We start from the raw sequence: 41,143 nt of genomic DNA, 5'->3' as shown, positions 1-41,143 counted from the left end.
CGCTTCGTGCAGTGGTACAACGAAGAGCACTGCCACAGCGGCCTGAAGTATGTGAGTCCGGGGCAGCGGCACCGCGGCGAAGCCGACGAGCTTCTGGCCCGACGGCGTGCGCTGTACGAAGACGCGCGCCTGCAGAACCCCGCACGCTGGTCAGGTGCCATCCGCAACTGGCACCTGACAGACGCGGTCTATCTGAACCCGGAGCGAACCCACGCCTCGGCCGGAATGTATAAGCACGCAGCGTAACGGTTCACGCGACAACTACCTTGACACACACCGCGGCAAAGAAAGTAAGTGCCTGCCCCGCACAGGGGCGAACGCTAATAGACCACTAACAAATCAAGGAAAGGCACCAAACCCACAACTACAGACAAACAAAGCGCCGTAAATCCCAACCCCAAAAAACCTCTACGCAGAAGGCTTCTTATAAGCGACGCAATCAACCTCGACCCTACAATCAATCACCATCGAAGAAACCACACAAGCCCGAGCCGGCGGATTCTCGCCAAAGTACTCGCGAAAAACCTTGTTGAAAGAAGCAAAGTCACGCGGATCGTCGAGCCACACGCCGCAACGAACGACGTGCTCCGCTCCATAGCCCGCTTCCTTCAAAATAGCGAACACGTTCTGAATCGCCTTGTGCGATTGCTCAACGATGCCACCGTTGATCACCTCACCGTTTTCCATCGGCGTCTGCCCGGAAACGAACAACCAGCCATCCGCTTCGACTGCCCGAGCAAAGGGCATATGTTGACCACCGGTACCCTTGCCGCCTTCAACGCCATATCGCTTCATCATCCAACTCCTTTAAAAGTCCGGCACGCGCCAACGAATACGCATGCCGCATTGATCAGAAAACCAAAATCAAAACGCGCCGTGCGCATCACCCTTCGACGCCGCGCCGCGCGCCACAAAATGCCCTGCCCGCTCGCCAGTCACCGCTCCATCGCGGTAAGTCAACACGCCGTTCACCCACACCGCATCGATGCCATCGGCCGCCTGTTGCGGATTCTCGAACGTCGCCGCGTCGCGAACCCTGGCCGGGTCGAACAACACCAGATCCGCGTGATAACCGATATGCACCTCGCCTCGCTGCGCCAAACCAAACCGGTGCGCCGACAAACTGGTCATCTTGCGCACCGCCTCTTCGAGCGGCAGCAACTTCGCATCGCGCGCGTAGTGGCCGAGCACGCGCGGAAACGCGCCCCACAAACGCGGATGCGGCAGCGGATCGTTCGGCAAACCATCTGAGCCGACCATCGTTGCGGGATGCGACAGAATCCGCCGCACGTCGTCCTCGGACATGTTGTGATACACCGCGCCCGCCGGCTGCAAGCGCTTGCCCGCCTCCTGCTGCGTAACGCACCACTCAGCGGCAATTTCCTTGATCAGCTTGCCCGCCATCTCGGGATGCGGCTCCGACCATGTGATCGTGATGTCAATGTCGCCCGTCACCTGCTTCACGTCGAGCGTCGACGAACTGCGGTTGTACGGATAGCAGTCGCAGCCGATCGGCTGCAAACGACGCGCGCCTTCCAGCGACTTCAGCACCTCCTCACTACGCCCCCAGTTCGATGGCCCCGCACACTTCAGATGCGAAATCACCACCGGCACATGCGCGTGACGGCCCACCCGATACGCTTCGTCCATCGCGTCGAGAATCGCGTCAAACTCGGTGCGCATGTGCGTTGTGTAAAGCGCGCCTGCGGCGGCCAGCGGCTCCGCCAGCGCCATCACTTCTTCGGTCGGTGCGGAGAAGGCGGAGCCGTACGCGAGTCCCGAGCTCAGGCCCAACGCCCCGTTCGACAACGCCTCTTCGAGCTGCGCGCGCATTCCGTCGATTTCCTCGGCCGTCGCCGCGCGATCGAGCCGGTCCATCTGATTGCTGCGCAACGCCGTGTGCCCAATTAACGCGCCGACATTCACCGCAGGGCGCGCCGCGTTCACCGCTTCGACGTACGCAGCGAAAGTCGGGTATTGGAACGCGTCACGCTCGCCGAGCAGGTTCATCGGATCGGGCGGATCGCCCTTCAACGAAACCGGTGACGCGCTGATCCCGCAATTGCCGACGATCACCGTCGTCACGCCCTGAGTGATCTTCGGCAACATCTGCGGCGATTGGATCACGTGCGTGTCGTCATGCGTATGAACGTCGATGAAGCCCGGCGCCAGCGCGCGGCCATTGGCCTCGATTACCTCTTCCGCGAGCCAGTTCGACAGATTGCCGATCGCGGCAATGCGACCGTCACGGATCGCGACGTCGCGTTCGACCGGCGGCGCGCCCGTGCCATCGTACAGTTGCGCGCCGACGATCAGCGTATCGGCGGCTTCGGGATGCGAATGCATGGATCAGTCTCCTAACGGTTGTCGATCGCCGCCGCCACGGTGCGCGTCGAGCGCGTGCTTCATGCGGCGCAGCAATTCGCGGCTCTCGTCACCCTGACTGACGGCGAGTTCGGTGACGAGCACATCGAGCGCCATCATCATCGCGTAGCGCGACGACGATGGCTTGTAAATGAAATCGGTTTCGAAGGCGACAATCGGGATCACCCAATCGGCCAGCTTGGCCAAAGGCGAAGCCGGCGCGGTCAGGGCAATCACGGTCGCCCCGTAGTTGCGCGCGATCTTGCAGTTCTCGACCATCTCGGGCACGCGCCCGGTGGTGGACAGCGCGATCACCACGCACTCGCGCGATACGGTGCTCGCCACCATGCGCTGCAACAAGCCGTCCTGATAGGTCGCAACGGGCCGGCCGAGACGTACGAGCCTGAAGCGCATTTCGTCGGCCAATGCGGTCGAGCCGCCGCCCATGCCGAATACATAGATCATTCGCGCGGCGCGCAAGGCGGCCGCCGCTTCGGCTAAAGGCGCCTGGCGAAGAAGTTGATGGTTATGGGCAAGCGCGGTCTGCAGTTCGTCGAACACGCGAGTGGCGATCGGCTCGGGGGCATCGGTGGGTCCGCCCGTTTGCAGGAAGCGCTGGCCGACGGCGGCCGCCTGCGCGAGCCGCAGCTTCAACTCCCGCACATCGCGGCAACCCACCGCCTTGGCAAAGCGCGTCACGGTCGCGACGCTCACCTCCGCCTGCTGGGCGAGCGCGCCAATGCTGGCGCGCGATGCGCCGGTAAGATCATCCAGAATCAGCGCCGCAACCTTACGTTCGGCCGAACGCAGTTCCGGCGCGCACTCAGCGATGCGCGCGACGATATCGAAGGCCAGCGGTTCGGCGGTTGAGTTCATTGCAGGCTGTGGGGGTCTCGCGAAGGCTTACGAAAAGCCTCCGGCAAGCTGTGGTACTAAATAACATTTCTTCACCCATCGTACTTTCGGTAACATAGTAAAGTCAACTTTGATTCGATTTAACTGGACGATGGAGCAGGGAGACATGAAAGTTACAAACTATCAGGGCGCAACGATTGATCCTTATAGCAAGGGCTTGGGCATGGTTCCGGGCGCCAGTATCCAACTCACGGATGTCCCGCGCCTCGAGTGGAACCTGCTGAACGAAGACGTGAGCCTGCCCGCTGCCGTGCTATACGCGGATCGTGTGGAGCACAATCTGAAGTGGATGCAGGCGTTCGTCGCGGAATACGGCGTCAAGCTCGCGCCGCACGGCAAAACCACCATGGCGCCGCAACTGTTTCGCCGTCAGCTCGAAACCGGCGCATGGGGCATCACGCTCGCCACCGCGCATCAGGTGCGCGCGGCGTATCACGGCGGCGTGTCGCGGATTCTGATGGCCAATCAGCTGGTCGGCCGCCGCAACATGATGATGGTCGCCGAGTTGCTGAGCGATCCTGATTTCGAGTTCTTCTGCCTCGTCGATTCGGTCGAAGGCGTCGAGCAACTGGGCCAGTTTTTCACGTCGGTACGCAAGCCATTGCAAGTATTGCTCGAGCTCGGCGTGCCGGGCGGCCGCACCGGCGTGCGCGACGAAGCGCAGCGCAACGCGGTGCTCGAGGCGATCGCACGTTATCCGGATGTGTTGAAGCTGGCGGGCGTCGAGTTATATGAAGGCGTGCTGAAAGAAGAACACGAAGTGCGCGAGTTCCTGCAGAGCGCCGTCGCCGTGACGCGTGCGCTTGTCGAGGAAGGACGTTTTGCCCGCACGCCCGCCGTTTTGTCCGGCGCCGGCTCGGCCTGGTACGACGTGGTCGCGGAAGAATTCGTGAAGGCCTCGGAGACCGGCAAGGTCGAAGTCGTGCTGCGGCCCGGCTGCTATCTGACGCATGACGTCGGCATCTACCGCAAGGCGCAAACAGACATCTTCGCGCGCAATCCGGTCGCGAAGAAAATGGGCGAAGGCCTGTTGCCGGCGCTGCAACTGTGGGCTTATGTGCAATCGATTCCGGAACCGGATCGCGCAATCATCGGCCTCGGCAAACGCGATTCCGCTTTCGACGCGGGCATGCCGGAACCGTCGCGCCACTATCGTCCGGGCACCGAAGCGCCGCGCGATATCGCGGCGAGCGAAGGCTGGGAGATTTTCGGCTTGATGGATCAGCACGCGTATCTGCGGATTCCCGCGGGCGCCGATCTGAAGGTGGGCGACATGATTGCGTTCGACATCTCGCATCCGTGCCTGACATTCGACAAATGGCGTCAGGTGCTGGTGGTCGATCCGTCGTACCGCGTCACCGAAGTGATTGAAACGTTCTTCTGATCTTGATGCAAACGGCGCGCTTCACCGCAAGGTGGCGCGCCGTTCGTTGCAGCGTTGCCGCTCAATAGGCGCGCTCGATCTCCGCTGAATTTCGGCCGCCGGGCGCGTCCTAGGCGTGCCGAAGTTTGGGCACATCCGCGCCGGCCGCTCCAGCATTCGCCGCCACCTTGAGTCAGGCTTAAGCTTGGCGCGCCGGGCCGGCCTCCGCCGTGTCGGACACCTCGGAAGCCGACGCGCCTGCAGCGTTAGCCGTCGCTGCCACTTCGCCGATCCGCACTTCCAGCATCTTCAAAGCCCCCGACAGCGCGCTCAGCGCGTCGTCCGGCAACGCCGCCATCGTGTCGTGCAAAAAAGCGTTGCGGCGCGGCAGGCTGGCTTCAGTCGCCGACTGCCCCGCTTCGGTCAAACGCACATTGGTCACGCGGTTATCGCGCGTGTCCATGCTGCGAGCAATCCAGCCCAAACCTTCGAGTGTTTTCAATTGACGCGTGAGCGCGCCTGGATCGACACGCAAGCGCTCGACCAGCCGCTTCTGCGACGACTCGCCGGCCTGCTCGTGCAGCGCGAGCAGAATGCGCCAGCGCGGTAACGGCTGGCCAACGTGGGCCTCGAACGCCGACATGAACGCCCGATAAGTGCGGCCGAATTGCTGCATGACGGCGACGCGGTCCTGTTCTTCCATGATCTGTCAGTAAAACGGTAAGGCTAAAAAATCAATCCGCGTGAATCACCGGCTCGAGCTTGCGCTGGAGCTTGATCGGCGGCACACGGCGGCTTTGCCACACGGACACCACGGCGATGATCGCCGCCAGCGCGAGACCCAGATGAATCGCCGCGACGAGCGCCTCGCGCGCACTCTCGAGCAGCATCGCGCCGTTGTGCCCCGCATGCGTCAACTGCCCGAGCAAAGTGGCTTGCGCGTCGCGATTGATCAGGATTTGCGGGTCGCCAAGATCGGAGAACCATTGCGACGCGTGATCGTTTTCCAGCGCGCTGCGCACGCCGCTCGCGTACATATGGCTAATCAACGTGCCGGTTAGCGCCGTGCCGATCATCCCGCCGATCATCCGCAGCGACTGCAGCAGCGCGGTGGCGATGCCAAGATGTTCGCGGCCCGCAGTCTGCTGCGCAAAGATCGTCAGATTCGGCATCACGAAGCCGAGGCCGAGGCCGCCGAGCACCATGAACGACATCAGCAACCATTGCGGCATGGACCGCGTCGCGACGACCACGCCGAGGCACGCCAGCGCCACCAGCGCGAAGCCGATGTACAGCATCAGATTCGGATTGCGCACACGCGAGACGATACGGCCGTTGGCGATACTGCCGATCGTGATGAACACGACGAGCGGCGTAATGACGAGCCCCGCATCTTTCGGCGACATCCCGAAGCCGCCCTGGAACAGCAACGGTGCGTAGAACAGTAACGAGAACATCGTGAAGCCGCCCAGCACGGCGAGCGTGAAGAGCGCGGACAGGCTGCGATTACGAAACATATCCACCGGCAGAATCGCCGTCGGGCAGCGCTTTTCCCACTGCCACAACCCGTATGCCGAAGCGACGCTCAACGCGAGCAGCGCGAAGGCGCTCAACGTGACGCCGTGCTTCGGCAGCAACTCGACGAACAATTGCAACGAGCCGAGCGCCACCGCGATTAGCAGCGCGCCAGGCCAATCGAGCCGCATCTTGCCCTCGTGCTCGATGTGCCGCAGATGCGGCAGAAAGCGCCAGACGAAAAATAGCGACAGTAGACCGACCGGCAGATTCACATAAAACACCGAACGCCAGCCGTAGTACTGCGTGAGGAACCCGCCGAGCGATGGCCCCACTGCGTTCGCAATGCCGAACGCCGAACTCATCAGCACCTGCCAGCGCAGGCGCACGACCGAGTCGGGAAAGAGATCAGGAATGCAGGCGAAGGCGGTGCCGACCAGCATGCCGCCGCCGATGCCCTGCAAGCCGCGCGCGAGCACGAGAAACAGCATGTTATTGGCTGCGCCGCAGAGCACCGACGCCGCGGTGAACACGACGATCGATGCGATCACGAAGGGCTTGCGCCCGTAATAATCGCCGAGGCGGCCGAAGATCGGCACGGTGATCACCGAGGTCAGCAAATACAACGTGGCGACCCACGCGTAGAGCTCGAAACCTTTCAGTTCCGCGACGATGGTGGGCAACGCGGTGCCGACCACCGTCTGGTCGAGAGCGACCAGCATCGAAACGAACGAAACGCCGAGCATCGCCAGTAGCGATTCGCGGAAAGGTAAAACTTGCCCACTCGAGTGGTGGGCCGCGGTATGGACAGCCATTTTTGATAGCGCAACAGTTGACCTGTCAAACAATTGGGAATCATACCATGAGGTGATGCTCTAAGCTGGAACCCGCCGGGGCGGTTCACCGCACCGGCAATCGACTGAAGAATGGACAACACATGACGCCAGGGAGGCACATGGAGCCGAGTTCGCTCGCAGCACAATCGTTAACGGACGACGACCTGAGCGCGCTGCGACGCGCGAAACACGAACTGGAGAGCCCCGCGCTGGCGATGAAACTGGCCAGCATTGTCGGCTCGCCACTCGAGAAGCTGCTCTCGCGCATGCCGGCGTTTGCCAACGAAAAGGTCACGGATGCGACGGAACTGGCGTTGCGCAAGTGCCTCTCGATCGCGCTGCGCACGCTAGGACGGCAGGCCGGCGCGTCGCCCCTGATCGTGCCCGACAAGCCGAGCAACCTGCTGCATAAGTTCGCTGTGGCGACCACCGGCGCGGCCGGCGGCGCATTCGGTCTGTTCGCGCTGCCCGTCGAGCTGCCGGTCACGACTACATTGATGTTTCGCTCGATCTGCGACATCGCGCGCAGCGAGGGCGAGGATCTGACCTCGATTGACACGCAGCTGCAATGTCTGACGGTGCTCGGCATGGGCGGCACCTCGAAAGCCGACGACGACGCCGACTTCGGCTACTTCATCATGCGCGGCGCGCTGGCGCAGGCCGTATCGAAGGCGTCATCCGAAATCGCGACGAAAGGCTTCAGCGCGCATGGCTCCGCGGCATTGCTGCGCCTGCTCAACACGATTGCCGCACGCTTTTCGGTGCAGGTGAGCGAGCAGATCGCCGCCAAGTCGATTCCGGCGATCGGCGCGGTGCTTGGAGCGATGGTCAATACGGTGTTCATCGACCACTTCCAGCAAGTCGCGCACGGCCACTTCACCGTGCGGCGCCTGGAGCGGCAATACGGCCAGGAAACGGTCGAAGCCGCCTATCAGGCGATCGATGTCACGCTGAATGGCTGAGCGGCCGTGCCGCGTCCACTCGTTGTACTCGTCACGCGTCGCACGAATGTCGCGGCGCGGTCGAGCGCTCGGCCGCCTTCCGGGATGAACGGTGTGAACAATGGCCAGACGTGCGGCATCTTCTTCCACACTTCTAATTCGCAGTCGACGCCCGCCGCGCGCGCCTTGTCGGCAACGCGTTGCGAGTCATCAAGCAATACCTCCGTGCTGCCCGCCATGATGAAGAGCGGCGGCAAGCCTTCCAGGTCGGCATAGAGCGGCGAAGCGTACGGATGCGTCGCGGGCGTTTCGCCGAGATAAACCTTGCCTGCGGGCCCAATAGCGGGACCGCTGAACATGGGATCGAGACCGTCGTTGGTGCGGATGGTGGCGCCGGTAGCGGCCAGATCGGTCCACGGCGAGAACAGCAGGCAGCCCGCCGGCAATGGATCGCCGGCGTCGCGCAAGGCGACTAGCGTAGCGAGCGCAAGGCCGCCACCCGCGGAATCCCCCGCGATCACGATCGACTCGGGCGGCGTGCCGTTCGCGACCAGTTGACGGTATGCCGCGGCCGCATCGTCGAGTGCGGCCGGAAAGCGATGCTCCGGTGCGAGCCGGTAGTCGAGGGAAAAGATCGCCACATTCGCACGCGTGGCCAAGCCGAATACGAGGGAGCGATGCGTAAGCGGCGAACAGAAGTAGTAGCCGCCGCCGTGGCAATACAGCACGGTCGGGCCGTTCCTGGAAGTCGATACGCCGTCCGCGCGCTCGACCCACTCACCCCGCAGCGGCCAATCGCCCGCTCCGTACAATTCGCGCAGACGCCAGCCGCCTGGCACGCGCGGTGACCAGGCACGTTTGGCCGTCAGCGCACGCGCTTTCTCGACATTGATGCCCTTGAGGGTTTGCGGTCGAAACTGCCTGCGCAGATACCAGCACGCGAGTGCACTTTGCCAACTCATCGGGACACGCTCCTTCGATAGTGTCCCGCCATGGTACGTGCGTTCGCCTCCGCGCCGGTGGACGACGGCTTCTAATCCTGAAAAAGCGCCCGCACCACCGGGCGCGGCTTTCCTCTGCCTAGTTCGCCGGCAAAACCTGTCCGCGAATCTCGCCGGTCGGATTCTGCTCGGTATGGACGTTGAAGTACCACTGCCCCGCCATCAGGTCCGTCACCTGCTGTTCGGTGAGCGCAGCCGATCCTTTGATCGGACTCGCAAGCGCGTCCTTCCCGATCGGCACCTGGATCTTGGCGTTCTGCCCGACCGGCGCGGGGCCGTGGAAATGTGCGGCGGTTGCCGGGCCGCTCAGCCCTTCATAGGTGATCGTCCATTGCAAGGACTTGGTCGAGGTATCGAACGTGGCGTTCAACATGCCGTGCCCGTGACTCACGCGCGGCGGCACTTCGCTCGACGGCTCAAGATCGGCCTTCAATGCCACCGTATCCGCAAAGGCGACGCCCGACGCCAATGCCCATACCACCACCGCAAAATTCAGTTTTCGAAGCGCAATCATGGTCTTCTCCGGACTTTGATGCACCGCCGCACCGACATTTCGGCCACGCGCGAAGCAACCCCATACTAGTGCAAATCCGTCGAACCTGTTTGCGTCAGGGGCCATATGACAAGCTTGCCTTCGCCGGGCGCGCGCCAACGAAAAAAGCACCGCGAGCGGTGCTTTCTTCTTCCCGCAGTAATGCTTTAGAAGAGGTGACGGATACCCGTCGTCACGACCACCTGGTTCTTGCTCGACGACGGTGCGTCGGTACCGAACACTTGCGCGCCGACCGTGTTGCCGTCCGCGCCGACATGCGCGACACCTTCGGCGTACAGGTCAGTGCGCTTGGACAGGGCGTAGTCAGCCTGCAGACCGAACTGGTTCCAGTGGCTCGACCCGTTCGACGTGCCAGGCGTATGCTGCAACGCTTGCGTGTACGTGTAAGCCGCGCCGAATGCCAGCGCCGGCGTCAAGTTATAGCGCGCGTTGACTTCGTAGTTGTTGTAACGCACCGAGGCGTCGTTGTACACAAAGTCGAAACGGCTTTGCGTATAGACAAGGCCGACTGTTGCCGGGCCGAATGCATAGCTGCCGCCGGCGCCCCACGTGCGCTGCCGTTGACGTTCGCCCGCCACGCCGATGTTCGGCGCGCCATCCTGGATCGCACCGTTTGAATTACCGCCTGCACCTTGAGCCTGCAAGTAGCCGGCTGCCAGTTTCAGCCCACCGGTCGAATAGCCCATGCCTGCGCTGTAGGCGCGATCGTTCGCGAAGGCGCCTGCCTGGTTCGAGAAGGCATACAAGCCGCTGAACGAGAAGCCGCCGTAATTCACACTCTGGTACTTCACCGAATTGTTGATCCGCATGGACGCGTTGGCGTTGTCGTTATCGCCGCGATGGGCGAAGTACGTGCCGCCCCAACTGCCGGTCGCCGTCAGCGGGCCGAGATAGTCGACCACGGAGTCGTACTGACGACCCAGCGTAACCGTGCCGTAGTCGCTCGAGATACCCGCGAACGCCTGGCGGCCGAAGCTGCGGCCACCTTGTGCCGCGGCGCCGTTGGCCACGCTAAAGCCGTTTTCCAACGTGAAGACTGCCGCGTAACCGCCGCCGAGATCTTCGCGACCACGCAGGCCCCAGCGGCTGCCCGACAGATTGCCACTCGTCAGGCCATATGAGGCGCCGTGCTTCGACGCATAGCTAGCCGACACTTCATTGTTCACGTACGTGAAACCGGCATCGACGACGCCGTACAACGTCACGCTGCTTTGCGCATTGGCGGCGCTAGCGAACGTCGCGGAGACCGCGGCGAGAATCAGGATTTTTTTCATGTTGTTCCAAATAACGTGTGGTTTTTGAGTCTTCGACTCGATTTTTTGTACAGTGCGATTGCAGGCTGGGGACGGGCTGCATCCAGAGCGTTCACCGCATACCGGCTCGATCTGCAGCGCGGAGTTTAGGTGTCCAACTTTCACGGACACCACGTGCCTTCGCACAAAAGATTTTTTGAATTAGTCGAAAAATCGACGTGGCAATATCGGCGAGCCTTGAGCCGCAAGGCAGTCCATTTATCTCTTTTTATATTTAGCGATACTTATCTAATTAAAACGTTGCAGCCTCACCACATCCCGCATTCAGAAGTCTCTCAATGCCTGTTCGGCCGGTTCTTGTGCCGTGCAGTTTTCGCGGCGAATACCATGCTCACCTCTTGCGTGCAGCATTAAAGTTTTCTCGTCAAAACCCCTGTCGCACTCGGTGCGGGTTCACCTCGCACTCAACCGAACACGGCAGTTCTATACACACCGGCGTCCCCCGCTCAAGTCCACTATCACGATGAACCAGTTGCAGGCCATGCGCGTCTTTCTGAAAGTCGCCGAAAATGGCTCTTTCGGGCGCGCCGCTGCGAGTCTGGATCTTTCCAATGCGGTGGTGACACGCTATGTCGCCCTACTCGAGACGCACCTCGATACGCGGCTCGTCAACCGGACCACACGCAGCCTGTCGCTGACCGAAGCCGGGCTCGCCTATGCCGATGGCTGCCGGCAGCTTCTCGATCAACTGGAAGCCATCGAGTCCAGCGTCTCCCAAAGTGCGAACGATCCGTCCGGCACGCTGAAACTCGTGGCTGTCGCGTCATTCTCGTTATTTGGGCTAACGCCGCTGCTGCAGCGTTATCGTTTGCAGTGCCCCCGAGTCAAACTCTCGGTCACGCTGTTGCACCGGCCGGTGGATCTGATCGAAGAGGGGTTTGACGTCGGCATCGTGGTGCCTGGCCAGGTCAGCGGCGGCACGTTGATCAAGCGGGCTTTATTCAAGGTCCGCTCGGTGGCGGTTGCCTCGCCCGCATACCTCGCCGCGCGGGGTACGCCGTCCACCCCGGCACAACTTGCTGCGCACCCTTTTCTGGCACCGTCGGCCAATGTTCGCAGCGCGCAATGGTGTTTCGTCGACGCCAACGGAATAGAGACAACCGTCAACATGAAGGCCACCTACGCGGTCAACAACGCGGTGATGTTGCGCCAGGCAGCGCTCGCCGACATGGGCATTACCATCCTGCCGGAGAATCATGTTTCGGCGGATCTGATGAGCGGTGCACTCGTGCGGGTGCTGCCGGACTACCGAATCAACGGCGCTGACAAGGAAGTCTCGCTGGTGTACCCCGGGCGTCGGCACGTGTCCGCCAAGACGCGCTCGTTTGTCGAGTTCACCGTCGACTATTTTCGAAACAGAGCCGGTGCGACGCTTTCATCGATATTTACAAACAGTTAATTGCGCAATTCGTGATGAATCTTTTACGCAGTCCCGGTTATGCTTCCGACTGCGAGAAGTGACTCCTTCATCGAGGGATGTCTCCAAATCTTTAACGCGGCTTCGGCCGCGTTTTTTTTCGCCCTCGCATTTTGCCCGCCCGATTTACTCTCAAGCACGCACCAATGCGATCGGCGACGCGGGGCGCTATCGCTCCGCGTCGCTGCAAGGCGACGAAACCTCAAGCGAGCAATGCAGCCTGTTCCTCGATGCCATCCAGCATCGCATTGCACTTGCGCGCCAACAACATCCCGTCGCTGCGCAAGCGGTCCGGCGTCTTAACGGCGATGTCCCGGCGGTAGTCTTCCAGCGCGTTGAGCAGCGGCGGATACTGCAGCACGCTCGCCGCCCCCGCCACGCGGTGATGCCACTCGCGCAAGCGCTCGACCTCGATACTCTCGAGTAGCGGCGACAGCGCCTGTACGTCTTCACGCACAGAAGACACGAACGAATCGAGCAATGCCTTTACGGTCGATTCGCTCCCCCACAACTGCGTCATGTGACCCAGATCGACCGGAACAAACGGCTCGGGGCCGCCGCGCGCATCCGGCCCGGAAACCGGCGGCGCGCTGACAGTCTCGGCGGGTGCGGCTTGCCATGCGCTGTCAGTGCCGAACCAGCGGCTTAGGTAATCGCGCAGCGTAGCGAGCCGCGTCGGCTTGACAAGGCAGTCGTCCATACCCGCGTCACGACAAAGCTTCAGGTCTTCAGGCGCGGTGTTCGCCGTTATGCCCAGGATCGGCAGGTGATGCGGGGCGCCTTGCTCCCGCGCACGGATGCTCCGCGCGAGTTCGTAGCCTGACAGATTCGGCATGTGGCAGTCCGTGATCAGACATCCATAGCTGGTTTGTTCGAGCGCGGCCAGCGCCTCGACGCCGTCGTTCGTCACGTCGCAGGCAAAACCGAGCAAGGCCAGTTGGTGACGGATCAACTCCTGATTCACCGGATGGTCTTCCGCGACCAGGATCAGCCGTCCGCTCGCAATCGCCCGTTCGCGGTCCGGCGGCAAGACACTGCCTTCAGCCATGCGCGGCATGCCAGCCGAACGCGGCGCCACCGACGGCAGCCCAGTCAACGCCGCGGCGCACGCGGCACCGAGGCCGCGCCACGAGATCGGATTGATGCTGACGCGCACGTTATTGTCGAGGATACGGTAGCCGGTTGGCTTCGGTTTCTCTGTCAGACAGATGATCCGGGAACTCGTCTTTACGCCTGCTGGCAGCACCACATCTTCACTCACGAAAATCATGTCTACGCCAGCTAGTGCGGCTGCGTCGCCGAGTTCGGCCGCGTCAGGCGACACGCTGCGCAACTCGAGTCCAAGAGCCTGGCCGAAATGCATCAACGCCTGGGCGACCCGCGTGTCAGCCGTCGCCACCACGCCGCGCTTGCCGCGCAAGCCGCTCAGCGAGTAACGCGAAGATTCGACAGGCATAGTGAGGCGCACCGTCATGCGCGTGCCGACACCGGGTTCGCTGTGCAATTCGAGGGTGCCGTTCATCAGGTCGATCAACTTGCGGCAGATCGTCAGGCCTAGACCAGTGCCACCGAAGCGGCGGGTAGTAGACGACTCAGCCTGCACGAACGGCTCGAACAGTTGCGCCTGCACCTCCGGCGCGATGCCGATACCGGTGTCCTCGACGGTCATCTCCAGCGTCTGGGCGTCGCCGGTCTGCTCGACGACCGAAACCTGCACGTCGACCTCGCCGTCCGGCGTGAACTTGATCGCGTTGCCGAACAGGTTGAACAGAATCTGCTTCAGCCGCACGCTGTCGCCGCGCAGCGCGGCGGCTACTTCGGGAGCGATATCGACACGTACTTTGAGACCCTTTTCATGGGCGCGGCCCGCGAGCAAACCAACGGCGTTGTCGACCAGCTCACGCAAGTCGATAGGTTCGGCTTCAATAGTCAGCCGCCCCGCTTCGATCTTCGAATAGTCGAGCAGGTCATCCAGAATCTGCAGCAATGCGCCCGCCGACTCGTGGATCATGCTCAACATTTCGCCTTGGTCCACATTGAGCGGCGTGCGCTCCAGCACTTCGACGAGGCCGAGCACGCCGTTCATCGGCGTACGGATTTCGTGACTCATCATCGCGACAAAGTCATCTTTTGCGCGCGAGGCGGCTTCGGCCACGTCGCGCGCTCGCGCGATTTCCTCGGACCGCGCGTGCTCGACGCTCGCGTCCACCCAGTAGCCGCTCCACACCATGCTGCCATCCTTCTCGCGACGCGGCACCAACTCCGCGCGCGCCCACTTGAGTTCATGCTCGACGTCGAAGCGAAACTCCATATTCACCGGCGTTTCGCAACGCGCCGATTGCTCCAGTTCGGCTAGCACGAAAGGCCGGTCTTCTTCGCACACGCGTCCGAAATCGATCTCCTCGCGAGTCATCGACGATGCGCCGTCGCCGCCCAGCAGATGTCGCGTGTCGCCGCCGATATATGGAAACGAATACGCACCGTCCGCGGTGCGGCGCAGTTGAAATACGACAGCCGGCAATGAGCGCGTGACGTCGAAAAGGCGCCGCTCAGTCTCGCGCGCGAGCATTTCAGCGCGCCGGATATCGGTAATGTCAACCATCGTTCCGAGCACACAGCTCGGCTTGCCGTCGCTGTTGTGACAAATCCGTGTCCAGAACAGGCCGTGCCGCAGGTCGTCCGTGCCGCGTTCGAACTGGAGTTCCGCCTGTGCAGGCTCGCCGTCTGTCAGCATCTTGCGCGTGAGGTCGTCCAGAACGCGGCTGTTGGCTTCGCCCCATGTCTGGACGTCCACGGCCGTGCGTCCGATCACCGCTTCGCGGCGCAAACCACACGCTTCTTCATAAGCCCGGTTGATCGCGATGTAGCGCCCATCCAGATCTTTGGCGACGAGCGGATAGGGCACCATCTCCATCATGGTTTCCTGAAAGTTCAGTTGTAGCGCCAGTTCGCGTTCGGTCTGTTTGCGCAGTCTGACTTCGCGCTGCAGCAGCAAATACGCGCGCAATGTGACCAGCAATGCGAGACCGATGCCGATCAGCAACGGCAGGAGGCGTACTGCGGTAACACTCCATGTTCCCTGCTCTCCCGTACTGCCGGTCACCCACTTCTGCCGGATGCGCTGCTTCTCGGCCGGCGGCATAGCCAGCAAAGCACGGTCGATCAAACCCGCGAGCGGGCTCAGATCAGGGCGCACCGCGAAGCCGAGCGCGTCGGAGCCACCGACCGTGCCCAGAATCTTGAGGACGCCGGTGTAACGTTGCTTGAGCAGGATATCAACAGCGGCCACGTTTCCAACCAGTACGTCCGCCTTGCCGTTTTCGACCATTCTGAGCGCGTCGTCCAAACTGGCCGCGACAGCGATGTTGGCGGCTGGAATGTTGTCGATCGCGAAGGGAATCGAGCCGGCGATATGCGACGAGACCACAATGCGCCGCGAGGCGAAATCGTTGAGCGCGCGCGCGGCCGGTTCGTCTTCACGCCCCACGATCACGAGCGGATAGCTTTCGTATGCACGGGTGTGCCGCGCGCTCTTCAGACGTGGATCGTTACTCGAGGAGGTGGCCAGAATCGCCAGATCGCCGCGCTGGAAAGCTTCGATGGTCGCGGGCCAGTCGGCCGTGTTAGCACGGTTGAACACGACGCCCAGCGCACGGCTCAAATAGTCCAGATATTCGGCGGCAATGCCGGCAGCATGACCGGACTCGTCGACATAACTGAAAGGCGGCCAGCCGCTATCGAACCCCACCTGCAACGGCGGTAGCGAACGGAGCCAGGCTTGCTCCTGCGGCGTCAGCACGAGGCGCCGCGCAGTGGATGCCGCTTGCGCGTCGAAGCTGCCGGATAGCCAGCGCGCACGGATCGCCGCGTCGTCGGCCGGATTCATCGACGCGAGCGCGCGATCAAGCTGGTCACGCAACGCCACCCGGTTGCGCGGCACGGCAAAGCGCAAGTCGGCGAGTCTGCCGCGTTCCTCGAAAGCGACTTGCAGTCCGCGAAATTCCTCCGTGGCCAGCGCGTACTGAACTGCAGGGGTAAAGCCGAGATAGGCGTCGGCATCGCCTTGCGCAACTGCCTGCAGCGCCGCGTGTGTATTGGCGAAGGTTTCGAGCTGGGCGCGTGGAAAACGCTCGCGCAACGAGCGTTCCAGCGCAAATCCTTTCTCTACCGCGAGGCGCGCGCCGGCAAGCTTAGCGGCACTCGCATACGCATCGCCGTCGCGACGGACCGCCACCGATGCGGACGCCTGGAAGTACGGGGCAGTGAAGCTGAAGCAGCGTTCCCGCTCGGGCGTGCGAGCGAGGCTCATGACCAGATCCACGTTGCCTGCGCATGCCGCGGCTAGCAGTTGCGGCATGTCAGGAAACGCTTTGGACTCGATCACGACGTTCGGCCCAACCAGCGCGCGCAGATAATCTGCGCTCAAGCCGGTTAGCTGACCGTCCTGAAGCCCGTCGAAAGGCATCCACCCGTTAGCCAGAACGCCGACAGTCAACGTGGCGGGAAAGGCGCCGTCGGCTGACGGATGCGGTGGGCCGGCGAACGGCTGGGCTACCGCCGGTTGCATCTGCGCGAAGACAAACGCGAACACTACAAGCAGGCACTGCGACACGCGCCGCGCCATCCGCCTCATCGCGGCACCGCGTTGGAGTTTCATGAAGGGCACCAGAAAATAAAGCCAGGCGGCGCTCACGCGACTTCGCCGTGCTTGCGGGCGAGCGGCGCGGCATACCGGCCGGACTTGCCCCACAGAAATGAAAACAGCGCGCCGGCGGCGACGCCGCCCAACAACGGCGCCGCCCAGAACAGCCAGAGCTGGTCGAGTGCCCAGTCGCCGACGAACAACGCCTGGCCGGTGGAGCGAGCGGGATTGATCGAGCCGTTCGTTACTGGAATCGACACCATGTAGACAATCATCAGACTCGCGCCTGCGACCAGCGGTGCGATCGGCTTCAGGCTTCGCCGGCAGGCCACCATCAGACTCGCCATGACGAAAGCGAACGAGAGGACAAGCTCAACGACTAGCGCGGAATGAAGTTGATAGTCGGCGGGAGAATGGTCGCCAAAACCATTCGCCGCGAATTCGCTCGCGGCCAGTCCGAAGCCGGGGCGGCCGCTCGCCACATAAGCGAGCAGCGCAGCGGCTGCGATGGCCCCGAGAATCTGGGCGGCAATGTAGGGCAGCAGATCCCGAACCGGGAAACGTTGCGCGACCGTAAAGCCGATCGTGACAGCCGGGTTGAAGTGCGCGCCGGAGACGGCGCCGAATGCGTAGCTCGCCGTGACGAGCGCGAGACCGAACGCGAGTGACACCTCGAGCACACCGTAGCCCTGCTGGACCGCGCCGGTATTCAACACAATGCTTCCGCAGCCGACGAACACCACCCACGCCGTCCCAACCCCTTCTACCAATAACCGCTTGCCTAGGGCTACCATCCAGCCTCCGAGTATTTGTGCAAATGGCAGACGGCGCCGCACTCCAGCCGCTAGACATCTGCCTGAATTTTCCAGGCTCGGCAGCGCACAGCATGGCGAAATGACAGCTTTCGTGATGCGGGTGTTGGAAGTCGAGCCTCAGCTAATTCAGAACTATGAAACGGTAACGTCGCCCAACCAATCAGAAGACTCTTAAAGTCCTAAGAACCATCGACCGTCGAGGGCCAGTTCTCTCACACGGTTGTCAGGCCAACCCTATCTGTCTCGCATAGTCGATGAGGTCGTTTTCTGTCTCGAGACCGAGCTTGCGCATCGCGCTACGCTTCTGCGTGCTGATGGTCTTGCCACTGCGCTGCAGACGTGCCGCGATTTCGTGGACTGCCAGACCTTGCACATAAAGCTGGAAGACCTCCCATTCGCGTGCGCTCAGCACGCCTGCGCGCGGCTGCAGCGGCGCGTCGGATGTGTCTATCGCGGCGCGTGCCTGATCCGATAGATAAACACCGCCGGCAAACGCTGCCTCGATAGCATCGATAAGCGACGCGGCGGTGTCGCGTTTGTCGACGATTCCGGCCACACCGAGGTGCAGCAGTCCCGACAGCATGTGCGCATGGCAGATCATCGTCAGTACGACGACGCAGGGATGAGGCCGGGCCCGCAACAGGCGGCGCAGGAACGACACGACGTTGCTGGCACCGTCAATGCCCGGCATGCCAATATCCGACACGACGACGTCGCACGCATAGGTGTCGAGCAATTCGGCCAGCGTCCGGGTGTCGGGTGCCTCGCCGACTATTTCAATGTGCGACGCCCCTTTCAACAGACGCGTCACGCCAACACGAACGCAATCATGATCATCGGCCACGATGACGCGGATCTTTTGTGTCATTTTTTGTTGTCTTATCGACTGGCACTCCCTGCACGCGACGTGCATCCCCGGGCGGTGCCAAGTACATCGTCTGTTCGCCACGCCACCGGACCGGCATGACGTCTCGCCGGCTCAGCGCCGGTTTTTCAGGCAATCTTCAGAGATCACGCCGTGCTCGACAGCGAAGCGGAACAGCTCCGCGTCACTGTGCAAGGCGAGCTTGCGCATCGCGGTACATTTCTGAGCACTGATTGTCTTGACACTGCGCCCGAGGCGCGCGGCGATCTCCGTCACACCAAGCCCGGAAGCGTATTGCGTGAACACCTCCAGTTCGCGGCGCGACAACATTTTCCGGACGAAATCGAGCCGTTGCGCGATCGTTGCGTCGCTAATCAGCGATCGCACCGCCGGCCCGAGATAGCACTCGCGAGCCAGCGCCGTGACGATTGCCACCTGAATCAGATCGATCCGGTCACGTTTGCTAATCAGTCCATCGACACCGAGCGCGATGACCTTTTTAAGCGCGGCAGCTTCGGTTTCCATGGTGAGTACGACAAGTGCAACATCGGGATAGCGCACCTTGAACTGCCTGACGGCTTCCAGTCCGTCGCCGTAGAAGCCGCCCGGCATGTAGAGGTCCATGAGAACAAGGTCGCATGGAATACGATCGACTTCCTTGAAAAGTTCTGTGGCGTCAGCGGCACGGCCGACGATTTGCATATTCGGATAGCTCACCATCAGATTCTCGATCGCCAACAAAACCAGTGGATGATCGTCCGCGATGATGGCTCGAACAGGTGTGCTTAATTCGTCGTTGTCGTTCATCGTCTTTTTCTCCCCCGTACCTGGATTTCCTGTCGCTCTCTCCGGAGCAACTGGCCTTGCGGCGATCATTAAACATATTTCGGAGGATAAGAATCAGATCGCTCTTAAATAGCGCAATGAGCCTGCTCGAACAATTGATTAGCTATACGATTTAACTTTCATAAACTCCATATGCACGGACATAAGCAAAGAGACCGGGATCGTTGGTGACGCCGAGTTTAGCCATTGCTTCGCGTTTTTGACGGCTGACGGTTCGGCGATGACATCCGAGTGCTACCGCGATCTCGGAGATCGATTGACCGCGCACGGACATTCTTATCACTTCCACCTGCCTGCGGGACAAACGTGAAGCCGGCGGCAGGTCACACGCATCGTCGCCAGGCTGGGCAAGCGCCTCGATGATGGAGCGGCCGACGTAGACCTCGCCCTTACCGCTCGCCTCGATCGCTTGCCATAGCTCGTCCGTTGTTTCCATTTTGCTGAGCGTACTGACTACACCGTCCGACACGATGGCGCGCAGAATCGCAGTGTTCGTCAGAGCTGTCATCACGACGATGCGCAACAATGGCCACCCACATCGGATGCGCCTGACAAGGTCCAAGCCGTCTTCAACCGCACCAGACGCGTCCGGCATCCTCAGGTCGGTGACGAGCACGTCGCATGGCGTGCTCTGCAACAGTTTGATCAATGAACCAGGCGTGGCCGCTTCGCCGACAATGGTGACACCGGCATGCATTTCCAGTGCGGCCCGAACGCCAAGCAGAACGAAAGGATGATCGTCTGCCAGAATGACTCGAAGGTTCACTATGATTTCTCTTGGTTGTTGTAGGTGTATTCGGCGTAAGCGCAGGGGAAAACCCCACTCGCTTCACACTTGCCTTGACGACCTCCCGACTTGGGATGACGTGCCAGGGGCGGCCATAAAACCACCACTACAACCGAGCGAAAATCGGAGCGTTCCGAAACCGCCAGGCAATTTGATAGTCCATTTACGGCGCTATCAAAGTAGGATCACGTAATTATGCGAATCGAATATGCGAGAGCTTTTCCCTCGCTGTTTATTTCCGGCTGCAAAGCAATACAGCGACGAGAGCGCGTCCCGCCGCTCCCGTCGCATGGAAAACAACAAATGAGACCGGCAGCGTCACGCCGCCGGCCACGATTGCCCCATCATGCAGCGTCACAGGCGCGTACAGTCGCCAGCTTGCTAGCCTGAGCCGCGCGTGGAAATACCGGTAGCGCGATCAATGCGCACACACTGGCTACCGCCCACACCATCGGCCACGAGCCGGCCGACAACAATGGCGGAATCGCGAGCGGCGTCAGAAACAGCGAGAGAAAGACGCAAGTGTTGCCGATCGCGAGTGCGGTACCCGCGCGGCTCGTTCCTGCGAGCGTCGCGAGTTCCGTGAAGGCAACGCCATGCCATGCGGACGCACTTATGCCGCCCAGCGCGATCATGAACGCGAACACCGCCGTCATCGCCGCATGATGCATGGCGGCCAGGCCCGTCACCAGTGCGAGCGATGCGAACAGCACTGCGGTCAGCACACTGCAAGCGCGCATATAAGCGCGTCGGTTGCCGCGCCGGTCGGTCCATGCACCGCTCAAGACCCGTGCAATTGCAGCGCCCATTTGCACCGCCGCCATCGTCACGCTGATCGCCAACACGCCGGCGCGGCTGAAGTCGTGAAGGAAGACGGTTCCGAACGTCACGACGGCAAGCTGCGGCACGCACAATGCGCCGGCGCCGAGCGCCACACGCCATATGCCGATATCGCGTAACGGCGAAACCTTCGCCGGCACGGCAGCCGCGACCGCCGCATTGCGAGCCGTACCCACACCATTCCCTTCGACATGCGAAGGTTCGTGCAGCCAGCGCCATGCGAACACCGCGGTAATCGCGCACGCAAGGGCCAACACGGTGTACGCGCTGGCAAAGCCGAATCTCGAGGCGAGCACCGGCAAGATCAGCGCCCCCAAGCCACCGCCGGCCGGCACCGCGGTCTGCCGGATACTCATCGCGAGGCCTCGCTCGCCTTCGCGAAACCAGGCCATCACTGCGCGGCCGCTCGAACCGTTGACGCTGCCGCCGAGCAGGCCGACCAGCAGCAAGCCGAGCGCGAGCGTCGTCACGCTCGGCACATGCGTGCCGGACGGCACCACGAACAATGCCAGCCCGGCTAGCGCTGCGGCAGTCGAAAGAAGTCCGAGCAGCAGCACGCGGCGGTCGCCCCAACGGTCGGTCAGGAGTCCCCATGGCAACTCGCTGACCGCAATGCCCAAACCGAGCATGCCTAGCACCAGCCCCAGCCCTTCGTTGCCCAGGTGATAACCCGAACGCAAAAAGACGGCCGTGGTCGGAATCCCTGAGAAAGCGGCCGAAAAACTCGCGTTCGCCGCAAAGCCAACCCCCAGCACCTTCCACCGATGGCTCGCCGCACGCTCGCCCGGTACCCGCACTGCAGCAATCGATTGGTTGCCCATGACAGCCTCCGCAATGAATGAATTGGAGGTATCCTACGGCTGTGCCAACCATCGGAAAAGCCGGAAATTCAGATGACTTCCATCGGATATACCGAATCATGAGCCAACGCGGATTTGACCTGACACAGCTGCGCACCTTCGTCGCCGTCGCCGAATCGGGCAGCGTCTCGGCAGGCGCCGAGCGCGTGTTCCTGTCGCAGTCGTCGGTAAGCGAGCAGCTGAAGAAACTCGAGGAGCGAGCTGGCCAGCCGCTCTTCGTGCGCAGCAAGCGGGGGGTGACCGCCACGCCGGCCGGCAGCCGGCTGCTCGATCACGCGCGCCGCATCATCGCAATGAGCGAAGCGGCGTTCGAAGACCTGCAAGGCCGCTCGCTCGACGGCGAACTGCGCATCGCCATCACGGACTACTACCGTCCGCTCGACATCGCGCGGATTCTCAAGACGTTTTCCGAACAGCATCCGCGCCTGAAGCTGCACGTCACCGTGCTGCCGAGCGCCGTGATCGACAGCAGCGCCAGCGACGATGCGTCGTACGACATCGGCCTCTCGTTGCGGCTCGTCACCGGGAACACCCGCTCCACCAGCCGGCGCACCGGCGCCGGTGCGCAAAGCGCGGTGGTGCGGCGCGAGAAACTGGTGTGGGTCTGCGCAGCCGATGCCAGTCCGCGGCCGGCCACGCCTTATCCGCTGGTATTGCTGCCGTCGAGTTGCCAGTTGCAGCGCTTCGTCGTGAAGCTCCTCGACGAACACAAGGTGTCGTATCTGGTGTCGCATTCGGCCTCCGGGGTGGCGGGGCTGCAACTCGCATTGAAGGCCGGGCTGGGCATTTCCTGCCTGAACGAGTCGTCGATTGGCGGGGGCGTGGTGGCCTGTCCGCCGAGTGTCGGGTTACCCGCACTGCCCGCCGTCGAGTTTCATCTGTTGCCGGGGCGAGTCGGCGAAAGCGAACGCGTTAGCAATGCACGTACGGCGTTGATGCAACTTTTCAGTTAGCGTGCGGCACGTCGTTGTATGCACCGCGATCCACAAATCCCGATGGAAACGGAGAACGGCGCATCGATCGCATTCAACGATACGGCTCGCACTCAAAACACATTCAGAATAAATATTGAAAGCGCTCTAATCAACGCCTATGCTGATCAAGTAATCCGCCGATTGGTCTACCAATTTTTATTGACGCACGGGATAAATTCCTGCAACCTGCTAAACGTCTGGCAGACGTATCGAACATAATTAACGCAGCCCGGAACGCGCCATCCGCTAGCGCATTCAAGCAGGTCATTGTTTTATAAAGCAATCGCGTCACCTTATCGATTCAACACTGCGCCTCCTTAATAAGTCCGTTTTGATTTGGTGTTCATGCAGTCGTTATAAAAGAAAAATTGGCAGGCTTGTCATGCGCTGTTCATCGAATTCATGCGCGAATGCGAGAGTGAATTCGTGCGCGAACGCGTGATAGATAAATAGCGAATAAAACCGTTCCCCCGACGAGGCCTGGCGTGCATCGTAGAACTATCGGATTGTCGATCCTGTTGGTGTTTTACGTCATGTGGCGTGGCGCAGCGTTCGCAGCCACTGACGCACCTAGCGCGATGCCCTCGGCCATGGACGAGCGCGTGCGCGCCTGCACGTCGTGTCATGGCGTGCAAGGCCAGGGCCTGAACAACGATTACTTCCCGCGTATTGCCGGCAAACCGGCCGACTATCTGTTCAATCAGTTGACCGCCTTTCGTGACGGCGGTCGCACCTATCCGCCGATGGGTTATCTGCTCGCGTTCCTGCCCGACGACTATCTGCGCAAGATCAGCCAGTACTTCGCGGACCTGCAACCGCCCTACCCGAATTCCGATCACACCGATGTCGCACCGGCAGTGCTCGCAGCCGGACAACGGCTCGTCACTCAAGGCGACCCAGCGCGCAAGATCCCGGCGTGCATCGCCTGTCATGGAGCACGCATGACGGGTACGCAACCTGGCATTCCGGGCCTGCTCGGCCTGCATGCGAGCTACATCGCCGGACAGATGGGCACGTGGCGCTCGGGCACACGTCACGCGCTTGCGCCGGACTGTATGCATTCGATCGCCGTCAAACTGACCGACAAGGACATCACCGCGGTATCGAGTTGGCTCGCGCGCCAGCCGCGCCCCGCCGATCCGCGGCCCGCGCCGGCGTCAGCTGAACGGCTGCCTCTCGCATGCGGGAGCCAACCGCAATGAAGCCGACCCTCCGCTCGATCCGCCCTGTTTCGTATGCCATGGCGAAGCGCCGTCGCATCGTTGTTTCGTTCGTATCCGGCTTGCTGGTTGCCGGCTTGATCGTCGCCGGCAGTGCCGCGCTTCCCGGCGCAACGCGTGCGTTGCTGATCGCTGAAGCAAGCGCCGCTGAAGGCGTGCCTCCTGCCGCGACTGCAACGGCTGCCACGACTGCTGGCGACAAAGCCGACACCCGTCCCGACATCGTCAAGCGCGGCGAGTATCTGGCGCGCGCCGGCGACTGCGTCGCCTGTCATACCGCACCGCGCGGCAAGCTGTTCGCCGGCGGCCTCGCCATGGAGACGCCGTTCGGCACGCTGTATTCGCCGAACATCACGCCGGACGCGCAGTACGGGATCGGCACATGGAGCGAGGACGCATTCTTTAAGATGATGCGCACCGGCCGCACGCCGGACGGCACCCTGCTCTACCCGGCAATGCCCATCGCCCAATACACCAAGGTCACGCGTGAGGACTCGAACGCGATCTTCGCCTATCTGAAGTCCGTGACACCGGTACGCGAACCGAACCACAAGCACACGCTGCGCTTCCCGTTCAACCAGCGCAAGCTGCTGTACGGCTGGCGCACGCTGTATTTCCGTGAAGGCGAGTTCCAGCCGGATCCGACCAAATCGGTCGAATGGAATCGCGGTGCGTATCTGGTCGATGGGCTTGGGCACTGCACGATGTGCCACACCAAGATCAACATGCTCGGCGGCTCGTCGCAGAGCGAGCAGTTCGCCGGCGGTCTGATTCCGGTGCAGAACTGGTACGCGCCCTCGCTCACGTCCGACAAGGACGGCGGCCTCGGCGACTGGAGCATCAAGGACATCGTCGATCTGCTGCAGGCTGGCATTTCCGATCGCGGCGCCGTGTACGGGCCGATGGGCGAAGTCACCTATCACAGCCTTCAGTACATGACGGAAGAAGACGTCAAGGCGATGGCCGTCTATTTGAAGACACTGCCGAACAATCAAGGCCGCAAGTCGGGCCCGTCCGCGCCGACCAATACCAACGTGTTCGCGCTCGGCGAAAAGATCTACGCCGACAAGTGCGCCCTGTGCCACGGCGCGAACGGTGAGGGCCAGTTGCAGCACTACCCGCCGCTCGCACGTAACCAGTCGATCGAAATGGACTCCGCAGTCAACCCGATCCGCATCGTGCTCAATGGCGGCTTCCCGCCCGGCACCATGCGCAATCCGGAGCCGTACGGTATGCCGCCGTTCGGGCAGGAGTTGAACGATACCGATGCCGCCGCCGTCGTCACTTATATCCGCACTGCGTGGGGCAACCACGGCAAGCCGGTGACGTCCCGCGAGGTCAACGAGTTGCGCAAGGCGCCGCTGCACTGAACCTGAACCGCTGCACCGGAGAACCCCCAGATGGAAGCGAACGATACCCGCAGCGCGACCCCACCGACGGATGAAGAAGTGGAACGCGTCGTCGCGGCCGGCCCGCATGGCGCGGTCGCCGTGGCCGGCGTCGCCACGCTGATCGTCATGGCGATCTGGTTCGGCTTCTACTTTCTTGTCTTTCTGCCGCGCGGCGTCATCCACTGACTATGTCGACTGATTCCAATCACCAACCGGGCAGCGGCCACGAAGTCGCCTTACGCGCCGAGCGCCGCTGGGCGATTTTCGCCACGGCGTTGATCGTTCTGATGCTTGCCGTGATCGTGTTCTCGGGGCTGCATTGGGCGATGATGCCGCCGTCGCGGGTCGAGACGATCGATCCTTCGCGCTTGCAACTGTCCGGCGAATTCGTCGAAGACAACCTCGGCAGCGCCGTCGAGCCGGATGGCTCGGTGGTCGTGCGCTTCATCGCGCAGCAGTATTCGTTCACGCCGCAATGCCTGCTGGTGCCCGCCGACACGCCGATCACGATCCGCACCACCAGCGCCGATGTCGTGCACGGTCTGCTCGTCACCGACACCAACATCAACACGATGGTCGTGCCCGGCTATGTCGCCACACTGAACACGCGCTTCGACAAACCCGCCGATCACACCATGCCGTGTCACGAGTTCTGCGGCTTCGGCCATCAGACCATGTGGGCGCACGTCAAGGTCATCGACAAAGCCACGTTCTTCGAGCAAGCCCGACAATCACGGAGGCTCAGCTGTGTTTCACGCTAAGCGACTCGTTCTCGCGCATTTCTGGCTAGCCTTCATTGCGTTTTTGATCGCGCTGCTGCTCGGCGCGTGGCAGATGCTGGTACGCAGCCCGCTGGTGCCGTGGGTCGGCGACCCCGAGCTCTACTATCGATCGGTGACCGCGCATGGCTCGGTGATGGCTTACGTGCTGCCCACCCTGGTGTCGATGGGGTTCGGCTACGCGATCGTCGAACTCGCGCTCGCACAGCGGCTCGTCGGTCTCAAGTGGGCATGGGCGGCGTTCATCATGCTGGCGGTCGGCGCGGTGATGGCGATGGTCCCGGTCGCACTCGGCAAAGCCTCCGTGCTCTACACCTTCTATCCGCCAATGATCGGCAGTCCGTTCTATTACCTGGGCGTGGTGCTGGTGGTGGTCGGCTCATGGATCTGGGTCGCGCTGATGCACGTGAATCTGCGCGTCTGGAAGCGCGCCAATCCCGGCAAACCCATTCCGCTTGCGATGTTCGCCAACGTGGCGGGCGCGTATCTGTGGGCGTGGACTGCGATCGGCGCGGCGCTCGAGATCCTGTTCCAGATATTGCCGGTCGCCTTCGGCCTCACCAACACGATCGATGCCGGCCTCTCGCGCATCCTGTTCTCGTGGACGCTGCATGCGATCGTCTACTTCTGGCTGATCCCGGCTTACATCGCGTACTACACGCTGGTGCCACGTGCAATCGGTGGACGGCTCTATAGCGATTCGATGGCGCGCGTGTCGTTCATTCTGTTCCTCGTTTTCGCGATGCCGATCGGCATTCACCACCTGTTCGCCGACCCGCAGGTCGGCTCGGGCTTCAAGTTCCTGCACGCGGTGTTCACCGGCATGGTGTCGGTGCCGACGCTGCTGACGGTGTTCACCATCTGCGCATCGGTGGAAATCGCCGGGAGGCTGCGCGGTGGCAAGGGCGCGTTCGGCTGGTTGACCGCGTTGCCGTGGCAGAACCCGATGATGCTGGTGATCGCGTTTTCGTTCGTGATGCTGGGCCTTGGCGGTGCGGGCGGCCTGATCAACATGAGCTACCAGTTGAACTCGACGGTGCATAACACGCAGTGGGTGACCGGGCACTTCCATCTGATTTTCGGCGGTGCGATCGTCATCATGTATTTCGCAATCGCGTACGAATTGTGGCCGCAGCTGACCGGCCGCGCGATTGCGTCAGTAAAGCTGGTGCGGACGCAACTGTGGCTGTGGTTCATCGGCATGATGGTGACGACGCTGCCGTGGCACTACGTCGGCTTGCTCGGTGCGCCGCGGCGCATGGCGTATTACGACTACAACATGCCGGGGATGGAATCGCAGGCGCTCTGGGTTGGGATGTCGGCGGTGGGTGGGCTGATCCTGCTCGTGTCCGGCGTGCTGTTCATCTACATCCTTGCGAAGTCGCAATTCGGACCAGTGGTGCAGCAACAGAGTTTCCGCTTCGCGAGCGCGGTGCAACCGGTGAAGCACGTGCCTGCTGCGCTCAATAGTTTCGGCTTGTGGGTGGCGTTGATGATCGGGCTGACGGTCGTCAACTACAGTGTGCCGATCGTTCAGTTGCTCAGATTGCCGCAGACGTCGGTGCCGGCAGTTGTCGTCGGAGCGCAGCGATGAGTCAGGAACGCGTCTTCAGCTTGCGCAACCCGTGGTTCACGGTGAGCCTGGGCGGCACGATTGCGATTGCTGTTGTGTCGATATTGATCGGCTTCATCTGGCTGCCTTCGGCGAATAGCGGATTCAGCGAGCGCGGCTTATGGGCGACGATTTGCAGCGCCGCGGGTGCGCCGTCGAGTTGGTACGGGGGCGCGAATATTGCCGGGCCGGCGCCGAGCGAGGTGGTGGTCTTACCGCCTTTGCGGCGCGTGCGCGCCGACGCGAATTCGATTGGCCGCGGGGCGACGATTGCGACGCAGAATTGTTCGATGTGTCACGGCGTGCTGGGCACGGTGCAGGTGACGGCACCTGCGTTGGCGGGGCAGTATGCCGACGTGGTCTATAAAGAGTTGCGCGATTATCAGCACGGCGTGCGGCAGAACGCGATCATGCAGCCGATTATTGCGGCTCGTAGTGATCAGGATTTGCATGATCTGGCGGCTTATTATGCTTCGCTAGAGAGGGCTCCAGCGGCTGAGGTTATGCCTACTGGTGCGGGTCCGGACGCCAATGCTGTGAAGCTTGCCATGCAGGGTGATCCGCAGCGGAATATTGCGCCTTGTGCGGCTTGTCATGGGCAGCTTGATCGTAAGGGCGCGGCGCCGTGGCTTGGTGGGCAGTCTTCTATTTATCTGGCTGCGCAGATGCGGGCGTTTGCTTCCGGTGCGCGGCATAACGATATCAATGAGCAGATGCGGAATGTGGCGAGGCAGATGACATCTGCGGAGATTGATAGCGTGGCTAAGTATTACGCGGCGATGCAGTGAGGGTTTGAGCTCGGTTCGGCCTTCGCGGCGCTCGATGCGGCGCGCAAGGTCGGCTTGGTTGGAGGATTCGCCGCCGCGCATCGCGACATCGATAATGACCTGAAGACGTGTTACAAGGCCCGCACTCAGCGGGCCAATTTTTTGTCCAATGTCTTACGCACATTCGGATATCCCTGACGCATTCTCAGATGCGTCCAATACCGCTCCCCAGCAAAAAAAGCCAGGCTCTACAGATAAGTTTTTCAACCCTGTAGGAGACTGGCCCATGCCAAATATCACCGCCGAAGAATCAATTTATCTGTTCGCCACAGCCGGTTCACTGACCAGATATCGCCGACATTGGGGCGATCATGCGCTCGCAAGATGGGAGCACAGCGCATGATGCGTCTGATCCTCTGCGTGAGTGACCAACCCGAAACAGGCGGTTATATCGAGCCCAAGACGGCCGGCATACCGAACTCGATCATGGGTCATGCCATCGCGCATGGCGGCCGCCATGCAAAACACGTCGAGACACGATGACATGGCCGAGTCTACGGGCACGGTGACTTCGAGCAGGACCGTGAACGGCGGGACTTCGTCTATTGCCATGGGCGCTTACGACGAACAGATCGAAGCGAATCAGGGCAAGCAATTCGAAGGCTGTCCCTGCTTCATCGAAACCGAAGATGGTCGCACGTTCTCTGGACGGCTCGATTCCGGTCGTCTCCTGTCGCGTGTCTATACCGAAACCTCTGGCAAGTACACCGTACTTTGGAGCGACGAAGCTCTCGGGAAACAACAAGGAAACTGACAATGCCGAACAAGCCGACTGTGGTTCGAACCAACTCGACACCCGGCTCTATCAAGGTAGTGGAACTGAAGGCGCTGACCTTTCAGGAACTGTGGGATAACTATCCAGTGGGAGACCCTTACGATAATCCGGCCTACGAGAATCAGTGCGCAATCCGTATGAGCGTCACGTTTCATCGCGTTGGCATCGAGATGAAATCTTTCTCCGAGAAACTTGTTAAGCCACTTTCAGGTCAGCACAGCATAGGGCGCATTCTGCTTGGCGGAAGAGCCACCGCCACGCGCGCGGACGAGCTGGGAGAATGGTTGCAACTGCGACCCATTGCGGGGCTTTCGAGCGCGGAGGACATTACCGGTCCGGGTTGGGAGTCAAAGGTAAAAGGCCGCACGGGCATTATTCAGTTCACCGGCTACTGGACTCGTGAGGGTGAGAAAGTAGCCGACGCAAGCGGTGGGCACATCGATCTTTGGAATGGTACACGGCTGACAATCAGTGGAGCCGCTGATGCGTTCGCGACGATCGGGCGAATGTTAGGCCGGCAATCGTTCTGGCCTGGGCATACTCTTGGCTGGTCCGATCTTCGGCACTCAAAGCGCATCCTTTTTTGGGAAATTAGATGAGGCGAGTAGCCGCCACGGTTGTCTTTGCAATGCTGGGATTCGTCAGCCTGTGGCTTTGGATGGGTGTTGACGAAGGCATTTGTGCCCGTTTCCCTCAACTCTGCATTCGATACGGCTGCAAAGAAATTGGCGAGTGCCCGATGAGCTTTTGGGACGAATTCATTTTCTTTTCGGTTGTGTTCGGACCGGCTATCGCGTTCGGCATCGCAGCTGCGGTGTTCAGCAAGCTGCGGCCGAGTTGGCATTCCTGGCTATTGCTGCTTTTTGGCCTGGTCACAGTGCATTGGGTGGTTATGCTAGTCGACAGGCTGGTCTAGGCAGATTGCATCGCGTAACTAACGCGTCGCACTCCGTATGATGGAATCACTTGTCGCTCTGCGGACAGGGGCAGGTAGCCTTTAGCGCAGCGCCAACCTCGCCCCTAGGGTTCCGCGCAGTGTTGTCGCGTACACGACATGCCGATCTCGCCAAATCCAAATATATTCTCTTTTTGGAGATCAAGTGAAGCGTGCTGCATGGTCTATGGCTTATCTGGCTATAGGGCTCCTGGTGTCCTGGCAATCAGTTCTGTTTGCTAGTCGACTGGCAGGCCGGTACTCGTGGCCGTTAATCCATAGCCGCTGGGATGGGTGCTTTGACTTTGAACAGTGCAGTGTTTCGTGGCTCGGGTACACGATGGGCTTTCTTTTTCTTTTCGGACCGGTTGCCGCGTGGAGTATCGTGGGATTTGCCCAGGCGAGAAAGCTTACCGCGTGTCGCGTTGCCGTTTCAACGTCGATACTGCTCGCAGTAACTGCCCTGTTTTATCTGAGTTTTTATGTCGTCGTGTGGCAGTGACAACGTCGTCATATTGACATCGCATCACTTGCGCGCAAATTCTGCGTGCGGTGGAGTTGCCAGCCGGTCCACGAACGGTGCAAGCATGAGGGCGTGGCATTCTCTCCTCCCATCCGAACTGGCAGAGTTCATTTTGAGTGAGCAGAAATGAAGAAAGAAAGCGAAATCTACGCACCATTCATTGACCGCGCTGAGGTGCGGCCTAGCGGCGAAATATTTTTGCGGGGTGAGGATGCGCAGCAGTTAGTTGCTGCCAGCCAAAGCGCTGGAATGGCAGTTCTTGGCATCGAGGCTGTACGCATTGATGCCAATCAAGTGATGCCATATATCGATGCCATCGCCGACTATTCTCCGAAATCCGCTATGCAATGGGAGGCATATCAAGAGCGATGTAATCGGCTCGCCCTGGATTTCCTGCGGGAGGCGGTTGAGCAAAAAGGCGAGGACACGTACTTTTGCTTCGAAGTCATGGATCGCGCGGAACACGCCGAATTCTTGAAACGAATTACTTCCGCCTCTTAGAGGCGTGACTAAAAAGGCGCGAAATTGCTCGCGCCTTTTTAGTTGCTGCGGCGTGGCGGCCGCTAGCGTTCTTTAGTGTGCAACGGCAGTGGCCCATGCGCCCGCTTTTTCTCGCGACGCGACCTTTGTGCGCACCGGCTTCGACCGCGCGATATCGGCGGACTCGGCGTTGGGCTTGTCATCTGATTTCGCCTCCGCCGCCTCGGATAGAAGGCACGCGGCACGCTTCGCGGTGATGCGGCTATGAGGCACGTCCTTCGCATCAAGTGCGATCACCTGGTACAGTTCACGGTCGCATTCAATCTCGCGCTCGTATGCCTCGCCCGTTTCGACAAGCAATTCCAGCAACGCGTGTTGGCTTTGCCGTTCATCCCGTGTCATGCAAGGAGTCCTGCGTATTGAAGCCGCAAGCGTAACCAGTCTCTTAAGTTGATCCAACTGCCGGTTGCATGAATCGAAAGCTGAAAGCGCGAGTTTCTCGTACTGAAGCGCATCAACGGGCGAGCGTGAGGTTGCTTGAGGTTTCTTGGTGGATTTGCTCATGGTGCGATTTCCGGTTGGTTCCTGAATCGCCCGACACTCGCTGAAAGATGGGGTGAGCGGGCACGAAGCGGGGTTAGCAGACCGGGAGAAAAATCAAGACCGGCGAGCCTTGCGGCTCCCCCAACATCGGCCCGCCCATAGAAAAGGCGCGCACAACTGGGCACCGCCCACTTACGCGGGCAGTGCGATCCTTCTCACCAGGCTGCTAAACCTGCGCCGTCAAATTGACGGCAGGAACAATCTAACGCACCTATTTTTTGAGACGATCAACCAAACAGGCTAAACGCGCGAATTATAACTAATCTTTACATTCGCCCCGGCGCGCACTCTGTACCGGTTGCTATGGGCGCAGCGCTGCTGGATGTATGACTGCCTTGTCACTCACGCCGACGATGCGAGAACACCGATTCCAGATGCACCACTATCGCGACTGTGCGGGGGACCAGCTGAAGAGCTGGCGGTGTGAGCCGCTTTCTTTTGCCTACTTGTCTTTGTCAGCTATGTCTCCGGTCTATACACAGCCGGCAAAGAGAAGTAGGTGCCGCCCCGCACAGCATCACGCGGGAAAACCCTTCCGCCCTGAAACCCTTATCTGGTAAGGCTCACAGCGCACCCATCGGGATTTGAGAATTTTTCCCCTATTTGTTAGAGGAGCCACAGGGGAATTTCGACGGCATCCCTGAAACCGGTGATCGTAAAAATAAAATCTGCAAAAAAGCAGCAGATCAAGCACGGCTTTTTGAATTGCGCCAACTAGCAAGGGAGATCGGTCTCCGTGTTCTCCGCAACGAAAGCGTCACTCTCATCCCGCGACAAAAACATCCTCGCAATTGCTAGCAGATTCGTGAGCTGCTGCTCACGCTTCGACGTTATCAGGCCCGATCGGGACGATGCATCGGTCATGTCCGGCCGCTGCGACTTTTGGTGGAGGCTCGTCTGTGATTGCGGCAAATGACCAAAGGCCAGGTTGACCCGGTATCGCCGTGCGTGACCACAGGCAGGCGACCAACATTTGTTGCGGCGGCGTCGGATCGAATGAACCGAAGGGACCATGGCTCGATGCTTCGCATATCCCAAAAACATAGGAATCCTACAATCTGCTAGGTTTACATCGTCGCGCATGAAGAAGTCCGGGCAAGGTGCTGACCACCGGGGTGGGTTTCGAATCTCCTGTCACAACAAGTAAAGCAGGTCTGTCTATGTCGCAGTGGAATACGCTTTCGGTCCCGCTGGAGAACGGTTGGCAATGTACGCTGGTTCCCACCAGCGACTACCGTACCCAATCAGGCAATTGGCTGATCTTCGGGACGGACGACGAGCGAGAAGAGATCAAGCAGGCCAGAAGAGATTTCGACCGCTATTTCCGACCACGTTCAGACATGCGTACTGTGAGCGGAGGGGCCGAACTACGCGAGATTCAATCATTCCTGCGCGATACGCTGAATGTGGTCCACCGGAACCTGCCTAGCGACAACGCGGGTGTCGAACGCATGCTTCGGGAGGCGGTAGCGGACGGTCGGCTGGTGCCCGTCTTGAATCACGGGTACGCGTATTCCTGCCGGGTATCCCGTCCGACACCAGCGCCCTTACGCTGGCCATCGTACGGGGGCGGCGGAATGGTAAGGGCCACCTCATACGGCTCAAGCTGGGCGAGTTCAAGCTCAGCGTTGTTCGACGGCGAGCCGATCCTTTCCGGTCCGTATGACCCTGCCACTCAGGCGGCTCGGCTCAGCGCCGCGCGCGGCGCGATTGCCGCAAGTGGCAACGGTGGCAATCTGCTTGGCCTGCTTGAAACGGTGGCCGGCGCCGCGCTCAGCACAGGCTCTGGTGCGGACGATGGCGGAGATGAGGTGGCCGACGATGGCGTTTTTACCTTTACGTCGCTCGGTGATACGCAGCCTTTTGAGTACACCGAAAACACGGTAAGTGGTGACACTGAGGAACTAGCCGCTTCGACAAACAACCCTAAGTTCGCTGCAAAGATGCTTAGCTACGATTACAAGACATTCGGAACGATGTTGCATAAGTTCAAAGATGCCAACGGTCTTGGACCGGCTGATAACAGCATCTTTCACGATAATGGCGATATGGAATTCAATGGCCGGATATTTGAGGACAGTATTCACGACTATGCACCATGAACAATCTTCAGCACCAGACGCGGACGCCGGAGCATATGCGTCTTTCCTCATAACAGGGGACACGGTATCGCCAGAATTCTGGACCGGATATTTTCAGGTATCTCCCGATTCAACCATCGTTAAAGGGCGCTCGTTCGCCCTGCCGTCAGGCAAGGCCAGCAAAGCATTGGGGAAAACCGGTCTATGGGGCGTCAGCAGTGAGTTTGCTGTACAAGATAACTTGCTGGCTCCGCATTTACGATACCTTGTAAATCGCCTTGGCTTGCCCCGTGACGGTCTTCGGGAGGTCCTGCAACAGGCTGGCGCGAAAGTGCGGTTCTCCTGTTTCTGGTTTAACCCATCAGGCGACCGCTTGCCCGATGTACCAGACAATATCCGGGCCATGATGAGAGCGATGGGCGGCACAATCGAGATTGACGAGTATCGGTAGCGTTATCAAGGGTGACGCATGCGACGGTTACCTTCATTGATTGCTTTACGCTTCTTCGAAAAAACGGCTTGTCATCTGAGCTTCAATCGGGCCGCGACCGCGTTGTGTGTCACACAGGGCGCGGTGAGCCGTCAGATCAAGATTCTCGAAAACTCACTTAAATTCCATCTGAGCCCCCGCAACCTCAAGCACCGCCCGCGCAACGTAAGGGCTTGCGGTTGCGAGCTTATGAGACACCAAGCAACTCGGGGAGACAGTAGAATTCCCCCTCACAGGGGCAACACTAATGGACCACTAAGAAATCAAGGAAAGGCCCACGCCGCATGCACACAAACACAAGCGCCGCGCAGGCAAAAAAAATCAAACCGCTACAAACCCGCCCACATCACCCCGCCCCGCGCCAGCCACAGCCCCACCTCGCCGCCCGGCAAGCCCAGCACCCCCACTCCCCGTCTGAAACACAGCCACCGCCGACGTCAACCGCCGCGCCTGCTCCTCGAGCGAACTAGCCGCCGCAGCAGCCTGCTCAACCAGCGCGGCATTCTGCTGCGTTACCTCATCCATTTGCGCAACAGCCAGGTTCACCTGATCGATCCCGGTGCTCTGCTCAAGCGCCGCGGCCGCGATCTCGCTCATGATCGAACTCACGCGCGAAATCGAATCGACAATCTCGGTCATCGTCGACCCCGAGCGTTCAACCAACTGCGAGCCCGCCTGCACCCGCGCCGTCGACGCATCGATCAACCCCTTGATCTCCTTCGCCGCCGCCGCGCTTCGCTGTGCCAACGACCGCACCTCACTCGCCACCACCGCAAAACCACGCCCCTGCTCGCCCGCGCGCGCCGCCTCGACCGCCGCGTTCAGCGCCAGAATATTGGTCTGGAAAGCGATCCCTTCGATCACGCCGACAATGTCGGCAATCCGCCGCGAGTCGTCGACGATGCCATGCATCGTGCCCACTACCTGTTCGGTCAGATCGCCGCCCTGCGCAGCCAGGCTCGACGCCCCCTGCGCCAGCGAGCTCGCCTGCTTCGCGTTGTCCGCCGTCTGCTTGACCGTCGAAGTCAGCTCTTCAATGCTGGCCGCCGTTTCTTCGAGCGATGCAGCCTGCTCCTCGGTACGTTGCGACAGATCGGTATTGCCCGCTGCAATCTCGCTCACGCCCGTGTCGATCGATTCCGTACCGTGACGCACGGCGTTCACCGTCTCGATCAACGAGTCCTGCATCTTGCGCAACGCTGCCGCGAGACGGCCCATTTCGTTATTGCTCGTCACGTCGATCTTGCTGGTCAGGTCGCCATTGGCGATCCGCTGAAACTGCGCGATGGTGGCGTCGACCGGAGTGACAATCGCACGCACCATTACCGCCCGCCCGATCAACGCGCCCAACAACGACAGCCCCATGCCAATCGCCACAGCAATGCAAATCGCGTAGAACAAATCCTGTGCATCCTGATAGCGCTGCGCGCCGTGATCGAGTTGCAATTGCTCGAGCGTGAGCATCGCCTTTTCGTACGCGCTATAAAGCGACGGCAGCTTGTGCGCCTGCAACTGCTCAAATGCGGCCTTGTCACCCGACTTGAGCGCCGCCAGCGCCGGCTCGACGCCTTCGTGCAGGAAGGCGTCGCGCTTGTCCTGCATATCCTTGATCAGACGCTGTTCGTCGGCATCCGTGCTCGCGCGGCTCACATAGTGGGCAAGGCGATCATCGGATGCTTTCTGGTACTGATCAAAGCGCTTGAGCACCGCGTTCGCGCCGTCCTGATCGTTCAGGTCGACCAACGATGCGTAGGTCGCCAGCGCCAGACGCAGGCGCAGCAGCTGTCCAGCGCTACCTTCGAGGTCGGCGACTGCAGGCGTGTCCACCGTGTACATCTGCTGCAGCGACGCGTTGCTCGAACGCAACGACAACAGTCCGGCAGCGGCGCCGAACAGCAGCACCACGCCGAAGAACACAATCATTAGGGTAAGGCAGGTTCGAATCGACAGATTTTTCAGCATCGGGCTTGTCTCCATTGGGCTGCCTGACCGAATATTCAGAAAGTGAGTCTCGGCCACGCGTGCTGCGCCCAAGCCCATCGGCCAGGTCCGCAACCTTTGTTTAAAATTTAAGCGAACGCCACATAGATGGTCTACGGCGGGATTGCAGAAAACTTTATGGTTGATGGCGCATACGTTTGCGATCCCTCAACATACGAGCAGGGGTCGCCCGCTATTCAAGCAAGGGCATTTGCGGGACTACCCGGGTGGTCGGCGGGCGGCGGTTGGTAGAAAGTGGCGAGGCGCGCGTCTCCGGAGCACTTCTATGTCAGAAATAGGCTCGGCTCTGCTGGTTTTCGCTTTACTGCTTATCGGCACCGGCTTGGGCGTGTGGGTGCGGCCGCTGCTGCCTGAGGAGCACAAGGCGCACGAAACCGTGCAACTTATCCAGCTGGTTATCGGCATGCTGGTGACGTTTGCCGCTTTGGTGCTCGGGTTGATGACGGCTTCCGCGAAATCCAGCTTCGATACCGAGTCGAATGATTTGCGCACCTTTTCGGCTGACCTGATCGAGTTCGACACGACCATGCGGGAATACGGCGGCGATACGGATGAGGCCCGGCACCTGCTTCGCCTGTACACCGCGGCCGCGATTGCATCGACATGGCCAGACGAGCCGACTCCAACCGGTGATTATCCGAAGAACATCGGAACGCAGGATAGCTCGCAGAGGCTGGAGAACGTGCGGCTTGGCGATATGCTGACTGCGGTGGGCAGGCAGTTGCGGCAATTGCGCGCGCATGATCCGTTACAACAGCGCACGCTCGATGATGCGTTGACGCAATATCGGCGAACTGTGGATGCTCGATGGAAGATCATCGAGGAAGCGCACAGTTCAATTTCTCTGCCTTTTTTGATGACGCTGACGTTCTGGTTGTGCGTGATTTTTCTCAGTTTCGGATTGATTGCGCCGCGCAATGCGTTGGCGTTGGTCACGATCTCGCTTGGGGCAGTGTCTATTGCTTCTGCCATCTATGTGATTGTCGATCTGGATACGCCGTTCACCGGCCCGATTGTCGTTTCCAGTTCGCCGATGAGAGACGCGCTCGAGCACCTCAGGCGGTGAAACCTATGCTCTGACTGACTTCAAACTCGGAAATCCTCCTGGCGCGATCGACTATCGGCTTGTCAACCAGTTTGCCGTCCACTGCAAACGCTCCTTCTGGATGCTCGCCGCAAGCGACCAATACCCGCGCGGCCCAGCGCCGCTCCTCTTCGCTCGGAGCGAACCCGCGATTCACCGGGTCCACCTGCTTAGGGTGAATACAAAGCTTTCCGGTAAACCCAAACCGTCGCGCAGTAGCAACCTGCTCAGTCAACCGCTCAAGGTTATCGAGCTCCAACGTCACACCGTCAATTGGCGCAGCCAACCCCGCATACCGCGATTCGATCACCAATTGCGAGCGCACGTAATCCAGTTCAACGCCCAGCCCCTCAATCCCGGCATCGCCGCAAAAATCAACCGTCCCGAATGCAAGCCGCGCAACTGACGGCACGGCGGCAATCTCGCGCATCGCCACCACGCCCGCGACGGTCTCGATCAACGCCACGATCCTCACCTGCGACGGCAACCGCGCAGCAACATCGGCAAGTTGCTGTGCGCTATCCGACTTCGGCACCATCACGACCGAGGCGCCGGAGCGGCTCACCATCTCCACGTCTTCGGCATGCCAGGGCGTACCCACCGCATTCACGCGAACGATCAGCCGCGAACGATCCGCCGTCATTAGCCAGCGCTGCAAGCCCTCGCGTGCATGCTCCTTGGCGGCCGGCGCGACCGCGTCTTCCAGATCGATCACCACCGCGTCGGCGCCTGCGTCGAGCGCCTTTATAAAGCGCTCGGGCCGGTCGCCTGGAACGAACAGATAACTGCGTGCGTTCATGTTGCTCTCCTTCAGAAGCACACGGCCAGGTGCTGCCTAGTTCGCGTGCCAGTCGAGTTGAAACGTTTCGGAATAACTGTAGCGATCGGCCGGGTGAACACTGATCGTCAGTTCCACCAGTTGCCCCCGACGGTTCAGATAACGGCGACACAACCACAACGCCGGCGAGCGCGCCTTCGCGTTCAAACGTTCCGCGAGTTTCGCCGGCATCGCGATCGCGCGGATTTCCTGCTGCACCTCCGTGATCTGCTCGCCGAACTGTTTTTCGATCAGCGTGTAGATCGGCACGTGAGACCGGCCGCTTAGCCCCGTCAGCGATCGGAACGCCGGGTGGATATACACCTCGGTGTGGCAGATCGGCTCAACGCTGCCTGGCGTTCGGCGAATCCCTTCGGCTAGCAGCCACGTTTCGCCCGGCTTCGCGTTGAGCCGCTCGAGCAGTTCTGCATCGTCGATCTCGATCGTTTGGGTCGATGCAATCTCCAACTCGGTGTCGGCCGTATAACGGTGCAGATCGCTCAGCCGCTCCATCACCTGACGGTACGCGGTCTCGCTCTGCGTCGACTTCACGCGGGTGCCGATGCCGGGCCGCCGGTCCACGAGGCCGCGCTGCTCCAGTTGCTTGATCGCCTGCCGCACCGTGAAGCGGCTCGCACCGAACTGCTCGCATAACTCGAACTCGGTGGGCAGCAAGGCGCCGATGGGAAACCGCCCGCCCTGAATCTCGTTGAGAAGCGTCTGTGCCAGCTGCATGTAGCGCGGCTGTTGCCCAAGGACTGTCGTTGTGGCCATCTCGGTGTGCAATGAAGTGAAGGAGCGGGCAGTTACCCGCCCGGCCTTATTGCACCACACCCGCCTCCCTCAGCAAAGCAATCCTTTCAGGGCTGTAGCCCAACTCGTCGAGCAGGCGCTGGGTATCCTGACCGATATCCGGTGCGGCGCGCATCGGCAGCGGCTCGTCAACTCGCACCGGCGCCGCCACGCCGCGAATCTTCCCGAAGCGCGGATGCTCTGCGTTTACCACGCACTCGCGCTCAGCGACGAACGGATTCTCCAGCGCCTCCTTAACATCCAACACCGGCGCGGCCGGCACGCGACCACCGAACCGTTCGAGCCACTGCGCGGTGGTCGCCGTCGACAGTACCGCGTCGAGTTCGGTCTGTACCAACTCACGATTCTCGAGACGCGCCTGGAAGTTGCAGAAGCGCGGATCAGTGACCCACGACGGTTTGTCGACTACTCCGGCAAGCACACCCCAGAACTTCTCCTTATTGCACATCAGGAAGATCCAGCCATCCTGCGTCTTGTACAACTGGCTCGGTGTGAGCGAAGGATGCGACGAGCGGTTCTCGCGCCCCGTCACCACGCCGCCGTTCAGATACCACGTGGCGACATAGGCGAGGTTATGCAGCGCGACATCGAAGAGGCTCACGTCGATATCGCGCCCCTTACCCGAAGTCTTCGCGTCGACGAGACCGGCGAGCAGCGCCATCGCCGCGGTCGTGCCGGTCATCAGATCGATGATCGACAAACCGAAACGTGCCGGCGGACTATCGGGCTCACCTGTTACTGACAGATATCCCGCCTCGGCCTGCATCAGATAGTCGTAGCCGGGCCACGCCGCGCGACTGCCGGTACGGCCATATGCGGACAGATGCCCGCAGACGATCTTTGGGTTCGCCTCGCACAATTGATCGTATGTGACGCCGAGTTTCACCGGCAGATCGCCGCGCAGATTGTTGAACACTGCGTCGCTCTTGGCGACGAGATCCAGCAACACAGCACGCGCTTCGGGCTTCTTCAGATCGAGCGTCAAGCTGTACTTGTTGCGATTGAACGCTTCGAAAAAATGGCTATCGCCTTCGCCGAAGAAATACGGGCCGACCGCGCGGCCCACGTCGCCGCCATTGCTCGGATGCTCGATCTTGATGATCTCCGCGCCAAGGTCTGCGAGATGCTGGGTCGCGAACGGCCCAGCCCCATACTGTTCAATGGCGAGCACGCGCACGCCGGAAAGGGGCAGACTCATACCGGACTCCTTTCAATCAACTGTTTGGCGATGATGATGCGCTGCATCTCGTTAGTGCCTTCGCCGATCACCAGCAGCGGCGCATCGCGATACAGTCGCTCGACGTTGTATTCCTTCGAATAACCGTACGCGCCGTGAATCCGCATGGCCTCGATGCTGTTTTCCAGCGCGGCTTCGGTGGCGAAGTATTTCGCCATACCGGCTTCCATATCGCAGCGCTCGCCACGGTCGTACTTCTGCGCGGCGGCGTCTACGAGTAAGCGGCCGGCTTCGGCGCGCGTGGCCATTTCTCCGAGCTTCAACTGGATCGCCTGGTGCTCGCAGATCGGCTTGCCGAAAGTCTTTCGTTGCTGCGAATAGCTAACCGATTCTTCGAGCGCCGCCAGCGCAATGCCGACTCCACGCGCGGCCACGTTGATGCGTCCGAGTTCGAGTCCGCCGAGTATCTGCTGCAAGCCCTTGCCTTCCACGCCGCCGATCAATGCATCGGTGGGGACATGAAAATCGTTGAACGACAACTCGCAGGTATCGATACCTTTGTAGCCGAGCTTTTCGAGTTGACGGCTGACTTCAAAACCCGGGCCCTTCTGCACCAGTAGCAAGCTCATGCCGCGATGACGCGGCTCTGCAGTAGGGTCCGTCTTCACCAGCAACGCGAGCGTATTGCC

Annotated in this window: 38 protein-coding genes and 3 pseudogenes (1 of these 41 cut by a window edge); 20 read left to right on the top strand and 21 right to left on the bottom strand. The window is 60.8% G+C overall.

The features are described from left to right. A pseudogene (locus HHL24_RS10820) lies at positions 1–246 on the top strand (IS3 family transposase); the annotation flags it as partial. A 162-nt stretch (positions 247–408) separates the two neighbouring features. Here the strand turns inward: HHL24_RS10820 and HHL24_RS10815 are convergent. The 3 genes from HHL24_RS10815 to HHL24_RS10805 form a co-directional block, all read right to left on the bottom strand. Next, a complete protein-coding gene (locus HHL24_RS10815; protein WP_028200605.1) occupies positions 409–795 on the bottom strand; it encodes a RidA family protein in 387 nt (128 codons plus the stop codon). A 69-nt stretch (positions 796–864) separates the two neighbouring features. Beyond that, positions 865–2,346 carry an N-acyl-D-amino-acid deacylase family protein gene (locus HHL24_RS10810; protein WP_169485484.1) on the bottom strand — a complete coding sequence of 494 codons (1,482 nt, stop codon included), beginning with the start codon at positions 2,344–2,346 and terminating at the stop codon, positions 865–867. A gap of 3 nt (positions 2,347–2,349) precedes the next feature. Next, the gene (locus HHL24_RS10805) at positions 2,350–3,240 is read right to left on the bottom strand and encodes a MurR/RpiR family transcriptional regulator (protein ID WP_169485483.1); all 891 of its coding nucleotides are present in this window, start codon (positions 3,238–3,240) and stop codon (positions 2,350–2,352) included. Positions 3,241–3,385: 145 nt separating this feature from the next. On the opposite strand from HHL24_RS10805, the gene HHL24_RS10800 reads away from it, so the two are divergent. Next, a complete protein-coding gene (locus HHL24_RS10800) occupies positions 3,386–4,663 on the top strand; it encodes an amino acid deaminase (RefSeq protein WP_169485482.1) in 1,278 nt (425 codons plus the stop codon). Positions 4,664–4,841: 178 nt separating this feature from the next. On the opposite strand, the gene HHL24_RS10795 is transcribed toward HHL24_RS10800, so the two are convergent. Continuing rightward, positions 4,842–5,345, bottom strand: a complete 504-nt coding sequence (locus HHL24_RS10795) for a MarR family winged helix-turn-helix transcriptional regulator (RefSeq protein WP_169485481.1) — start codon at positions 5,343–5,345, stop codon at positions 4,842–4,844. Between the two features lie 31 nt (positions 5,346–5,376). Beyond that, the gene (locus tag HHL24_RS10790) at positions 5,377–6,972 is read right to left on the bottom strand and encodes an MDR family MFS transporter (protein WP_169485480.1); all 1,596 of its coding nucleotides are present in this window, start codon (positions 6,970–6,972) and stop codon (positions 5,377–5,379) included. Positions 6,973–7,112: 140 nt separating this feature from the next. Here HHL24_RS10790 and HHL24_RS10785 point away from each other — a divergent pair, with 140 nt between their 5' ends. Continuing rightward, on the top strand, positions 7,113–7,955 hold the full coding sequence (locus HHL24_RS10785) for an EcsC family protein (RefSeq protein ID WP_169485479.1): 843 nt from the start codon (positions 7,113–7,115) through the stop codon (positions 7,953–7,955). Here the strand turns inward: HHL24_RS10785 and HHL24_RS10780 are convergent. The 3 genes from HHL24_RS10780 to HHL24_RS10770 all read right to left on the bottom strand — a co-directional run bounded on the left by HHL24_RS10780 (position 7,925) and on the right by HHL24_RS10770 (position 10,762). Beyond that, positions 7,925–8,896: an alpha/beta hydrolase gene (locus HHL24_RS10780; RefSeq protein WP_169485478.1), complete on the bottom strand. Its 972-nt coding sequence runs from the start codon at positions 8,894–8,896 to the stop codon at positions 7,925–7,927. The genes HHL24_RS10785 and HHL24_RS10780 overlap by 31 nt on opposite strands. A 118-nt stretch (positions 8,897–9,014) precedes the next feature. After that, on the bottom strand, positions 9,015–9,449 hold the full coding sequence (locus HHL24_RS10775) for a CHRD domain-containing protein (protein WP_169485477.1): 435 nt from the start codon (positions 9,447–9,449) through the stop codon (positions 9,015–9,017). 185 nt (positions 9,450–9,634) lie between these two features. Beyond that, a complete protein-coding gene (locus HHL24_RS10770; RefSeq protein WP_169485476.1) occupies positions 9,635–10,762 on the bottom strand; it encodes a porin in 1,128 nt (375 codons plus the stop codon). A 502-nt stretch (positions 10,763–11,264) separates the two neighbouring features. Here HHL24_RS10770 and HHL24_RS10765 point away from each other — a divergent pair. Continuing rightward, positions 11,265–12,200 (top strand): LysR family transcriptional regulator, encoded by a 936-nt coding sequence (locus HHL24_RS10765; protein ID WP_169485475.1) that lies wholly within the window; start codon positions 11,265–11,267, stop codon positions 12,198–12,200. A gap of 220 nt (positions 12,201–12,420) precedes the next feature. Here HHL24_RS10765 and HHL24_RS10760 read toward each other — a convergent pair whose 3' ends face one another. The 6 genes from HHL24_RS10760 to HHL24_RS10735 form a co-directional block, all read right to left on the bottom strand. Beyond that, complete coding sequence (locus HHL24_RS10760; RefSeq protein WP_407947490.1) at positions 12,421–16,875, bottom strand: ATP-binding protein; 4,455 nt, start codon at positions 16,873–16,875, stop codon at positions 12,421–12,423. A gap of 32 nt (positions 16,876–16,907) precedes the next feature. Further along, the gene (gene aqpZ / locus HHL24_RS10755; protein WP_169485474.1) at positions 16,908–17,654 is read right to left on the bottom strand and encodes an aquaporin Z; all 747 of its coding nucleotides are present in this window, start codon (positions 17,652–17,654) and stop codon (positions 16,908–16,910) included. A 244-nt stretch (positions 17,655–17,898) separates the two neighbouring features. Continuing rightward, positions 17,899–18,543, bottom strand: a complete 645-nt coding sequence (locus HHL24_RS10750) for a response regulator transcription factor (RefSeq protein ID WP_169485473.1) — start codon at positions 18,541–18,543, stop codon at positions 17,899–17,901. 111 nt (positions 18,544–18,654) lie between these two features. Next, complete coding sequence (locus HHL24_RS10745; RefSeq protein WP_169485472.1) at positions 18,655–19,347, bottom strand: response regulator transcription factor; 693 nt, start codon at positions 19,345–19,347, stop codon at positions 18,655–18,657. A gap of 151 nt (positions 19,348–19,498) precedes the next feature. Continuing rightward, a complete protein-coding gene (locus HHL24_RS10740) occupies positions 19,499–20,152 on the bottom strand; it encodes a response regulator transcription factor (protein WP_329606608.1) in 654 nt (217 codons plus the stop codon). Positions 20,153–20,517: 365 nt separating this feature from the next. Then, a complete protein-coding gene (locus HHL24_RS10735) occupies positions 20,518–21,834 on the bottom strand; it encodes an MFS transporter (protein WP_169485471.1) in 1,317 nt (438 codons plus the stop codon). Between the two features lie 98 nt (positions 21,835–21,932). Between HHL24_RS10735 and HHL24_RS10730 the strand changes: the two genes are divergently transcribed. The 12 genes from HHL24_RS10730 to HHL24_RS10675 all read left to right on the top strand — a co-directional run bounded on the left by HHL24_RS10730 (position 21,933) and on the right by HHL24_RS10675 (position 31,409). After that, positions 21,933–22,826 carry a LysR family transcriptional regulator gene (locus tag HHL24_RS10730; RefSeq protein WP_169485470.1) on the top strand — a complete coding sequence of 298 codons (894 nt, stop codon included), beginning with the start codon at positions 21,933–21,935 and terminating at the stop codon, positions 22,824–22,826. A gap of 506 nt (positions 22,827–23,332) precedes the next feature. Beyond that, positions 23,333–24,049 carry a c-type cytochrome gene (locus HHL24_RS10725; RefSeq protein ID WP_169485469.1) on the top strand — a complete coding sequence of 239 codons (717 nt, stop codon included), beginning with the start codon at positions 23,333–23,335 and terminating at the stop codon, positions 24,047–24,049. Continuing rightward, positions 24,046–25,437, top strand: a complete 1,392-nt coding sequence (locus HHL24_RS10720) for a c-type cytochrome (protein ID WP_407947489.1) — start codon at positions 24,046–24,048, stop codon at positions 25,435–25,437. The genes HHL24_RS10725 and HHL24_RS10720 overlap by 4 nt, the downstream gene beginning before the upstream one ends. A gap of 30 nt (positions 25,438–25,467) precedes the next feature. Further along, a complete protein-coding gene (locus tag HHL24_RS10715) occupies positions 25,468–25,644 on the top strand; it encodes a hypothetical protein (RefSeq protein ID WP_169485468.1) in 177 nt (58 codons plus the stop codon). 2 nt (positions 25,645–25,646) lie between these two features. Beyond that, positions 25,647–26,219, top strand: a complete 573-nt coding sequence (locus tag HHL24_RS10710; RefSeq protein WP_169485467.1) for a cupredoxin domain-containing protein — start codon at positions 25,647–25,649, stop codon at positions 26,217–26,219. Continuing rightward, positions 26,206–27,831, top strand: a complete 1,626-nt coding sequence (locus HHL24_RS10705) for a b(o/a)3-type cytochrome-c oxidase subunit 1 (protein WP_169485466.1) — start codon at positions 26,206–26,208, stop codon at positions 27,829–27,831. Before HHL24_RS10710 ends, HHL24_RS10705 begins: the two co-directional genes overlap by 14 nt. Continuing rightward, complete coding sequence (locus HHL24_RS10700) at positions 27,828–28,637, top strand: c-type cytochrome (RefSeq protein ID WP_169485465.1); 810 nt, start codon at positions 27,828–27,830, stop codon at positions 28,635–28,637. The genes HHL24_RS10705 and HHL24_RS10700 overlap by 4 nt, the downstream gene beginning before the upstream one ends. 378 nt (positions 28,638–29,015) lie before the next feature. After that, a complete protein-coding gene (locus HHL24_RS10695; protein WP_169485464.1) occupies positions 29,016–29,159 on the top strand; it encodes a hypothetical protein in 144 nt (47 codons plus the stop codon). A 1-nt stretch (position 29,160) separates the two neighbouring features. Then, the gene (locus HHL24_RS10690) at positions 29,161–29,430 is read left to right on the top strand and encodes a hypothetical protein (RefSeq protein WP_169485463.1); all 270 of its coding nucleotides are present in this window, start codon (positions 29,161–29,163) and stop codon (positions 29,428–29,430) included. Positions 29,431–29,432: 2 nt separating this feature from the next. Further along, positions 29,433–30,050: a type VI secretion system amidase effector protein Tae4 gene (locus HHL24_RS10685; protein ID WP_169485462.1), complete on the top strand. Its 618-nt coding sequence runs from the start codon at positions 29,433–29,435 to the stop codon at positions 30,048–30,050. A gap of 29 nt (positions 30,051–30,079) precedes the next feature. Beyond that, a complete protein-coding gene (locus HHL24_RS10680) occupies positions 30,080–30,367 on the top strand; it encodes a hypothetical protein (protein ID WP_206002793.1) in 288 nt (95 codons plus the stop codon). A gap of 667 nt (positions 30,368–31,034) precedes the next feature. Continuing rightward, on the top strand, positions 31,035–31,409 hold the full coding sequence (locus HHL24_RS10675; protein WP_169485460.1) for a hypothetical protein: 375 nt from the start codon (positions 31,035–31,037) through the stop codon (positions 31,407–31,409). A 72-nt stretch (positions 31,410–31,481) separates the two neighbouring features. Here the strand turns inward: HHL24_RS10675 and HHL24_RS10670 are convergent, their stop codons facing one another. Both HHL24_RS10670 and HHL24_RS45315 read right to left on the bottom strand, forming a co-directional pair. Next, positions 31,482–31,952 (bottom strand): hypothetical protein, encoded by a 471-nt coding sequence (locus HHL24_RS10670; protein WP_169485459.1) that lies wholly within the window; start codon positions 31,950–31,952, stop codon positions 31,482–31,484. 859 nt (positions 31,953–32,811) lie between these two features. Continuing rightward, positions 32,812–32,988 (bottom strand): annotated as a pseudogene (locus HHL24_RS45315) (SOS response-associated peptidase family protein); the annotation flags it as partial. Positions 32,989–33,151: 163 nt separating this feature from the next. On the opposite strand from HHL24_RS45315, the gene HHL24_RS10665 reads away from it, so the two are divergent. From HHL24_RS10665 to HHL24_RS10655, 3 genes and pseudogenes are all read left to right on the top strand, one after another. Continuing rightward, positions 33,152–34,093, top strand: coding sequence for a hypothetical protein (locus HHL24_RS10665; RefSeq protein ID WP_169485458.1), 942 nt, complete (start codon positions 33,152–33,154; stop codon positions 34,091–34,093). Then, positions 34,083–34,523, top strand: a complete 441-nt coding sequence (locus tag HHL24_RS10660; RefSeq protein WP_169485457.1) for a DUF4279 domain-containing protein — start codon at positions 34,083–34,085, stop codon at positions 34,521–34,523. Before HHL24_RS10665 ends, HHL24_RS10660 begins: the two co-directional genes overlap by 11 nt. A gap of 18 nt (positions 34,524–34,541) precedes the next feature. Next, positions 34,542–34,712 (top strand): annotated as a pseudogene (locus HHL24_RS10655) (LysR family transcriptional regulator); the annotation flags it as partial. 171 nt (positions 34,713–34,883) lie between these two features. On the opposite strand, the gene HHL24_RS10650 reads toward HHL24_RS10655, so the two are convergent. Continuing rightward, positions 34,884–36,524 (bottom strand): methyl-accepting chemotaxis protein, encoded by a 1,641-nt coding sequence (locus tag HHL24_RS10650; protein WP_169485456.1) that lies wholly within the window; start codon positions 36,522–36,524, stop codon positions 34,884–34,886. 304 nt (positions 36,525–36,828) lie between these two features. On the opposite strand from HHL24_RS10650, the gene HHL24_RS10645 reads away from it, so the two are divergent. Further along, positions 36,829–37,629: a bestrophin-like domain gene (locus HHL24_RS10645; RefSeq protein WP_169485489.1), complete on the top strand. Its 801-nt coding sequence runs from the start codon at positions 36,829–36,831 to the stop codon at positions 37,627–37,629. Here HHL24_RS10645 and HHL24_RS10640 read toward each other — a convergent pair. The 4 genes from HHL24_RS10640 to HHL24_RS10625 form a co-directional block, all read right to left on the bottom strand. Next, positions 37,619–38,446: an HpcH/HpaI aldolase/citrate lyase family protein gene (locus tag HHL24_RS10640; RefSeq protein ID WP_169485455.1), complete on the bottom strand. Its 828-nt coding sequence runs from the start codon at positions 38,444–38,446 to the stop codon at positions 37,619–37,621. The genes HHL24_RS10645 and HHL24_RS10640 overlap by 11 nt on opposite strands. Before the next feature lie 36 nt (positions 38,447–38,482). Continuing rightward, the gene (locus tag HHL24_RS10635) at positions 38,483–39,199 is read right to left on the bottom strand and encodes a GntR family transcriptional regulator (protein ID WP_230417402.1); all 717 of its coding nucleotides are present in this window, start codon (positions 39,197–39,199) and stop codon (positions 38,483–38,485) included. An 85-nt stretch (positions 39,200–39,284) separates the two neighbouring features. After that, entirely contained in the window at positions 39,285–40,475 is a 1,191-nt protein-coding gene (locus tag HHL24_RS10630) for a CaiB/BaiF CoA transferase family protein (RefSeq protein ID WP_169485453.1), read from the bottom strand. After that, a protein-coding gene (locus HHL24_RS10625) for an acyl-CoA dehydrogenase family protein (RefSeq protein WP_169485452.1) crosses the window boundary here: on the bottom strand, positions 40,472–41,143 show its 3' portion. The gene runs 492 nt beyond the window's last position; 672 of the gene's 1,164 nt are visible here — the last part of the coding sequence; the start codon falls outside the window, past its right edge; its stop codon occupies positions 40,472–40,474. Before HHL24_RS10625 ends, HHL24_RS10630 begins: the two co-directional genes overlap by 4 nt.

It is taken from the genome of Paraburkholderia polaris (assembly GCF_012927345.1).
Taxonomy (GTDB): Bacteria; Pseudomonadota; Gammaproteobacteria; order Burkholderiales; family Burkholderiaceae; genus Paraburkholderia; species Paraburkholderia polaris.
This window is presented reverse-complemented; position numbering and strand designations above follow the sequence as displayed.

What these genes read in the sequence shown, in the direction of transcription:
- HHL24_RS10815 (WP_028200605.1), bottom strand. Translation starts at nt 795, where the DNA reads ATGAAGCGATATGGCGTTGAAGGCGGCAAGGGTACCGGTGGTCAACAT.
- HHL24_RS10810 (WP_169485484.1), bottom strand. Translation starts at nt 2,346, where the DNA reads ATGCATTCGCATCCCGAAGCCGCCGATACGCTGATCGTCGGCGCGCAA.
- HHL24_RS10805 (WP_169485483.1), bottom strand. Translation starts at nt 3,240, where the DNA reads ATGAACTCAACCGCCGAACCGCTGGCCTTCGATATCGTCGCGCGCATC.
- HHL24_RS10800 (WP_169485482.1), top strand. Translation starts at nt 3,386, where the DNA reads ATGAAAGTTACAAACTATCAGGGCGCAACGATTGATCCTTATAGCAAG.
- HHL24_RS10795 (WP_169485481.1), bottom strand. Translation starts at nt 5,345, where the DNA reads ATGGAAGAACAGGACCGCGTCGCCGTCATGCAGCAATTCGGCCGCACT.
- HHL24_RS10790 (WP_169485480.1), bottom strand. Translation starts at nt 6,972, where the DNA reads ATGGCTGTCCATACCGCGGCCCACCACTCGAGTGGGCAAGTTTTACCT.
- HHL24_RS10785 (WP_169485479.1), top strand. Translation starts at nt 7,113, where the DNA reads ATGGAGCCGAGTTCGCTCGCAGCACAATCGTTAACGGACGACGACCTG.
- HHL24_RS10780 (WP_169485478.1), bottom strand. Translation starts at nt 8,896, where the DNA reads ATGAGTTGGCAAAGTGCACTCGCGTGCTGGTATCTGCGCAGGCAGTTT.
- HHL24_RS10775 (WP_169485477.1), bottom strand. Translation starts at nt 9,449, where the DNA reads ATGATTGCGCTTCGAAAACTGAATTTTGCGGTGGTGGTATGGGCATTG.
- HHL24_RS10770 (WP_169485476.1), bottom strand. Translation starts at nt 10,762, where the DNA reads ATGAAAAAAATCCTGATTCTCGCCGCGGTCTCCGCGACGTTCGCTAGC.
- HHL24_RS10765 (WP_169485475.1), top strand. Translation starts at nt 11,265, where the DNA reads ATGAACCAGTTGCAGGCCATGCGCGTCTTTCTGAAAGTCGCCGAAAAT.
- HHL24_RS10760 (WP_407947490.1), bottom strand. Translation starts at nt 16,875, where the DNA reads ATGAAACTCCAACGCGGTGCCGCGATGAGGCGGATGGCGCGGCGCGTG.
- aqpZ (WP_169485474.1), bottom strand. Translation starts at nt 17,654, where the DNA reads ATGGTAGCCCTAGGCAAGCGGTTATTGGTAGAAGGGGTTGGGACGGCG.
- HHL24_RS10750 (WP_169485473.1), bottom strand. Translation starts at nt 18,543, where the DNA reads ATGACACAAAAGATCCGCGTCATCGTGGCCGATGATCATGATTGCGTT.
- HHL24_RS10745 (WP_169485472.1), bottom strand. Translation starts at nt 19,347, where the DNA reads ATGAACGACAACGACGAATTAAGCACACCTGTTCGAGCCATCATCGCG.
- HHL24_RS10735 (WP_169485471.1), bottom strand. Translation starts at nt 21,834, where the DNA reads ATGGGCAACCAATCGATTGCTGCAGTGCGGGTACCGGGCGAGCGTGCG.
- HHL24_RS10730 (WP_169485470.1), top strand. Translation starts at nt 21,933, where the DNA reads ATGAGCCAACGCGGATTTGACCTGACACAGCTGCGCACCTTCGTCGCC.
- HHL24_RS10720 (WP_407947489.1), top strand. Translation starts at nt 24,046, where the DNA reads ATGAAGCCGACCCTCCGCTCGATCCGCCCTGTTTCGTATGCCATGGCG.
- HHL24_RS10715 (WP_169485468.1), top strand. Translation starts at nt 25,468, where the DNA reads ATGGAAGCGAACGATACCCGCAGCGCGACCCCACCGACGGATGAAGAA.
- HHL24_RS10710 (WP_169485467.1), top strand. Translation starts at nt 25,647, where the DNA reads ATGTCGACTGATTCCAATCACCAACCGGGCAGCGGCCACGAAGTCGCC.
- HHL24_RS10700 (WP_169485465.1), top strand. Translation starts at nt 27,828, where the DNA reads ATGAGTCAGGAACGCGTCTTCAGCTTGCGCAACCCGTGGTTCACGGTG.
- HHL24_RS10695 (WP_169485464.1), top strand. Translation starts at nt 29,016, where the DNA reads ATGATGCGTCTGATCCTCTGCGTGAGTGACCAACCCGAAACAGGCGGT.
- HHL24_RS10690 (WP_169485463.1), top strand. Translation starts at nt 29,161, where the DNA reads ATGGCCGAGTCTACGGGCACGGTGACTTCGAGCAGGACCGTGAACGGC.
- HHL24_RS10685 (WP_169485462.1), top strand. Translation starts at nt 29,433, where the DNA reads ATGCCGAACAAGCCGACTGTGGTTCGAACCAACTCGACACCCGGCTCT.
- HHL24_RS10680 (WP_206002793.1), top strand. Translation starts at nt 30,080, where the DNA reads ATGCTGGGATTCGTCAGCCTGTGGCTTTGGATGGGTGTTGACGAAGGC.
- HHL24_RS10675 (WP_169485460.1), top strand. Translation starts at nt 31,035, where the DNA reads ATGAAGAAAGAAAGCGAAATCTACGCACCATTCATTGACCGCGCTGAG.
- HHL24_RS10670 (WP_169485459.1), bottom strand. Translation starts at nt 31,952, where the DNA reads ATGAGCAAATCCACCAAGAAACCTCAAGCAACCTCACGCTCGCCCGTT.
- HHL24_RS10665 (WP_169485458.1), top strand. Translation starts at nt 33,152, where the DNA reads ATGTCGCAGTGGAATACGCTTTCGGTCCCGCTGGAGAACGGTTGGCAA.
- HHL24_RS10660 (WP_169485457.1), top strand. Translation starts at nt 34,083, where the DNA reads ATGCACCATGAACAATCTTCAGCACCAGACGCGGACGCCGGAGCATAT.
- HHL24_RS10650 (WP_169485456.1), bottom strand. Translation starts at nt 36,524, where the DNA reads ATGCTGAAAAATCTGTCGATTCGAACCTGCCTTACCCTAATGATTGTG.
- HHL24_RS10645 (WP_169485489.1), top strand. Translation starts at nt 36,829, where the DNA reads ATGTCAGAAATAGGCTCGGCTCTGCTGGTTTTCGCTTTACTGCTTATC.
- HHL24_RS10640 (WP_169485455.1), bottom strand. Translation starts at nt 38,446, where the DNA reads ATGAACGCACGCAGTTATCTGTTCGTTCCAGGCGACCGGCCCGAGCGC.
- HHL24_RS10635 (WP_230417402.1), bottom strand. Translation starts at nt 39,199, where the DNA reads ATGCAGCTGGCACAGACGCTTCTCAACGAGATTCAGGGCGGGCGGTTT.
- HHL24_RS10630 (WP_169485453.1), bottom strand. Translation starts at nt 40,475, where the DNA reads ATGAGTCTGCCCCTTTCCGGCGTGCGCGTGCTCGCCATTGAACAGTAT.